This is a genomic window from Streptomyces sp. L500 (assembly GCF_054551825.1).
Window position 1 is genome coordinate 57,672 of the sequence record NZ_JBTOLC010000022.1, and the last position, 45,561, is coordinate 103,232.

Sequence of the window (45,561 nt, forward strand, 5' to 3'; positions counted from 1 at the left end):
TGTCCCCGTCGCAGCGGATCCGTCCCTTCCACCGGGAGGCGGACGGGGTGCTCATCGGCGAGGGGACGGGCGTCGTCGTCCTCAAACGGCTGGCGGACGCCGTACGCGCCGGCGACCGGGTGTACGCGGTGGTGAGCGGGGCCGGGGTGGCCGGTGACGGGCGCACCGCGAGCCTGGTGACGCCGGACCCCGACGGCCAGGTACGGGCGGTGCGGCTCGCCTGGGAGGCGGCGGGCGTGGACCCCCGCGCCCCGGGGTCGATCGGCCTGCTGGAGGCGCACGGCACCGGGACGCCGCAGGGGGACGCCGCCGAGATCGCCACGCTGCGCCGGGTCTTCGGCCCGCCGGACGGCGCGGACGCTCCCGGCTCTCCCGGCGCTCCCGCCGCTCCCGACGCGGTGATCGGCTCGGTCAAGTCGATGATCGGCCACACCATGCCGGCGGCGGGGGCGGCGGGCCTGATCAAGGCCGCGCTGGCCCTCCACCGGCGGACGCTCCTGCCCACCCTCCACTGCGAGGACCCCCACCCGGACCTGCTCGCCACGCGCTTCCGCCCGGCCGCCGAGGCGCGCCCCTGGGAGGCGGAGACCCGGCGGGCCGGGGTCAACGCCTTCGGCTTCGGCGGCATCAACGCCCACGTGGTGCTGGAGGAGTTCCGCCCGCCACCCGGCCCGGCCCGCGGAACAGCCCCCGGCCCGGTCCGCCCGCGCGCCGGTGCGGTGACCACGGCCGTGACCGAGCCCGAACCGGTGCTGCGCCTCGCCGCCGGCACGCCCGAGGAGCTGCGCGCGCTGCTCGACGCCGACGACCCGAGTCTGCGCGTCCCGAGCACGGGTACGGGAGGCGCGCGGCTGGTGGTGGCCGGGCCGAGCGCCGAGCGGCTCGCCCTGGCCCGGAAGCTGGTCGCGCGCGGCCGGGCGTGGGGCGGCCGGCGCGACGTGTGGTTCGCGCCCCGGCCGGTGCTCGGACCGGCCGGCGGTGGGCGCACCGCCTTCCTCTTCCCCGGCCTGGAAGCGCGTTTCACGGACCGGGGTGACGACCTCGCCCGCCACTTCGGGCTGCCCCGCCCCCGCTGGGGGACGGCCCGGGTCGGTGACGTGGCGGAGCACGGCGCCGCCGTCGTCGACAGCGGACGGCTGCTGGCCGCCGTGCTGCGGCGGTGCGGCATCGAGGCCGAGGCCCTGGCCGGCCACAGCGTCGGCGAATGGGCGGCGATGGGCGTCGGCGGCATCTTCGCCGACGGCGAGGTGGAAGGGTTCCTGCGGACGTTCGACCCCGGGGCGCTCCACGTGCCGGACCTGGCCTACGTGACCTTCGGCGCGCCCGCCGCCCGGGTCGCGGCGGCCCTGGCGGGGGTGCCGGAGGTCGTCCTCTCCCACGACAACGCGCCCCACCAGACGGTCGTCTGCGGCCCGGCGCGGCACGTGGCGGCCGTGACCGAACGGCTGCGCGCCGAGGGCGTGACCGGCCGACGGCTGCCCTTCGCCTCGGGCTTCCACACGCCCATGCTGGCGCCGTACCTCGGGCCGATCCGGGAGACGATGGAGCGCTTCACCCTCCACCGGGCCACGACGCCGGTGTGGTCGGGCACGACCTGCGCTCCCTTCCCCGACGACCCCCCGGCGGTGCGGGACTTGTTCGTGCGCCACCTGCTGGAGCCGGTCCGCTTCCGCGGCCTCGTCGACGCCCTTCACGCCGCCGGGTTCCGGGCCTTCGTCCAGGCCGGCGAGGGCCAACTGCCCGCCCTGGTGGGCGACACGCTCGGCGAGCGGGAGCACCTGGCGGTCACGGCGGTGCACGCCCGCCGGGGCGCCCTGCCCCAGTTGAGCCGGGTCGTGGCCGGGCTGTGGGCGTTCGGGGCGGACCCCGACTTCCGCGCCCTGCCCACCGGCGGACGGACCGGCGCACGAGCCGGGGTGCGACTGGCGCTGGACGCCGGCCCCGTGTCCCTGAAGCCCGCGACACGGGACCGGCTGCGCACGGCCCTCAGCGGATCTCTGAGAGGATCCCTCGGCGGGCCGGACCGGCTGGACGCGGTGGCCGGGCGTTTCCCCGAGGCGGGGGAGCTGCGGGACCTGCTGGCCGAGACGGCCGACGCCGCCACGGCCGTCTTCACGGCCCTGGAGACACCCCGCCACGCGGTGGCGCCCGCCCCGCGCGCGGCAGGCGGCGGCCCGGCGCCCGGATCGATGCTCGACCCGGCGTCGGGTCCGGTGCCCGGCCCGGCGTCCAGTGCCGACTCCGGCCCGCTGCCCGGCCCGGCGTCTGGCCCGGCCTCCGGCCCGGTGCGTGGTCCGGCCCCCGGTCCGGCCCCCGGCCCGGCGCGTGGCCCGGTGCGTGGTCCGGCCTCCGGTCCGGCCTCCCGGGCCGCGTCCGGCCCGCCGCCCGCCGGGCCGGGCGCCCGGCCCGAGGCCGGGACGGCCGCCGTCCATCGTGGTCCCGTGCTACGGGTGAGCCTGGACACCATGCCCTACCTGGTGGACCACTGCTTCTTCGCCCAACGACCGGGCTGGCCCGACCTCGGCGACCGCTGGCCCGTCGTGCCCGCCACGACGCTCGTCCGGCACATGACCGACGCGGTGGCGGCCGCCGGGGGCGGCACACCGGTGGCCGTGCGGGACGCCCGGTTCCTCGAATGGCTGGCCGCCGAGCCGCCCGTCGACGTACCCGTGACCGTGGCCCCGGACGGGCGACGGGCGGACCGCCGGCACGTCGAGCTCGGCCGGTACGCGCGCGCCGACGTCGAGACCGCGCCCCGCCACCCGGCACCACCCGCCGCCTGGCCCGTACCGGCGGGCGAATCCGTGCCCACGGTCTCGGCCCGGCGGATGTACGAGGAGCGGTGGATGTTCCACGGCCCGCTCTTCCGCGGCGTCACCGCCGTCACCGCGCTCGGCGACCGGCACGTACGCGGCGTGCTCACCGCCCCGCCCGCCCCCGGCGCGCTGCTCGACAACGCGGGGCAACTGCTGGGCTACTGGCTCATGGCCACCCGCGCCGACCGCACCGTCGTGCTGCCCTCCGGGATCCGCGACATCCGCTTCCACGGCCCGGAACCGGCCCCCGGCACGCGCGTCGACTGCCACATCCGCGTCACCTCGCTCACGGAGACCCTGCTGACGGCCGACCTCCAGCTCGGCCGCGACGGCACGGTCTGGTGCGAGATCCGTGGCTGGGCGGACCGCCGGTTCGACTCGCCGGCCGTCACCGAGGGCATCCGGCGGCGGCCCGGGCACAGCACCGTGGCCCAGGCGCGGGACGGCGGCTGGCATCTGGTCTTCGACCACTGGCCCGATCCCGCCTCCCGCGAGCTGACGGTGCGCAACCTGATGGGCCGCGCCGAGCGCCGGGCCTACGCGGAGCGGCCGCCGCGCGGCAGACGGCAATGGCTGCTCGGCCGGATCGCCGCCAAGGACGCCGTCCGCCACCACCTGTGGCAACGCGGCGCGGGGCCGGTCTTCCCCGCCGAGATCCGCGTCCGCAACGACGCTGACGGACGGCCGCACCCGGAAGGCGTCCACGGCCGGGAGCTCCCGCCGCTCGCCCTGTCGCTCGCCCACTGCGAAGAGGCCGCCGTCGCCCTCGTCCGCCCGGCCGGTGCCGCGCCCGTCGGCATCGACATCGAGGAGATCCGCGAGCGGCCGGCGGCCACCCGCGACGCCGTCCTCGCCGACGACGAACAGACGCTCCTCGACCGGCTCGGCGGCGGGCCGCGGGCCCTCACCCGCGTCTGGGCGGCCAAGGAGGCCGCGGCCAAGGCGGAAGGCACCGGGCTGATGGGGCGGCCGCGCGACTTCCGGGTGCGCCTGGACGAGGACGGCCGGACGACCGTGCGCGCACCCTCCGGCCGCGTCCACTCCGTGTCCTTCGCCGAGACGGCCAACCCCTCCGGCCTGCGTCCCCGGCGGTACGTCGTCGCCTGGACCGAGGACGCCACCCGGACCGGGGACGAGGCCGACGACCACCCCCGGCAGCACCAGGAGGAGAACACCCCGTGACCACCACCCCCACCCCCGACGCGTCCGCCCCGGCCCATGGCCCGGACGAGGCCGAGGTCCTCACCGCGCTCACCGAGGCCATGTCCGCCGTGCTCGACCCGGTCGAGCTGGCGGCCACGCCCCTCACCATGGACACGCGGTTCGTCGAGGACCTGGACCTGGAGTCGATCGACCTGGTGACGCTCACCGGCCTGCTCGGGAGCCGGTACGGCGACCGCGTCGACTTCCCCCGGTTCTTCGCCTCCCTCGAACTGCCGGAGATCATCGGGCTCTCCGTCGGGCAGGTCGTCCGCTACGTCGCCGGTTGCCTGCGGTGACGGCGGTCCGCTCCCCACGGCTGAACGTGACCCGCATGGGGCGGCCCGGCGGGGCCACCGTCGTCCTGGTGCACGGCATCGCGATGGACAACCTCGCCAGCTACTACTTCACCGTCGCCCCCGCCTGTGCCGCCGCCGGGCACCAGGTGGTGATGTACGACCAGCGCGGGCACGGCCGCAGCGAGCGCCCCGCCAGCGGCTACCGCCTGGAGGACTTCACCGGCGACCTCGCCGCCCTCCTCGACGGCCTGCGCCCGTCCGGCGACGTCCACCTCGTCGGGACGTCCTTCGGCGGCACCGTCGCCCTCGACTACGCGCTCCACCACCCGGGCCGGCTCGCCAGCGTCCTCGTCGTCGAGTCGGAACCGCCCACCCCGGCCTGGGCCGGGAAACTCAGCGGCATCCTCGCCGACGCGGCGCGGCGGCTGCGCGACGAACGGGCCCTGCCCTGGCTCGCGGAGCACTACGGCGGGCACGAGGCGAGACTGGGCCGCCGATCCTGCCCGCTGCTGCACGGCACTACAGCCGCCGAGGACATCGCGGCCAGCCGCGTTCCCGCCGAGGACCGCTGGCGCACCCTCGACGTGCCCGTCCTCGCCGTCTACGGCGGCGCCTCCGACCTCGCGGAGACGGCACCCCACCTGGAGTCCCTGCTTCCCGACTGCCGCACCGTGCGCGTCGACGGGTACGGCCACTCCGTCCTCGTCGAAGCACCCCGGACGGTCGCCGGAATCCTCGTGGACTGGCTCGGCTCGGGGCACCGGGCCGGGGCGGCGGCAAGGACATGAACGGTCCTGGAGAGAGGCGCCGGCGCTTCCTCTTCGTCGTGCCACCGCTCGTGGGACACATCAATCCGGCCGCCGGCGTCGCGGCCGAACTCGCCGGACGCGGCCACCGGGTGGGCTGGGCCGGCTGCCCCGAGCTCATCCGGGAGTGGGCCGGGCCCGACGCGCGGACGTACCCCTGCGCGACCCTCCGCGAAGTGCGCAGACCGCCGGCACTGCGTGGCTTCGCCGCGCTGCGCTTCCTGTGGGAGGACTTCCTGGGGCCGCTCGCCACGGCCATGGCGCCCGGCGTGCGGGAGGCCGTCGCCGCCTTCCGCCCGGACGTGCTCGTCGCCGACCAGCAGGCGCTGGCCGGCGCTCTGACCGCCGAACGGCTCGGCGTCCCCTGGGCCACCTCGGCCACGACCCCCGCCGAGTTCTCCGCCGCGCTCACCGCGACGCCCAAGGTCGAGGAGTGGATCGCGGGGCTGCTCGGCGGCCTGCGCACCTCCCTCGGCGACCCGGCGTACACCCACGACCCGCGCTTCTCACCGCACCTCGTCCTGGTCTTCACCACCGGAGCGCTGGCGGGCGAGCCCCCGGTCCACCGGCCGCAGAGCCGCTACGTGGGACCCGCCCCGGCCACCCGCACCCCCGGCGTCCCCTTCCCCTGGGAATGGCTGGACCCGGGCCGGGCCACCGTGCTCGTCTCCCTGGGCACCGCCAACACCGATACCGGCGACCGTTTCCTCACCGAGTGCGCCGTGGCCGTACGCGCGCGGGCCCGCACCACGCAGGCGGTGATCGCCGACCCGGGCGGCGCACTCGGCGGGATGTCCGACGACGACGTGCTGACCGCCACCCGGCTGCCCCAACTCGCCCTGATGGAACGGGCGTCGGCCGTCGTCTGCCACGCCGGGCACAACACCGTCGCGGAGTCCCTGTGGCACGGGGTGCCCCTCGTCGTCGCGCCGATCCGGGACGACCAGCCCGTGGTCGCCACCCAGGTCACGGCGGCGGGCGCCGGCGTCCGGGTGCGCTTCGGCCGCGATGACCGGCACACCATCGGAGCCGCGCTGGACGACGTCCTCACCGATCCCCGGTACCGGGCGGCCGCCCACCGCGTCCGTGACTCCTTCCACGCGGCCGGAGGCAGCCGGGCAGCCGCAGCGCACCTCGAACGACTGGCGGCCCGCGCCGCACGACCCGAAAGACGGTGAAACCCATGGACCGACGCGCCGAGGCCGCCCGCCTCCGCCCCGCCTACCAGCGCGAACTCGCCCTGGGCACGGAGCGCTTCCACCACCCCCGCAGCACCGAGTGCCCCTGGTGCGGATCGGCCCGGCTGCGTACCCGGCTGCGCACCGTCGACCTGCTCCAGCGCAAGCCCGGAACCTTCGTCCTCGACCAGTGCCGCGACTGCGCCCACTCCTTCCAGAACCCCCGGCTCACGGCGGACGGCCTCGACTTCTACTACCGGGACTTCTACGACGGCTTCAGCGGCGAAGCCCTCAAAGGCATCGCCGACGCCGGATTCACCCGCAAGCGCTACCTCGCCGCCGCCCGCTCCGTCCTCCCGTTCCGCCGACCGAAGCGCTGGCTGGACGTCGGCACCAGCAAGGGCCACTTCCCACAGGCCGCCCGGGAGATCCACCCGTCCACCGTCTTCGACGGCCTGGACATCGGCGAGGGCGTGGAGCACGCCGAGCGCCTCGGCCGCGTCACCGAAGGCCACCGGGGCCGGCTCACCGACCTCGCGCCCAAGCTGGCGGGCCGCTACGACGTGGTCAGCATGTTCCACTGCCTCGAACACACCCCGGACCCGCGCCAGGAGCTCGCCGCCGCCCTCGCGGTCCTCGAACCGGGCGGCCACCTGGTGATCGAGGTGCCCGACCCCGAGTGCCTCACGGCCAGGATCCTCGGCCGCTGGTGGGTCCCGTACTTCCAGCCGCAGCACCTCCACCTCATCCCCCTGGCCAATCTGTGCGCCGAACTGGAGTCGCTGGGCTGCACCGTCGTCGCCGTCGACCGGCGGGAACCCCACATCCCCGTCGACCTGGCCGGCGCGGTCCTCCTCGCCCTGAGCCGGTTCCTGCCCCGGGACGACGCCCCCTGGCACCCCGCCCCGCCCGGTCCGCTCCGGCGGGTCCTGCGCCCCGCCCTCTTCCGGGCGGCCGTTCCCCTGCTGATCGCCGCCTTCGTCTTCGAGCAGCTCACGGCCCCGCTCGTCCGCCGCACCCGGTTCTCCAACGCGTACCGGGTGGTGGCACGCGCGGGAGGCGTCGACGGCGGCTGACCCGGGTTGCGGCCGCAGGGCGCGGGGCGTGAGCTGGAGAGGCCGGAGTTCCGGCTTCCGAACGCGCACGAGGCAGCACGAGGGAGCTGACATGAAGGCTCTGACCTGGCACGGGAAGCGTGACGTCCGCGTGGAGACCGTTCCCGACCCCCGGATCGAGGAACCCACGGATGTGATCGTCCGCGTCACCTCGACCGGGATCTGCGGCTCGGACCTCCACCTCTACGAAGTCCTCGGGCCCTTCCTGGAAACGGGGGACATCCTCGGTCACGAGCCGATCGGCATCGTCGAGGAGACCGGCCCCGACGTCACCGCCGTCGCCGCCGGCGACAGGGTCGTCGTGCCCTTCAACATCGCGTGCGGGAACTGCTTCATGTGCGACCAGGGCCTGCAGTCGCAGTGCGAGACCACCCAGGTGCGGTCGCACGACAAGGGTGCCGCGCTGTTCGGCTACAGCAAGCTCTACGGCCAGGTCCCCGGCGCGCAGGCCGAGTTCCTGCGCGTCCCGTTCGGAGACACCATGCCCGTCAGCGTGCCGCACGGGCCGCCGGACGAGCGGTACGTCTACCTCTCCGACGTCCTGCCCACGGCCTGGCAGGCCGTGGAGTACGCGGCCGTCCCGCCCGGCGGCAGCCTGACGGTCCTGGGCCTGGGGCCGATCGGCGACATGGCCGCCCGGATCGCCCTCCACCGCGGCGCCGGCCTGGTCATCGGCGTGGACCTGGTGCCCGAACGGCTCGCCCGGGCCGCCGCGCGCGGCGTCACGACGCTCGACCTGCGCGACCACAGCGCCGACGGCGGCGACGTGGTCGCCGCCGTCCAGGAGCTGACCGAGGGCCGGGGGACCGACGCGGTCATCGACGCCGTCGGCATGGAGGCACACGGCTCACCCGGCTGGAAGGCCGCCCAGCAGTTCACCGGGCTGCTGCCCGGCCCATGGGCGCGGAAGCTGATGGAACACGCCGGCGTCGACGCCATGGCGGCGCTCCACACCGCGATCGCGATCGTACGGCGAGGCGGCACCGTCTCCGTCTCCGGCGTGTACGGCGGCATGACCGACCCGATGCCGATGATGACGCTCTTCGACAAGCAGGTGCAGCTGCGCATGGGCCAGGCCAATGTCCGGCGCTGGGCGGGGGAGATCCTCCCGCTGCTGGACGACGCGGACACGCTCGGCGTCGAGGGCTTCGCGACGCACGTCCTCCCGCTGGAGGACGCTCCCGAGGCGTACCGGACGTTCCAGGCCAAGGGGGACGGGATGGTCAAGACGCTGCTGACGCCGGCGTCGGCGGCCGCGTGACCTGGGGCACCCCGGCAGGCCGTGAGCAGGGCGTTTCCATGGTGTGAGCCACCGCATATCGGACGCGCTTCCCCGGGTGGGGAAGCGCTTGTGACCATGTCGGGGATGCCGGAGCCGCCCTGAGAGGGCCGGGCCCGGCGTTTTCCCGGCCCGTGCCCTGTGGGGTGCTCGCTGCCCCGGACGGGGGTGCGTTGGTGGCCGGCCCGCTGCCCCGACCTCCGGACCGGACCTTTGCGCTTCCCCTTCCGTAGTTTCCGTGGTTTCCGTCGTCATGCCGGTTTTGGTGTTTCTGGTGATCGGTCGGCGTGGCGTTGTCTGCGCAGCCGGAGTATGCGGTGGTGGTCGGCGGCGAATCTGGTGTCGAACCTGGGCACGTGGATGCAGCTGACCGTGCAGAACCTGCTGGTCCTGCAGCTGACGGGCTCGGCCGCGGCGACGGGGCTGTCGCTGTCGGTGCAGGCCGCGCCGGGTCTGCTGTTCGGTCTCCTCGGTGGCGCGGTGGTGGACCGCTGGCCGCGGAAGCTGACCGCGGCGGTGAGCCAGGCGATGCTGGCGCTGGTGGCCTTCACCACGGCCGCGCTGGTGGCCTTCGGCGAGCTGTCCCTGCCGGTGCTGATGGGCCTGTCGGCGGTCACCGGTCTGATCGCCACCGTCGACGGCCCGGCGACCTCGCTGCTGGGCAACGATCTCGTCCCCGAGCGGGACGTTCCCTCCGCGATCGCGCTCGGCTCGGTGGTGCACAGTGTCGGCCGGCTGGCGGGCACCGCCCTGGCCGCCGTGGGCATCGCCGTGATCGGCACGGCGGGCGCGTATGTGGTCAACGGTCTGTCGTTCCTCTTCGTGACCGCCGTCATCCCCTTCCTGCGCCTGCACCCGCAGCCCGCCGCGGTGGTGCCCGCCGAGCGGGAGGCGGACACCCGTGGGGGTCTGGCGTTCTTCTTCAGCCGCCGCACCCTGGTGGCGCTGGCCGTGATCGGCGCGGTGAGCGCGGTCCTGGGCCGTAACTACCAGCTCACCCTGGCCACCCTGGTCACCGGCCCGCTGCACGGCGGCGCGGGTGCCTACGGCCTGGTCTCCGCCCTGCTCGCCGTCGGCGGCATCGTCGGCGCCGTCGTGGCCGGGCGGCTGCGCAGGCCCACGGTCCGGCTGGTGGCGCTGCTGGCGGCGGCCGGTGCCGTGCTGCAGATCGTGGCCGGGCTCAGCCCCGTCCTCGGCATGCTGCTGCTGATGGTCGTGCCCATGGCCATCGCCGAGTCGGTCGTCGACACCGCGACCACCACCGTGCTGCAGACCGATCCTCCGGCGCACATGCGCGGCCGGGTGCTGGGCGTGTGGCGGAGCGTGAGCACCGGGTGGAGCCTTGCCGGGCCGCCGATGCTGGGACTGCTGGTGCAGGGCGCCGGTGAGCGCGGCGCGCTGGTGATCGGTGGTGTGGTGATCGTCGCCGTCATCGGCGCCGGCACCCTCGCCCGCCGCCGCACCACGGCGGTCCCTGCCGTCGTCGCCCCTGTACGGGCCGCCGAGCCCGCCTTCCAGACAGCCGCCTGACCGGAACCGCTCCGGGCCGCGATCACACGATCGCGGCCCGTATTGGTTTGACTCCCGGAGCCGGCGGCGTTCGCGCATGCCCTGCGGGCGCGCAGGCCCGGCGAGACCAGGGGCTTCGAGCGCGAGGCCCCCTACCGGCGGCTGTCCGACGCCGCACCCTGGGCCGCGTTCATGAGCCGATGCGCCTGCTGGTGAGCGACGGCACCGACGGCGCGGCCCGCGGCGGGAAGAAGCGGCCCCTCATGCGGCGCCCGGAGCCGGAACGGGACGAGCGGGCGGGACCCCCGGCCGGAGGCGTTCCGTGACCGCCCGGCACGCCTCCGTCGGCGTCGTCGTAGCCACCCGCGACCGCGCCGACCGGCTCGCCACCGCCCTCGGCCGGCTCACCGCCCTCCCCGAGAACCCCGAGATCGTCGTGGTCGACGACGCCTCCACTGACGGCACCGCCGCCATGGTCCGCGCCCCGCTCGGGCCCACGGCGTGCTGAGCCTGACCACGCCCTTCGCGGCCTTCAGCGACGACGACTCCTGGTGGGCGCCCGGCGCCCTGTCCCGCGCCGTCCGCCTCATGCGCGACCACCCTCGCCGTCGCCGCGACGGCCCACCGGGACCCGGGACCCGCGCGGCCCTGTCCGAGACCCTGGCCCGTCTCCCGGCCGCCCTCGCGCGCCGCCGCCCGCTGCCACCCGGCCTGGAGGCCGACATCCGGCTGCTGGAACGGCCCGCCCGCCCGGGTGCCGGGGACCCGCCCCCGCCTTCGGCCAGGTCCTGGCCGCCGCGCCGCCCGGGCGAACGCCGCCTAGGCTGGGGACGAGAGGGAGCCCCCGGCCCCCTGGACACGGAACGGTCCTGGCGGAACGGTCCTGGACAAGGAACGGTGTGGTCATGGAGCGCAGCAGCAAGCACGGCCCCAAGAAGGACGACGAACTGAAGAAGGCGACGCAGCACCAGGCCCGCACGGGCCGCATGACGCGATCGGAGGAGTGGCGGGACCCCGAGGCGCTGGAGCACGACGAGGACTCCCCGCGCAAGCAGCACCCCCGCGATAAGTGACCCGGCGCGAGAACTGACCCGGCACGGGAAGTGAGTCGCGGCCTCAGCGGCGGGCCTCGGCGGTCGCCCGCGCGTTGGCCTTGATCCAGGTCCGCTGCGCCTTGGCGCCGGAACGCCTTTCGACCTCCGCCTCCTCAGGCGGCGTGCTGGTTGTAACGGTCGGCGGCGCGGTCGTTGAGGACCGTCAGCCGGCCCAGCGCCGCCGAGCCCGTCTCGTGGGCGGCCTCGTGCCCGGGCACCAGGTGCCGCGGGTCCGGTCCGGGGCCGGGCAGCAGCCGGGCGGCCAGCGACAGCGCTCGGGTCGTCGTCGCCGGCGCCACGCCGTGCAGCCGCACGCCCGCCTTGGCCAGGGCGGTCAGCACCAGCTCCGGCCGGCCGCGCTCGGCGGCGCGGACGATCGCCCGCGCGGCCCGCTCGGCGTCCATCGACAGCAGCGGCAGTCCCGCCGCGGCCGCGAACCACGCGTACTCGCGCCCCGCCTGACCGCTGAAGCGCGCGCCCCGGTGCGAGCCGGTGCGCATCAGCCCCGGCAGCACGGTCGTCACGCTGATGCCCTCCTGCGCCAGTTCCGCCCGCAACCCCTGGGAGAACCCGGCGGCGGCGAACTTCGCGGCGTCGTAGGGCAGCAGATGGGGCGCGGGGACGCGGCCGCCGATCGAGGAGATGTTCACGATCCGGCCGCGGCCGCGCTCGCGCATGCCCTCCAGCGCGGCGAGGGTCAGCCGCAGCGGGGCGAAGTACATGGTCTCCATGGCGGAGCGGAAGTCGTCCTCGGTCATGGCGCCCAGCGGCCCCACCTGGATCACACCGGCGTTGTTGACCAGCACGTCGAGGCTGCCGAACGCCTCCGTGGTGGCGTCCACCAGTTCCAGGGCGACACCGGGCCCGGTCACGTCGGCCGTGACCGAGCGCACCCGCGCGCCGTTCCCGCGGCTCTCGCGGACGAACGCCTCGGCCCGTTTCAGTTCCGCCGCGTCACGGGCGCACAGCATCACGGAACAGCCCCGACGGGCCAGTTCACGCGCGATGAGCAGACCCAGGCCGCGCGAGGATCCGGTGACCAGCGCTGCCTGCCCGTCCAGCCGTCCTTTGCGGTGCACAGTCCACCTCCCGGGTGAGCCTCTACCAGTGTCCTCCGGGTGGGCCGGTCGTGCTTGCCGGGGCGGTCGGGCGGCCGTCCGGGCGGCCGCCCGGGTGGTCGGGCGGCGCGCGCCTCATGTCCCGGACCGGCGCGGGGTACCCCGGCGGCCATGGCCAAGACGAACCCCATCGAGCTCCAGAAGTGCCTCAAGGGCATGGACTACCCGGCGTCCAAGGACGCGCTGGTCGACCACGCCAAGAAGCACGGAGCCAAGAAGGACACCATCGACGCGCTCAGCGCCATGCCCGGGAAGGAGTACGACTCGCCTGCCGCCGTCACCAAGGCCGCGGTGAAGGAGAACAAGACTTGAGGACCCGACGGGCCCCGGTCCGTCACCGGATCACGCACCGGTTCACGCGGTGGCGGTCCGGGAGTCCGCGTCGGTGGCGGCCGGGACCAGCCGGGCGAGCCCGCCGTCCCAGTAGGCGGCGAGGACGTCCGTGCCCGCGCGGGGGGACACTGGTGAGGGGCCCGACCGTCACGGGTCCGCCGAGGTGAACTGCCGTGAGTGACAAGCAGTGAGCGACACGTCGTGAGCGACACGTCGTGAGTGACAAGGAGACGGCGCGGGCGTTGCTGCGCGCCCACGGGCGGACGTTCGCCGAGGAGGCGGGCATCCGGCTCAAGGACACCCCGCAGCCGTTGTACCGGCTCCTGGTGCTGGCCATGCTGCTCAGTGCCCGGATCCGCGCGTCCGTCGCCGTCGAGTCGGCGCGCGCCCTGGCCGGTGCGGGCATGAAGGACGCCCGTGCGATGGCCGACGCGACCTGGCAGCAGCGGGTGGACGCCCTCGGGGAGGGCGGATACCGGCGTTACGACGAGCGCACCTCGACCCAACTGGGGGACGCCGCCGAGCTGCTGCTGGAGCGCTACGGCGGTGACCTGCGGCGCATGCGCGAGGAGGCGGACGGCGACGTCGACCGCCTGCGCGATCTGCTCACGGAGGTCCCGGGGATCGGCCCGACGGGTGCCGACATCTTCCTGCGCGAGGTCCAGGGGATCTGGCCGGAGGTCCACCCCTACCTGGACGCCAAGACGCTCCAGGGCGCCGAGCGGCTCGGTCTTCCGAAGGATTCCCGTGCGCTGGCGCGGCTGGTGGAACGGGACGAGACACCCGCCCTGGCCGCCGGCCTGATCAGGGCGGCGCTGGACAAGGCCGTGGCCGAGGACGTCCGCGAGGCGGCCGGCGCATGACCGGCCGCACGCGTCAGGCACGGCCGGACGCGGCCATCAACAGCAGGGCCGTGCCGGCCGACGCGAGCACCACCGCGGACAGGCACCAGGCGACGGCCAGCCGTGCCGCGCGCCCTCCGAGGCCGTGCCCCCGCACCACGACGGGAGCCGGGCCGGCCAGCTCGGACCAGTCGCGGGCGGCGGTCCTCAGCTCGCGCCGCCGCAGCGCGCCGCCCACCGCGTACAGACAGCCGGCGGCCGTCACGCCCGCCGCCACGGCACTGCCCGTCGCGGGCCCCGGCACCCCGGCCACGAGCAGGGGGACGGCGCCCGCGCAGGCGCCCCATCCGGTGAGGCACCCGGCCGCCGAGACGCGCCGGGACAACGGCCGGTCGGCGCCGGTTCGCAGCTCCGCCACGGCCGGCAGGTACCAGACGGTTCCGGCGACGGTGAGGGCCACCGCGGCCAGGGCCAGGACCAGGTTCGACATCTCTCTCCCCTCGGGGCGCGACGGCGGTCAGACGTGCGAGACGACGTCCGAGGCGACGTGCGAGGCGACGTCCGGGTGGTGGAGGTCGAATGCCGGGGACTCGGAGCGGATACGCGGCAGCGAGGTGAAGTTGTGCCGCGGCGGCGGGCAGGAGGTCGCCCACTCCAGCGAGCGGCCGTAGCCCCACGGGTCGTCGACCTCGACCTTCTTCCCGTACTTGGCGGTCTTCCAGATGTTGTAGAAGAACGGCAGGATCGACAGGCCCAGCAGGAACGAGCCGATGGACGAGACGGTGTTCAGCGTCGTGAAACCGTCGGAGGCGAGGTAGTCCGCGTAGCGGCGCGGCATGCCCTCGGCGCCCAGCCAGTGCTGCACCAGGAACGTGGTGTGGAAGCCCACGGTGAGCGTCCAGAAAGTGATCTTCCCAAGCCGCTCGTCGAGCATCTTGCCGGTGAATTTGGGCCACCAGAAGTGGAACCCCGCGAACATGGCGTACACGACGGTGCCGAAGAGCGTGTAGTGGAAGTGGGCCACGACGAAATACGTGTCCGAGACGTGGAAGTCGAGCGGCGGTGCCGCGAGGATCACGCCCGTCAGCCCGCCGAAGACGAACGTGAGGAGAAAACCGGTGACCCACAGCATCGGGGTCTCGAAGGACAGCGAGCCCTTCCACATCGTGCCGATCCAGTTGAAGAACTTCACCCCCGTCGGAACCGCGATCAGGAAGGTCATGAACGAGAAGAACGGCAGGAGCACGCCACCGGTGACATACATGTGGTGCGCCCACACGGTCACGGAGAGACCGGCGATGGAAATCGTCGCCGCGATCAGCCCCCAGTAACCGAACATCGGCTTCCGGGAGAACACCGGCACGACCTCGGAGACGATGCCGAAGAACGGCAGGGCCAGTACGTACACCTCCGGGTGGCCGAAGAACCAGAACAGGTGCTGCCAGAGCAGCGCCCCGCCGTTGGCGGAGTCGAAGACGTGCGAGCCGAACTTCCGGTCCATCTCCAGGGCGAGCAGCGCCGCCGCCAGCACGGGGAACACGAGCAGGATGAGCACGGCGGTCAGCAGCACGTTCCAGGTGAAGATCGGCATGCGGAACATCGTCATGCCCGGCGCGCGCATTCCGATGATGGTGGTGATGAAATTGACCGCACCCAGAATGCTGCCGAATCCCGACAGCGCCACCCCCATGATCCACATATCGGCGCCGACACCGGGGGAATGGGTCGCGTCCGACAGCGGCGCGTAGGCGAACCAGCCGAAGTCCGCCGCCCCCTGCGGCGTGAGGAACCCGGCCGCCGCGATCAGCGAGCCGAAGAGGAAGAGCCAGAAGGCGAGCATGTTCAGCCGCGGGAACGCCACGTCCGGCGCGCCTATCTGGAGCGGCATCAGCCAGTTGGCGAACCCCGTGAACAGCGGCATCGCGAACAACAGCAGCATGACCGACCCGTGCATCGTGAAGGCCTGGTTGAACTGCTCGTTCGTCAGGAGCTGCGTCCCCGGCCGGGCCAGCTCGGCGCGCATCAGCAGGGCCATCAGGCCACCGATGACGAAGAAGGCGAACGCCGACACCAGATAGAGCGTCCCGATCCTCTTGTGGTCCGTGGTGGTGAGCCAGTCCACCACCGAACCCAGGGGCCTCCGGGCGGGATCCGCGCCGGCCACCGGCGCGCGCCGCTCCCCGGTCCTTTCGTCCGCTCCCATGCCGATACCGTCCACGGACCACCAACTCCACATGATTTCCGGTCAATGACGGGATCATGATCGGCCGCCCGGGCGGGCGGCCGACAGGGCCGTGGGCCCCGACGTACGTGGCCGAGGGGCCCAGGTCCGGGACCGTTCAGCCCTAGGAGCCCGCTCGGCGGCTGGGTCTACTTGAGGGCATGGCCCGTATCACCGAATCGCTCTCCCGGTACGAGGCGCTCAGACTGCTGAAGGGCGCGAAGATCGGCCGGCTGGTCTTCAGCCATCAGGCACTGCCCGCCGTCCGTCCCGTCAACCACGTCCTCCTCGACGACCGCGTCATCATCCGTGCCCACACCGGCGCCGCGCTGCTCGGTCCGGCACGCGACGGGGCGGTGGTGGCGTACGAGGCCGACGAGTTCGACACCGAGCGGCGCACCGGGTGGAGCGTGGTGGTGACGGGCGAGGCCCGCCTCGTCCGGGACCCGGACCTTCAGCAGCGCTACCACGACGCCCTCGAACCGTGGATCGGCGGCGACATGACCCATACGGTCAGCATCAGCCTCGATCTGGTCACGGGCTGTCGCATCACCTCACGGACGACGACAGACGGGCGGCCGGAGCGCTGATCGTGGGGTGGTCGAGGACCTCCTTCCACGCGTCGACGCCGGGCCGGGTCAGCGCGGCTCCTGCGCGAGCGGCAGGTGGCGCGGGCCGCGCAGGACGGGGCTGCTGCGGTACTCCGGCGGGTCCTCCAGCAGCCGGGGGTTCCCGAGGCGGTCGATGAGCGTGGTGAGGGCGATCTGCGTCTCCAGGCGGGCCAGGGGCGCGCCGAAGCAGTTGTGGACGCCGCTGCCGAAGCCGAAGTGCACATTGTCCTCGCGGTCGGGGACGAAACGGTCGGCGTCGCGGAAGCGCAGCGGGTCACGGTTGCCGGAGGCGAGGACGAGGACCAGCGGGACCCCCTTGGGGATGGTGACGCCCGCGACCTCGATGTCCGCCAGCGGGGTGCGCTGCGGCAGGAACTGCACGGGCGGCTCGAAGCGCAGCAGTTCCTCCACGGCGCGGGGCATCAGCTCGGGCTCGGCACGCAGCCGCTTGAGGGCCTCGGGGTTGCGGAGGAGGGTGAGCATGCCGTTGGTGATGAGGTTGACGGTGGTCTCGTGGCCGGCGATGAGGAGCAGGACGGTGGTGACCATCAGCTCCTCCTGGGTGAGCAGCCCGTCGGGCCCGCTGTCGTTGACCAGGGCGGAGAGCATGTCGCCGGTCGGACGGCCACGCCGCTGGTCGGCGAGCCCGCCGAGGTACAGACCCATCGCCGTCCGCGCCTCCTGCGCGGCGCGCCGGCGCGGCTCCGGGTCCTCCCCGGGCGTGAAGTCCAGCCCGGAGACGACCGTGTCGGCCCAGGAGTGCACCTGCGGGATGTCCTCCGGCGGCACGCCGAGCAGGTCGCAGATGACGGTGACGGGCAGCGGGAAGGCGAAGTCGTCGACGAGGTCGAGGCGCTCCTTGTCCCGGAGCCCGTCCGCCAGCTCCCCGGCGACGCGGGCGATGTCGCCGCGCAGGGCGTCCACCCGGCCGGGGGAGTGGGGCGGGCCGAAGGGCCGCATGGCCAGGCGGCGCAGGCGGTCGTGCTCGGGGTCGTCGCGCCCGATGAAGGCGGGCGGCAGCCCCTGCGGCGGCAGCAGGGCCGGGTCGGGCTCGGTGCGGTTGCGCACGTCGGAGCTGATCCGCGGGTCGTGGAGCAGCGCGGCGATCTCGTGGTACGTGCCCACCAGGTACTTGCCGTCCTCCTGCCGTGCCACGCCGTGCTCGCGGAGCTCGGCGTACAGGGGGTAGGGGTCGTGGCGGTTGGCGTAGTCGGTGATCCGGCGGAAGAGGGTCTCGGAGGACATGGGGCGGGCTCCTGGTGTCAGCCGGCGGGCCGGATCAGGGTCAGGCGGCGGTCCGGCAGGTGCCCGGTGAGGGCGACGGTCGGACCGTGGGTGAGCATCCGGGGGTCGGGCACGTCGGAGGGGACGGGCTCGCGGTCCGCGGGGTGGTCGGCGGCGCCGGGGCCGGGCGGGAACGGGGCGCCGGTCTCGATCAGCCGCTCGTAGTGCTCCAGCCACTTGGCCCGGTTGACGGTCACGGCGGCGGTGACGCGCCCGCGATAGCCGTAGACCGCCACCAGACGGCGTTCGTCCGTCGAGCCCTGGGCGATGACCACCTGGTCGGAGAACGTCGGCACGCCCACCGACTTGATGCTCAGGCCGAACTGGCTCGACCAGAAGGACGGCACGGCCAGATGGGGCCGGCGCAGCGGACCGGGGTTGATCATGTTGTGGGCGGCCACCTCGGCCTGGGCCACGGCGTTGCCCCAGTGCTCCAGGGCGACCATCTGGTACTCGAACAACGGGTGGGGGAAGCGGGCCACGTCACCGGCGACGAAGATGTCGTCCGTGACGATGCCGTACATGGTGAACACGCGGCAGCCCGCGTCGCAGGCCACGCCGCGGGGGCCGGCCGCGAGGCCGGTGTCGGCCAGCCACTCGGTGTTGCGGACCGCGCCCAGGCAGACCACGGCGACGTCGGCCTCGATCCGGCCGCCGTCGGAGAACTCGGCGCCGGTGAGCCGCCCGCCCGCGCCCGTGAGGGCGGTGACCGTGACGCCGCAGCGCAGGTCCACGCCGTGGGCGCGCTGGAGCTTCGTGGCCCAGTCGCCGACCGTGCCGCCCAGCGCGCCGATCAGGGGCGCCCGGCCACGCTCGGCGACGGTCACCTCAAGACCCCGCTCCCGGCAGGCGGAGGCGACCTCCGAGCCGCTGAACCCGGCGCCGATGACCAGCACCCGGCGGGGCCCGGCGTCCAGGGCCGCGGCGAGGCGCGCGGAGTCGTCGACGGTACGGACCGTGAACACACCCTCCAGCGCGGCCTCGTCGGGGTTGGGCCAGGGCCGGGCGCGGGTACCGGTGGTGATCAGCAGCCGGTCGAAGGGCAGCCGCTCCCCGTCGGCGAGCAGCACGTCCTTGCTCGTGGCGTCGAGCCCGGTGGCGGCCACGCCGAGCTTCCACCGCGCGTCCACCTCACGGCGCCCCGGCAGCCCGCACTCCTCGGCACCCGCCTTGCCGAGGAGCACCTGCTTGGACAGCGGCGGCCGGTCGTAGGGCGGTCGCGGCTCGTCCCCGACCAGCGTCAGCTCGCCCTCGAAACCCCCGTCGCGCAGCGCTTCCGCCGCGCGCAACCCGGCCAGCGAAGCCCCGACGATGACGATCCGCCCGTTCCGCGTCTCACCGGACACCGGCGTCGCCACCCGCCTGCTCCCCGACCACGATGGCCTGCACCGGGCAGGCCGCCGCGGCCCGTCGTACATGCTCGCCCTGACCCTCCGGCACCGTCGGCACGTACAACAGGGCCTCCTCGCCGTGCAGCTCGAACACCCGCGGGGCGAGGAACACGCACTGGGCGTACCCCTGGCACCGATTGAGATCGACCACGATCTGCATCCGGTCAGCTCCTCCCGGCACGCTGTCGACCGCCTACCCCTTCCTATGCCCGCCCGGGGCCCGGCGCCAGAGGACGCTGCTCCGTCCGGGGGACGACGGGGGAACGACGGGGTACGACGGGGGTACGAGGCGGGTACGACGGGGCCGAACCCCCCGGCTAGCGTGGGCACATGCCTGCCACCGCCCGGATTCCGTCACTGCTCTACTACGCGGGCTCGTACGAGCTCCTGAAGGAGGTCGCCGCACGGCTGCGACTGCTCACCACGCCCGCCGGCCGACTGCCCGGCGACCGGCTGCCCGAGGGACTGTGGGCGAAGAGCCGCGCCATACGCCGCGACGCGGAGAGGGCGGCCGAGGACTGCGAGCGGGCGGAACGGGGACGGGAGTCGTTCGAGGGCCTGCTGTGGGACCCCCGGCAGGCGTGGGCCCGCCCGACCACGCTCGTCAGCCCCGGCTCGTCCGCGCTCTTCGCCCGCCCCGACCTGCCCCCGTTCCTGACGGCCTGGCGGGACGGCGAAGCCGCCTGGCCCTTCGCCGACGCCCCCTTTCCCCGCGACTTCCTGCTGACCGGACATCCACTGCTGCGCCTGCGCGCCCTGCTGCCCGACTGGCCCGCCCCCGGCTACGAGCGCGACCGCGTCCACCTGGACGCCGGCGAACAACTGGCCGCCGGCCTGCTGCTGGCGCGCGCCGGCCGCTACGACCTGCTCGCCCACGTGGTGGCGGCAGGCGACCGGGCACTCCTGGACGAGGTCCGCCCCGCCTTCGGGACCGCCACGCGCGAAGGCACCGCGCGGGCCCTGCGCGACGCCCTCGCGGACGACCGGCGCCGTCGCGACCACCTCTTCGACCAGTACGCCGTGGAGCCCGACCCCGAGCCCGACGAGCGGTGGATCGACCTCGACTGGGACGCCGTCCGGCGGGCGCTGGACGCCGACAGCCCGGACCTGCGCCGACAGGCGGCCGAGCTCGTGACCCACCCCCGGTGCCCGGCGGAGCTGCGGGCCATGGTCGCCGGCCGGTGGACCGACTCGTTCGTCTGGTCCCGGCTCCTCTCCGACCGGCCCACCGGACTGCACCTGCTGCGCACCCTGCCGATGCGGCCGGACCGCTCCCTCGCGGCAGCCCTCTCGTACACGGCCTGGGACGGCGTCGGCGTCGACGACATCCTCGACCTGGCCCACCCCGCCGACCTCGTGCTGCGCGACGCCGCCGGGCTGCCCGGCATCGCGCGACGGCACCCGCGGCAGTGCGTGATCACCGCTCAGGACCAGCAGGGGGCGATGCGGCTGGCCCGGGCCCTCACGGAGGCGGCCGATCACCACTTGGGGGACGACCCCGGCGCCTGGACCATCGGCTGCCGCCTCGTCGAGGGCCCCCGCTTCACCGGATCGGTGAACGAACTGCTCAAGAGGGCGGCGGCGGGAAGGCCCCGTCCCGGCGCAGCTCCTCGTACAGATGACCCGTCAGCTCCCGCGCGCTCGGACGATCGAAGATGACGGTCGCGGACAGGGCCAGACCCGTGCACGCGCTCAGACGGTTGCGCAGCAGGACCCCGGTGAGGGAGTCGAAACCCAGCTCCAGGAAGAGCCGGTCGGGTGCCACGGCCGCCCCGTCGGGATGGGCGAGCACCTCGGCGATCTCCGCACGGACCAGTTCCAGCAGCGCCGACTCCCGCTCGGTGTCGTCCGGCAACGCGCGGAGCCGATGCCGCCACGCCATGGCAGGGTTCGCGTCGGAGCTGTGGTCGTCTCCGTGTTCGTTGCCGTGTTCGTGGCCTTGGCCGTGGTTGTGGCCGTCGGCTGGGGAGTGCGCGGCCGGGCGGGCCGGGCGCCGCGGCTCCCGCAGGAGCGGCGGGACCCGGCCGGGGGCCTCTCCGGCGCGCGGTGGGGCGATCAGGAGCGGCGCGAGCACAGCGCCGTCCGTGGCCAGGGCGGCGTCGAACAGGTACAACGCCTGAGCGGGAGGCATCGGCCGCAGCACCCCGTCCGCCCTGTTCGCGTCATCCGCCTTGTTCGTCCCGTCCGGCGTCGCCCTGCCGATGCGGCCGGCTCGCGCGGCCGCCATCCCGTCGTTCCCGCCCCACGGGCCCCAGGCGAGGGACAGCGCCGGTAGGCCGAGGGCGGCGCGGTGGTGGGCGAGGGCGTCGAGAAAGGCGTTGGCGGCGGAGTAGTTGGCCTGCCCCGGGTTGCCCAGCAGTCCGGCGGCGGAGGAGAACAGGACGAAGCGGGACAACGGCAGGTCCCTGGTGGCCTCGTGGAGCGTCCAGGCCGCGTCCGCCTTCGGCCGGAGCACGACCTCCAGCCGTTCGGGCGTGAGGGCTTCCAGGATGCCGTCGTCCAGCACACCGGCCGCGTGGACGACGGCCGTGAGCGTGGCGGAGTACCGGGCGACGACGTCCGTCAGCCGGGCACGGTCGGTGACGTCGCACGCGAGGACGTCCACGCGCGCCCCGCTCCGCTCCAGCGCGGCCCGTAGCGCGGCCACGCCCGCCGCTCGTGGACCACGGCGGCCGAGGAGGACGAGATGCCGCACCCGGTGACGGTCGGCCAGGTGCCGGGCGAGGAGCGCGCCGAGCCCCCCGGTGCCGCCGGTGATCAGCACGGTGCCGTCGCCCAGGGGGCTGTCGTGGGGCGGCCTCGCCCCGGTGGGGGAAGGCGTGGCGAGGGCGGCCAGGCGGGGGGCGCGGAGGACGCCTTCGTGGAGGGCCAGTTGCGGTTCGCCGGTGGCGATGGCGGCGGGCAGCAGGGCGGCGGACGCGGGGTGCTCGTCCATGTCGACGACCGCCAGCCGGCCCGGATACTCCGACTGCGCGGAACGCGCCAGACCCCACACCGCGGCCGCCGGCAGGTCCGAGGGATCCGGGCCCGGGCGAAAGGCTCCGCGCGTGACCACGACCAGTCGCTCACCCGGCACCGCCGGACGGGACAGGTGCTCGCGCAGCACACGCAGGGCCCGGGCGGTCAGGGCATGCGTGGCCGCGACCGGATCACCTCGGGTGACGGCCAGCGAGACGACCGCCGTCACGGGGCCCGCGTCGGCCCGGGCCCCGGTGGCACCGGCGTCGGGGAAGAGGGCGCCCAGCCCGAGGTCGTCGGGTGCCGCCACGACCGGAGCCGGCCCGCCGTCGCCTACCGGAACGACGGCCCAGCGGGGGCGGTAGAGCCGTCCGTCCTCATCCGGGAGGGGCGACGGCAGCGGGCGCGTGGTCAAGGACTCCACCCGGGCCACCGGCGCGCCCGACGGGTCGGTGAGGCAGGCCGTCAGCGTGGCCCCGCCGGTGTCCGCGCCCGTGGCCCCGCTGGTGTCCGCGCCCGTGTCCGTGTCCGCGTCCGTGGTGCGGATACGGACGCGCAGGGCCGTGGCTCCGACGGCGTGGACGGCCGCGCCGCGCCAGGCGAAGGGGACGCGAGTGGGCCCGGCCTTCGGGGCGGTGACGAGCAAGGGGGCGTGCAGGGCCGCGTCCAGGAGGGCGGGATGGATGCCGTAGCGGCCCGCTTCGGCGTGCAGCGCCCGGGGCAGCCGCACCTCGGCGAACAGCTCCTCCGCCCCGGTGCCGTCCACGGGCTTTCGCCACAGGGCCGTGACACACCGGAAGGCCGTGCCGTAGGCGTGTCCCCCGGCGGCCAGCCGCTCGTAGGCGCCGGTGAGGTCCACGGGCGCGGCCCCCATGGGCGGCCACGCCTCGCCGTGGCCTTCTTCCGGACCGTCGGGCCGTGCTGCCGCCGTGACGGGCCCGAGCCGTCCCGTCGCGTGGTGGGTCCAGGTGCCGAGCGCGCCCGACGCGTCGGGGCGGGAGTGGACGTCCACCGTACGACGGCCGTCGGCGTCGGGTTCGCCGAGCGCGACCTGGAGCTGGATCCGGCCGTCCGCGTCGGGCAGGTCCAGCGGGGCCAGCAGGACGAAGTCCTCCAGTACGTCGAGCCCGCAGGCGTCACCGGCGTGCAGGGCCATTTCGGCGAAGACCGTCGCGGGTACGAGCACGCGCCCGGCGACGGCGTGGTCGCGCAGCCACGGCTGGGACGCGCCGGAGAGCAGGCCGGTGCACAACAGGCGTTGCGTTCCGGCCAGCGTGACGGTCCGGGTGAGCAACGGATGCGACGGATCCAACGGATGCCCGGCATCGGGCTCTTGGGGCGCGGGCGGGGCGGTGCTGCCGGGCAACCAGTAGCGCTGTCGCCGGAACGGGTAGGTGGGCAGGTCGACGCGCCGGGCGCCGGTGCCTTCGTACACCCGGTGCCAGTCGACGGTGACGCCCTCCACGTGCAGCTGTGCCACGGTGGACAGCAGGGCGGCCGGCTCCGGGACCCCGGGGCGCGCGGTGGCGGTGAACACCGGCTCCCTCGTGGGCGTGCGGTCGCCCTCCTCCGCCCACGCGGCCGTCGCCGCCGCGGTGAGGGGCGCGCCGGGGCCGAGCTCCGCGAGGACGGTGACGCGTTCCTCGTGCGTCATCCGGCGCACCGTGTCGGCGAAGCGCACGGTCTCGCGGGCGTGACGCACCCAGTAGGCGGCCGAGCGCAGGTCGTCCCCGGCGGCCGGGCGCCCGGTCAGGGACGAGAGCACCGGGAGGCGGGGCTCGTGGTAGGTGAGACCCGAGGCGAGCCGTCCGAAGTCGGCGAGCGCCGGTTCCATCAGCGGGGAGTGGAAGGCGTGGGCGACCCGCAGCCGCGTGGCACGCCGTCCACGGGCGGTGAACCGGTCGGCGACGCCGAGCACCGTCGTCTCCGTACCGGAGACGACGACCGAGCGCGGGGCGTTGACCGCGGCGACGGCCACCCGGCCACTGCCCGCCGCCTCGGCTGCCTCGGCCATACCGGCTATCCCGGTCTTCCCGGCCATCTCGGCCAGTTCGGCGAGGACTTCGTCCTCGGAGGCGTCCAGGGCCACCATGGCCCCGCCCGCGGGGAGCCGTTGCATGAGCCGTCCGCGCGCGGCCACGAGGGCCACGGCGTCGGACTCCGTGAGGATGCCCGCCACATGGGCCGCGACCAGCTCCCCCAAGGAGTGCCCGGCAAGGACGTGGGCGCGTAGGCCCCAGGACTCCAGCAGCCGGAACAGGGCCGTTTCGAAGGCGAACAGGCCCGCCTGGGCGATGTCCGTCCGGTCGAGGACCGCTCGCGCCTCCGGGCTGCCCTCCTCCATCCACAGCACGTCCCGGAGCGGCGGCGGCCGCCGGTCGTCCACGTCGAGCGCCGCGTCGAAACGCTCGCAGAGGGAGTCGAAGACGGTGGCGAAGGCGGGGAACGCGGCGTGCAAGGCGCGGCCCATGCCCGGGTGTTGCGTCCCCTGGCCGGGGAAGAGCACGGCGAGCCGGGCGGAGGGCGCGGCGGTCGCCCGGACGGCGCCCGTGCGCACGACACCGGCCGACAGGCCGTCCAGCGCGTCCAGCAGCGCTCCGCGGTCGCCGGCCGGCACGGCGGCGCGGTGGGGGAGCGCGGCGCGGGTGGTGGCCAGGGAGTAGCCGACGTCCAGCGGGGACAGCCCGGGCTCCCGCCGCAGCAGGCCGGCGATCCGCCGGCTCTGCGCACGGACCGCGTCGGCGTCCGCGCCCGACAGCAGCAGCGCGGGGAGGTGTGCGGGGACGGGCGCGGGCACGGGCTTCCGGGCCGCGGGCGGGGGACCTGCCCGCAGACCGGCCCCCGCAGTCGTCGCCGGGGCGGCCTCCTCCAGGACGACGTGGGCGTTGGTTCCGCCGATCCCGAACGCGGACACCCCGGCACGCCGGGGACGGCCCGGCACCGGCGGCCAGGGCCGGTCCTCCGACAGCGGCAGCACCCGCCCCGAGGACCAGTCCACATGAGGGGAGCGCTGTGCGAGGTGCAGGATGCGCGGCAGCGTCCCGTGGCGCATGGCCATGACGGTCTTGATGACCCCGCCGACGCCCGCCGCGGCCTGCGTGTGCCCGATGACGGACTTGAGCGCGCCCAGCCACAGCGGCCGCTCCCGGGGGCGGCCGCGCCCGTGGACGGCCAGCAGTGCCCGGGCCTCCACGGGGTCGCCCAGGGCGGTGCCCGTCCCGTGCGTCTCGACGGTGTCGATGTCGGCCGGCGACAGACCCGCGTCGGCCAGCGCCCGGAGGACGACCTGCTGCTGGGCGGCGCCGCTGGGGGCGGTGAGCCCGTTGGAGGCGCCGTCGGACGCGACGGCCGAACCACGGAGGACCGCCAGCACAGGGTGGCCGTTGCGCCGGGCGTCGGACAGCCGCTCCAGCAGGACCAGGCCCACCCCCTCGGACCAGCCGGTGCCGTCGGCGGCCGCCGAGAAGGGCTTGCACCGGCCGTCCGGCGCCAGGCCGCGCAGCCTGCTGAAGGCCACGAACGGCACGGGCGTGGCCATCACGGTCGCCCCTCCGGCGACGGCCAGCGAGCACTCGCCCGACCGCAGCGCCCGGGCCGCCCAGTGGAGCGCCACCAACGACGACGAACAGGCGGTGTCCACGGTCACGGCGGGCCCGCGCAGCCCCAGCTGATAGGCGATGCGCCCGGACGCCACGCTGCCGGCCGAACCCAGCGCGAGATGCGCCTCCAGCTCGTGCGGCCCCCGGTGCAGGAGACGGCCCGCGTAGTCGTCGTGCATCACGCCGACGAACACGCCGGTGTCACTGCCGCGCACGGCGGCCGGGCCGATGCCCGCCCGCTCCAGCAGCTCCCACGAGACCTCCAGCAACAGCCGCTGCTGCGGATCGGTGGCCAGCGCCTCCCGGGGCGACATGCCGAAGAGCGTCGCGTCGAAGTCCGCCGCCCCGCGCAGGAATCCCCCTCGGCGGGTGACGGACGTGCCGAGCCGGTCCGGGTCGCGGTCGAAGATCCCGGCCAGGTCCCAGCCGCGGTCGGACGGGAAGCCGGACGTCGCGTCGGTCCCGTCCGCCACCAGCCGCCACAGCTCCTCCGGGGACGTGACGTCGCGCGCGGCACCCGGGTAGCGGCAGGCCATCGCGACGATGGCCACCGGCTCCGTGCCACCGGTGTCGTCGCCGATCGCCGATCCGGCTTCGGGGCTGGGGGTGGGGCCGGGACCTGGGCCCGGTTCCGGGCCGGGCTCGCCGAGGAGGGCGGCATACAGGCTCCGGGCGACGGCGGCGGGCGTCGGATGCTCGAAGACCAGCGTCGCGGGCAGCGTCAGACCGGTCGCCGCGCTGAGCCGGTCGCGCAGCCGTACGCCCCCGAGGGAGTCGAGCGCGAGGGCGGTGAAGGGCAGATCCGGTGCGACGTCACCGGGTGTGCCGCCGGCCCCGGCCAGGGCGTCCAGGACCAGTCGCAGGAGCGCCTCGTGGCGCGCGGGCAGCGGCCGCAGACGGGCCAGGAGCGACGCGGTGGCGGCCGCGCGTGCCTCCGGCGCCCGCTCGGCCAAGCGCCGGGCCAGCAGGCGACGTTCGACCTTGCCGGAGGCGGTGCGGAGCAGCGCGGTGCTCTCGTGGATCTCGGCGGGAACCTTGAAGGACGACAACTGTTCGCGGCACGCCCGACGGACGGCCTCGTGGTCCACCCCCGCCGGGCCGGGGACCACGAACGCCACGGGCACCTGGCCCAGTACGTCGTGGGGTCCGCCGACGACCGCCGCGTCGGCGACGCCGGGACAGCGCAGCAGCACGCCCTCGACCTCGGAGGGGTTGATGTTCTCGCCGCCGCTGATGATGAGTTCCTTCCCCCGGCCAGTGACGAGCAGACCGCCGTCCCGGGTGCGGCGGCCGAGGTCCCCGGTGCGGTACCAGCCGTCGGCGAGGGCTCGCGCGGTCTCGTCCGGGCGGCCGTGGTAACCGGACATCAGAAGCGGCCCCCGGACGCGGATCTCCCCTTCGCCCCCGTCGGCGACGCCCTCGCCGGTCGCCGGATCGGTCAGCCGCACCTCGACGCCGGGCAGGGGCACCGGCGCCGCCGGCGCGTCGAGCGGCACCGGTCGTGCGGAGGCCGCGAGCGGGGTGATCGCGAGCGGGGTGATCGCGATCTTTCCGCACGTCTCGGTACTGCCGTAGCCGTCGAGCAGCGGGGCGCCCAGGCGCTCCTCGACCTCCGCGCGCAGCCCCTCGGGGCAGGGCGCGCCCCCGGTCACGCACAGGCGCAGGCCGGGCAGCGGCGACCGGGACGTCCCGCGCGTCTCGTCCAACAACAGCCGGTACGTGGCGGGAACACCGGCGAGGAGGGTGAACGGCCGTCCGGCCGGGGCGTGTGCCGGGCTCGCGCCGCGGTCGAGGAGGTACGCGCTCGCCCCCACCGAGACCACACCCATCAGGCACAGCGAGTGCGCGTAGGCATGGGTCATGGGCAACGGCCACAGCAGCCGGTCGCGCGGGCCCAGCCCCCACAGCGGAACGTATCCCGCCACCACCGACCACAACGCGGCACGCTGGCTGGACACCACGCCCCTGGCCCGATCGGTCGTGCCCGAGGTGTAGTGGATCCAGGCGGGCTCGTCGAGGCCGAGGTCGTCGCGGGGCGGGATCCCGGGGTCGCCCGTCGCGAGGTCCTCGAAGGCGAGCTCGGCCGACGCGTCGCCCACGACCACCGTACGGAGCGCCCGGCCGACCGGCCCGGCGACCAGTGGCGACGCGGCCTCCGCGACGGCCAGCACGGGCCCGCAGTCCCGTAGCCGGTCGGCCAGTTCGGCCTCCGGCGCGGCGGGGTCGAGCAGCACGCCCACCGCCCCCGCGCGTACGACGGCGAGGCAACTCTCCACCAGCTCCACGCGGTTGCCCAGGCAGAGCGCCACGCGGTCGCCGCGCCGCACGCCCAGCCGCCGGAGACGGCCCGCCAGCCCGGCGGTGCGCCGCTCCAGCTCCCGGTAGGTCACGCTCCGCCGCGCGTCCTCGTAGGCGGTGTTCCCGCCACGGCGCGCGGCGTGCTGCTTCAGCGCGACGGGCAGCGCGCGCAGTAACTCGCTGTGGATCCTTGCCATGGCTCCCCCTCGGACCGCGGCCCCGGCGCCCTCACTCTACGGCGGAAGCGACGGCAAACGCGTCCCGTAGGGGTTGGGATCAGGGTCACCCCAGGGGCTTCCCGGGGTCGGCCGGGCAGGCACCGTCCCTAGGCTCATAGCCATGACGACAGGGTTCCCGGAAGCCGCCCCCTGGGGCGAACAGCGCGCGTCCCACGCCGACCGCGAGACGGTCGTGCGGCGCCTTCAACAGGCCGCGGTCGAGCCCCGCATCGACTTCCACGAGCTGGACGAGCGGCTCGAGCGGGCGCTCGACGCGAAGACCCACGGCGAGCTGGCCGTACTGACGGCCGACCTCCAGGGCGCGGGCCGTGGAGGTGCGGCGGGCGCGGTGCGGGAGCCGGCGGAGGACCGCCCGGTGGTCCTCAAGGGCGGTCTGCACGGTGTCGTCCGCAAGGGGCCGTGGACGGTCCCGTCGCGGGTGACCGCCCACGGCGGTCTGGGCGGCGTCGTCCTCGACCTCACCCGGGCCGAGTGCCCGTCGCGTGCCGTCGACCTGGAGATCCATGGCCAGATGGCGGGCGTCACGGTCGTCATACCCGACGACTGGGCCGCCGAGACCAGCGGCATCGAGCCCGGCCTCGGCGGAGTCACGGACAGGACCACCCCCGACCACGCCCCGGACGCCCCGCTCCTCCGCGTCACCGGCACCGGTGGCATGGCCGGCGTCGTCATCCGCCACCCGAAGGGGAGGGAGCGGCGCCGGCTGGAACGCGAGTCGAAGGCACTCACCTCCCGGTAGCCGCGCTTCCCGGTGGCCGCGGCGGCGGTGCGGCCGCGACGGCTCCGCTTACGGGGGCATGGACTCGGGGCAAACAGGACGTGTACGGATCGGCCGGGCAGGGGACGATGGCTCCGGGGCCGGGTCCGCCGCCGCCCGGCGGACGGACGGCGGCGTCCGTAGGAGGTCCTGAAGGATGGACGAGAAGCCGCTCGCGCCGCCCGAGGTGGACGGCGCGAGGAACGGCGCGATCACGGCACTCGACGGCGCGGCGCCGCTCGTCGTACGCGTCGGCCCGTACGCGGGCATGTCGGCCGGGGACGAGGTGTGCCTGCGCTGGGACACGGGGGTCCTGCGCACCTCGCTGGTCGACACCCGGCTCGTCGCCGCCTCCGCGGTGGGGGCGAGCACCCTCTTCCACCTCCCGTGGCCCGCGCCGGGCACGGTCCGGGTGAGCTACGTCGTCGGCCGCGCCGACGGCCGGTGGAGCGTCTCCGAGCGCATGACCGTCACGGTCACGGAGGGGGCCGCGCACGGGGCGCCGGGTTCCGGTGGGTCCTGACTGCTCTGACCGGCGCCCCCCCCGCACCACTCCCCGTTACGGCAACGGCATCAGCCGGTAGAAGACGGTGGCGACCAGCTCCCGGGCGTAGGCCGCGTCGAGGGGGCCCGGGCGGAAGAGGACGCGGTACACCGGGGGTCAGGCCGTGAGCGGGGCGGGCCGCGCGAGGCTCGCGCAGGCATCCTCGACGGCCCGGCCGACGCCTAGGAGCGTCGCCTCGCCGAACGGCCGCCCGATGAGCTGCGTCCCGATGGGCGGCTCGGCGCCGTCGAGGCCGACCGGCAGCGACAGCGCGGGCGCGCCGGTGATGTTCGCCGGGGCGGACAGCCGCACGTAGGCGTCGGACACGGACTCGATGGTGCCGTCCGGCCATGCCACGGCCGACTGGTCGGCGCGGGCCGCGACTGCCGGTTCGCCGGTGGCGGGACCTTCCCGGCCGTCGGGCTCTGAGGTGATCATGGTGCGTCCGACCTCTCACTCAAAAGCAGATTCTTTGCGTTAGTGGAGCGTGCCAGCTACGATCAGCTAACGCAAAGAATGAGCTTTTGGATCGACGGAGGGGCTTTCCGATGGACCGGACCGAGCAGACCTGGACGGTGGGCGACGTTGTCGTGCACCGCGTCGACGAGATCGCCCTCCCGGCGGAGACCGGCGCCTGGCTGCTGCCCGCCGCCACCCCCGAGGTCGTGACCGGACAGCCCTGGCTCCGGCCCGGCTTCGCCACCCCCGAAGGCGTCATCCGCCTCGCCAGCCACAGCTTCGCCTTCGAGACGGGCGGCCTGAAGGTCGTCGTCGACACCGGCATCGGCAACGGCAAGAACCGCGCCAACCCCGCCTGGGACCGGCTGGACACCGACTACCTCGACCGGCTCACCGCCGCCGGCTTCCCGCCCGAGACCGTCGACCTCATCGTGCTCACCCACCTCCACACCGACCACGTCGGCTGGAACACCCGGGCCGCCGACGACGGAACGTGGATCCCCACCTTCCCCAACGCCCGCTACGTCACCTCCCGCACCGAATGGGACCACTGGGCGGCCCAGGCCGACAGCATGGACGAGCACCGCCGCCAGATGTTCCGCGACTCCGTCGACCCCATCCGGGACGCCGGGCTCGTCGACCTCGCCGACGTCCACGACGGCCCCACCGACATCGCCCCCGGTCTCCGGCTGCTCCCCACCCCCGGGCACACACCGGGTCAGGTCGCCGTGGAACTCCACAGTGCCGGACGGACAGCGGTGATCACCGGTGACTGCGTCCACCACCCCGTGCAGCTGGCCCACCCCGCGATCACCAGCTGTGTCGACGCCGACGCTGAACAGGCCGTCCGCACGCGCCGCGACCTCCTCGCCGCGCTCGCCGGCACGGACACCCTCCTGCTGGGCACCCACTTCCCGCCCCCGACCGCCGGGCACGTCACCGCCGACGGCGACGGCTACCGGCTCGTCCCCGCGCCCTGAGCCCGAGGTCCGGACGGCCCGAGGTCCGGACGGCCGGACGTCCGGGGGGCCGGACATCGGTTGGATGACCGATGTGCGCGCACACGGACCGGACGCACAGTGCTGGCAGCTCCCGGCCGATCGAGCGGGAGCCCCGTCAGCGATCCCGTCAGATAGGACATCACTGTGCCCGCCGCCCCGGCAGATCTCGTCTTCGTCAACGGCTCGGTCCTCACCGTCGACTCCCGCTTCACCATCGCCTCCGCCCTGGCCGTCACCGGCGGCCATATCAGCGCCGTCGGCGACCGGGACGAGGTCATGGCGCACGCCGGCCCCGCCACCCGGATCGTCGACCTCGGCGGCGGAACGCTCCTGCCCGGCATCAACGACGCCCACCTCCACGGCTGCGCCCTCGGGCTGACCATGCCCCCGCTGTCCGTCGACGTCTCCCACCCCGCCGTGCGGTCGCTGACCGATGTGGCCGAGGCCGTGCGGAAGACCGCCGAGACGACCCCCGCCGGGGAGTGGATCACCGGGCACGGGTGGGACGCGGGCTACCTCGCCGAGTGCGTCGCCGACTCCTCCCGGCTGCCCACGCGGCACGACCTGGATGCCGTCAGCCCCCACCACCCCGTGCTGCTGTACTCCGCCACCGGGCACGCCACCTGGGTCAACTCCGCGGCCCTCGCGCGCGCCGGAGTGGACCGCGACACCCCCGTCCCGCCCGGCGGGGTCGTCGTCACCGACGCGGCGGGCGAGCCCACCGGCCTCCTCCAGGAGGGCGCCCAGGACCTCGTCCACGGGGCGCTGCCCGTTCTCTCCCCGGAAGTGCGCGCCGACGCGATCCGGGCCACCTTGCGCACCCTGGCCCGGCTCGGCATCACCAGCTACACCGAGCCCGGCCTCGGCCCGGGCGGCGACGCCCTGATGCGCGGCGCCCTCGCCCACAGCACCCTCGACGTCTACCGGCGGCTGCTCGCCGACGGCGAACTGACGGCCCGCGTCGGCGTCCTGCTGCTGCCGACCGGGATGACCAGCACGGCCGAGGACTTCATCCGGAACCTGTCCGCCATGGACGAGCTGCCGTCGGCCGACCCCCGCCGCCTCGCCGTCCTCGGCGTCAAGCTGTTCGCCGACGGCATCCCGGTCAACAAGACGGCCTGGATGCACGATCCGTACATCGGTGGCGGCTGCGGCTCGCTGTGCGTCGGCGGGGAGACCGACGACGAACGCGTCGCGCAGATCACGGAGATGATCCGGTACACCCACGCCGCCGGGTACCAGGCCGGCGTCCACGTCACCGGCGACCGGGCCATCGACACCGTCGTCGACGCCTTCGCCGCGGCCGCCGCCGAGCGGCCCCGCCCCGACGCCCGCCACTACGTCATCCACGGTGACTTCCTCACCGCCCGCAGCATGCGGGCGCTGGCGCGGCACGGATTCGGCGTCAACATGAACCCCACCATCAAATGGACCGTCGCCGATCTGGAGGAGGAGTTCGTCGGCCCGCAGCGGGCCGGCTACGAGTGGCCCTACCGGGACGCGATCGACGCCGGCGTGATCGTCACCAGCGGCTCCGACGCGCCCGTCACCCTTCCCGACTGGCGGCAGGGCGTCTCCACGATGATGCTCCGCGAGTCCCGGGCCAGCGGCCGCGTCAGCGGGCCCGACCAGCGCATCCGGCTCGCCGAGGCCCTGCGCACCTACACCTCCGACGCGGCCTGGCAGGACTTCGCCGAGGACTGGAAGGGCACCCTGGAGGTGGGCAAGGTCGCCGACCTGTGCGTGCTCTCGGACGACCTGCTGACCGCCGACCCGCACGATATCCCCGCCATACCCGTGGTCTTCACCGCCGTCGGCGGCGAGATCGTCCACGACGAGCTCACCGACTGAGAGCCGGACCGACAGGCGGATTGACGTGCGGACACCCGTTGATCATTCTGACCGGATGACAGCACAGCCGAGCACGACGGACCTCCTCGGAGCCGCCCTGGGCGTACGCGAGGCCGCGCGCCACGCCGTGCGGGGGAAGGGCGACGCGGACGCCGTCCTGACGGCGCTGTCCGCGCTGATCGACCACGACCACGCGGCGCTGTCCCGCTGGGACCCGCTGCTCCGCCGCCATGTGACGCTGGCCGGCAGCTATCCGGCGGGCACCACCCGCTACATCGAGACCCGGCTGCACGACGATCCGGCCTTCGCGCTCATCCGGCACGCGCCGGGCACGACGAGCTGGTGGCACGACGTGCCCGCACCGGTGCGCGGGGCCTCCACCGGGTTCCAGGAGGTCCTCGAACCCCTGGGCGTCCAGGACGGCGTGGCCCAGTGCCTGTTCTCCGCCGACGGCCGGTACGTGGGCATCCTCAACCTCAGCACCACCCGGGCCCGGTGCGACCAGCCGGCCGTCCGGGCCGTGCTGACCCTGCTGGGCGAGTGCCTCGCGGCCGTCGCCGACCCGCTCGCCGGGCACCGCTCCCAGGGGCCCGGCGGCTCCGGCCACACCTGCGCCGTGCTCCTGCCGGACGCCGACGGCGCGGGGGAAGCCACGCCGGTGCCGTTGAGCGGGGAGCCGCTGCCCGGCCTCACCGAGGCCGGCTCCCCGCTCGTGGCCCTGCTGCGGCGGACGGCCGCGCGGCGCACCCTGCCGGCCACGGTGCTGGTGCCGTACCGGCAGCGGATGCTCGAACTGCACCTGACCCGTCAAGGGGACCGCACGGTCGTCGTGTGCCGCACGGTCGCCCGCCCGGCGGCACTCTCCCCGCGCGAGCTGGAAGTGCTGGCCGAACTCACCCAAGGGCGCACCAACCGCGAGATCGCCGACCGTCTGTACGTCAGTCCGCGCACCGTCGCCACCCACATCGAGCACATCCTCGCCAAGCTCGACGTCCCCAACCGCGTGGCGGCCGCGGGCCGGGCCGTGGCCTGGGGCCTCGAACCGGCCCCCTGACCGGAACGGCACAAGGCCGCGGCCTCCGCTTCCCGTGGGAACACAGGGAGCGGAGGCCACGGCCTTGTGGACCGCGTCGGCGGTCCGCCGGATCAGGCCAGCGGGGCCGGGTAGGTGGGGTACTCCACCCCGGAGACGTGCTGGACGACGCGGATGACCTGGCAGGAGTAGCCGAACTCGTTGTCGTACCAGAGGTAGAGGATCGCGTTGTCGCCGTCGACCTTCGTGGCGCCGGCGTCGACGATCGACGCGTGGCGCGAGCCGATGAAGTCGCTGGAGACCGCGTCCGGAGCCGTGGTGAAGTCGATCTGGCGCTTGAGCGGCGAGGTCAGCGAGACGTTGCGGAGGTAGTCGAGGACCTCCTCGCGGGTGGTCTCACGGCCCAGTCGCAGGCTGAGGATCGCTATCGAGACGTCCGGGACCGGGACGCGGATCGAGCTGCCGGTGATCGGCGCCTTGAGGTCCGGCAGGGCCTTGGCGACGGCGGAGGCGGCGCCGGTCTCCGTGATGACCATGTTCAGCGGCGCCGAGCGGCCGCGGCGGTCGGCCTTGTGGTAGTTGTCCAGCAGGTTCTGGTCGTTGGTGAACGAGTGGACGGTCTCCACGTGGCCGCGCAGCACACCGTACTCGTCGTCCATCGCCTTCAGCGGCGGGACGATCGCGTTGGTGGTGCAGGACGCGCAGGACAGGATCTGCTCGTCCGGCTTGATCGTGTCGTGGTTGACGCCGTGGACGATGTTGGGGACGTCGCCCTTGCCCGGCGCGGTCAGGACGACCTTGTCGATGCCGGGGCGCAGGTGCTTCGACAGGCCCTCGCGGTCGCGCCACTTGCCGGTGTTGTCGATGAGGATGGCGTCCTTGATGCCGTACGCCGTGTAGTCGACCTCGGACGGGTCGTTGGCGTAGATCACCTTGATCGCGTTGCCGTTGGCGACGATCGTGCTGTTCGCCTCGTCGACGGTGATCGTGCCCTGGAACTGGCCGTGGATGGAGTCGCGCCGCAGCAGCGAGGCGCGCTTCACGATGTCCTGCTCGCCGCCCTGGCGGACGACGATGGCGCGCAGCCGCAGGCCGTTGCCCGAGCCGGCCTTCTCGATCAGGAGCCGGGCGACGAGGCGGCCGATGCGGCCGAAGCCGTAGAGGACGACGTCGCGTCCCTGGCGGCACTCGATCTTGTTGTCGCCCGTGGCCCCGGCGACGGCCTCGGCGGTGAACGCCTCCACCGACAGGCCGCGGTCGTCGGTCCGGTACGTCGCGGCCAGCATGCCGATGTCGATCTGGGAGGGACCGAGATCGAGGGTGGTGAGAGCCTGCAGGAAGGGCAGCGTCTCGGTGACCGAGAGCTCCTCCCCGGCGATCTGCCGGGCGAATCGGTGGGTCTTGAGGATGCTGACCACCGACTTGTTCACCAGGGAGCGGCTGTGCACCAGAACGGTGACGTCCCGCTCGCGGTGCAGCTTCCCGATGATGGGGATCATCGACTCCGCGATCTCCTCGCGGTTCTTCCAGTTTGTGAACGAGTCGTCGTTGACAGTCACAGGCTTCTCTTTCGAGCTAGGAGGCGCTCACATGCTATCCCGATGCTCTTTCGATCCTTCAAGGGGTCTCCGGTGGGAGATGTGCCACTCTTCGCGGCCGGTTTCCCTTCGATTCGCTGGCGTCATCGCCCCCAGATCCTCCGGTAGGCCTCCCGGTACCCCCGTGGATCCCAGGATGTGGCGCTGTCGCTGTTCGTCGCCGTGGCGATGTGGACGGGCGCGACATAGCCGCTGGCGGGGGCGCCGGAGAAGGCGCGGTTGAACTCGTCGACGGCCTGCCAGCCCTGCTGGGAGAGCGGCTCGGGCACGGTGGCCGCCTGGAACTGCCGGCTCTCGATCCGCTCGAAGGCGGAGGGGTCGCCGTCGCCCGCGCCGATGTTGTACGGGGCGCCGCCGCCCCTCCTGCGGGCCGCGCGGAGGGCCGGGGCGGCGTCGGCGAAGTAGACGTCGTTGATGGCGACGGAGTGGGTCCAGTCGTCCCCGAAGCGGGCGAGGAGCGAGGAGACCTCCTGGGGGGTGCGGCTGCTCGTGTCCGGCAGGGGGATGTTCTCCTCCGCCAGCAGCCGGACCCCGGGGCAGGTGGCGAGCCGCTCCTTGACGAGGTCGGACTTGTGCCGGGCGAAGGGGATGGAGGCGTCCGTGAACACGACGACCCCCGCGGCGCCACCGGAGTGGTCGATCACCCAGTCCGCGCTGATCCTGGCGACGTCCTCGACCCTGGTGGTGACGTTGGTGAAGAGCCGTGGACGTTCGCTCGGGCCGGGCGTGGCGACCGCGTGCCAGCCGACGAGCGGGATCCGCGCGGCCTCGGCCCGCGCCACCTGGCGAGAGGTCAGCCGGGGGTCGAAGCCGCCGACGACGATCCCCGAGGGGCGCAGGGTGACGGCCTGGCTGAACGCCGCCTGGATGCCGGACGGGGTGCCCTGGCCGTCGATCACCCGCACGGTCCAGCCGATGACGCGCGCGGCGTCCCGTACGCCCGCGACGGTGCCGGCGACGCCGGGGTTGGTCATGGACTGCGCCACGTACACGAGGGACTTGCCGGGAACCGCCCGGGGCCCCGTGGTGGGGCCGCTCCGGGCAGGATCGGCCGTCCGGGCCCGGCGGACGGCAGCCCCGGCCCGGGCCAGGGCGCCCGGACAGCCGGCCGTCGCCGTCCTCGGGGGCGGCGGGGGCGCGGGACGGGCGGAGGAACCCCGCTCGCAGCCGGCCAGCGCGGCGAGCAGCAGGACGAGCGCCACGGCCGTTCCGGTCGTCCCGCCGCGCGCGCCCCTCACGGAGCGACCCCGGACGGTTCGGCGCGGCGGCGGCGCAGCTGGCGGCGCGCGGCGTAGCCCGCCACGCCGACGGCGACGAGCAGGGTGCCGCCGTTGAACAGCGGCGTGACCCAGAAGCGGGCGCCGAGCTGGCCGATGCCGGCGAGACCGACGGCGAGGACGGTGACGGCGACGAGCGTGCCCAGGGCGTTGGCCCGGCCGGGCCGGATGGCGGTGGAGCCGAGCAGCGCGCCGACGAAGGCGGGCAGCAGGTAGTCCATGCCGACGCTGGGGTTGCCGATCTGCTGCTGCGCGGCCAGCAGGACCCCGGCGCCGCCGACGACCACGCCCGAGACGGTGAAGGCGTGGATGACGAAGCGCCGCGAGGGGATGCCCACGAGCTCGGCCGCGCGGGGGTTGGAGCCGATGACGTACAGGTACCGGCCCAGGGGGAGCCGCTCCAGGAGCAGCCACAGGACGGCGGTGAGCGCGAGGACGTAGAAGGCGGGGACGGGCAGGCCCAGGAACCGGGAGTCGTAGAGGTCGGTGAAGGCGGCCGGTAGGCCGTGCGGGCCGGGCACGACCCGGGCGCCGTCGGTGATCCAGCCGGTGACGGCGTACATGACGCTGCCGGTGCCGAGGGTGGCGATGAACGAGTCGATCCTCGCGTATTCGACGACGACGCCGTTGACGGCGCCGACGGCCGCGCCGCCGAGGACCACCACGAGGCAGGCCAGTGGCCAGGGCCACCCGTGGGTGACGATCAGCCGCATCGTCATGACGTGCGCGAGGCCGAGGCCGTAGCCGATGGACAGGTCGAACCGGCCGGCGGCGATGGGGATCGTCGCGCCGAGCGCGAGGGCGGCGGGGATGGACTGGTTGGACAGGATGGCGGAGATGTTGTCGAGGGTGGGGAAGGTGTCCGGCAGGGCGAGGGAGAAGACGATGAACAGCAGGACGGTGAGGGTCAGGAGGCCGTAGGCGCCGAGGAGGTGCCCGAGGTGCCCGAGGTCCCCGAGACGGCCGGCCAGGATCCGCCGGCCCGGGCCCGGCGGGGTCACTCCGGCGCCCCGGTGGCGCGGTTCCCGCCCGTGCCCCCGCCGTTGTCTCCGCCGGGGTCGCCGGTGAGCGGTGGCATGGCCGAGGCGGCGCGGGTGAGCGCGGCGGCGGTCAGGGCCGCTCCGGCCGGCTCCGCCGTCACGGCCCCGCGCACGAGGACGAGGGCCCGGTGGCACACGTCGGCGACCTCCTCGAAGTCGCTGGAGACGAGCAGCACGGCCAGCCCGCCGGCCAGCGCCTCCCGGAGCAGCCGGTGGACCGCCGCCTTGGCGCCGACGTCCACCCCGGCCGTCGGCTCCTCCAGGACCAGCAGGGTCCGGGGCAGCCGCAGCCACCGGCCGAGCATGACCTTCTGCTGGTTCCCGCCCGACAGGGTGGCGATCGGTCGTTCGCTGTCCCGGGGCCGCACCGAGAAGCGTTCGATCAGCGCGACGGCCTCGGCGCGCTCGGGGCCGGGGCTGATCCAGTGGGTGCCCGGCGTCCCGCCCGCCCGGGGGTTGGCCAGGAAGTTCTCCCGTACGGACAGGTCGGGGGCGCAGCCCTCGCCCTGCCGGTCGCTGCTGACGAAGCCGACGCCGGCGGCGACGGCGTGGGCGACGGTGTCCGGGTGGTAGGGCCGGCCGGCCAGCAGCATCCGGCCGCCGAGGACCGGCCGCGCCCCGGCGAGGGCACGGCCCAGGGTGGTGTGCCCGGCGCCGGTGAGCCCCACGAGGCCGAGGGCCTCGCCGGCGCGCAGCCGCAGGGTCACGGGCGCGGTGTCCTCCGTCCGGACGCCGTCGACATCGAGGACGACCGGCCCGGTGGCGGGCGCGGGGGCGTGGTGGCGGCCGGGGTCGTGGCCCACGACGTCGTGCACCAGCCGGTGGGTGGGGTAGCCGGCGACCGGGCCGTGGCTGACGACGCGGCCGTCGCGCAGGACGGCGAAGGTGTCGGCGACCTCCCGCACCTCGTCCAGCCGGTGGGTGACGAGGACGACGCCGTGGCCGCGGTCGCGCAAGGCGCGCAGGACGGTGAAGAGCCGCGCGCGGTCCGCCGCCGGGAGGCTGGCGGTCGGCTCGTCCAGGACGATCAGCGCGGCCCGGACGGACAGGGCGCGGGCGATGGCCACCAGGGAGCGTTCCGCCCGGGTGAGGTCGGCGACGGCGGCGTCCGGGTCGAGGTGCGCGGCGACGACGGCGAGGGCCTCGGCGCACCGCCGGCGGACGCGCCGCCAGGAGATCAGTCCGGCGCGGCGCGGATAGCCGGTGCCCAGGGCGATGTTCTCGGCGACCGTCATCCATTCGACCAGGCCCAGGTCCTGGTGGATGAAGGACATGGCGCGGCGGGCCGCCTCGGTGCCCAGCGGGTGCCCGGCGACGGTCACTTCGCCGGCGTCCGGGTGGTGGACGCCCGCGAGCACCTTGATGAGCGTGGACTTCCCGGCGCCGTTGGGGCCGAGCAGGGCCAGGACGCCGCCGGCCGGGATGTCGAGGTCGACCGCGTCCAGCGCCAGGGTGCCGCCGAACCGCTTGCTGAGGCCGCGGATGCGGACGAGATACCGCATGTCCGACATGCTACGTCGCCCTTCGGCCCCGGCGCCGGATGGGCCGTCAGATCGCGGGGATGTCGTCGAAGGAGCCGAGGGACCCGAAGGGGTCCAGGGCGGCCCCGGCGGCTTCGCCGGCCTTCCCCGAGGGCATCTCCAGCGCGCACTCCGCCCAGATGACCTTGCCCTCGGCGGTGTAGCGGGTGCCCCAGGCCTGGGAGAGCCGCGCCACGAGGAACAGGCCCCGGCCGCCCTCGTCGGTGGTCGCGGCGTGGCGCAGGTGCGGGGCGGTGCTGCTGGTGTCGGACACCTCGCAGGTCAGGGTGCGGTCGTAGAGCAGCCGCACCTGGATGGGGCCGCTGCCGTACCGGACGGCGTTGGTGACCAGCTCGCTGAGCAGCAGCTCGATGTCGAAGCAGATCTCGTCCAGCCCCCACGCGGCCAGTCGCCGGGCGACCGCGGCGCGCACAGTGGAGACGAGCGCCGGGTCGGCGGGCAGGTCCCAGGTGGCGACGCGGTGCGGGTCGAGGGTGTGGGTGCGGGCGACGAGCAGGGCGATGTCGTCGGAGGGGTGCTCGGGGACGACGGCCTCCACGACGGCCCGGCAGGTCTCCTCGGGCGGCCGGTTGGGGTGGGCCAGGGCCCGGCGCAACTGCTCCAGGGCGGTGTCGAAGTCGCGGTCGCGGTCCTCGATGAGCCCGTCGGTGTAGAGGACCAGCTGGCTGCCCTCGGGCAGGTGGAACTCGGCTGTCTCGAAGGGCAGGCCGCCCAGCCCCAGGGGTGGTCCGGCGGGCAGGTCGGGGAAGGTGACGGTGCCGTCGGGGAGGACCAGCGCGGGCGGGCAGTGCCCGGCCCGGGCCATGCAGCACCGCTGCGAGGTGGGGTCGTAGATGACGTACAGACAGGTCGCGCCGATGATGCCGGTCATGCCGGAGAAGGGGTCGTCCCCGCACTCCTCCCGGTCGAGGCGCCCGACGAGGTTGTCGAGGTGGATGAGGACCTCGTCCGGGGGCAGGTCCAGCTCGGCGAAGTTGCGCGCGGCGGTGCGCAGTCGCCCCATGGTCGCGGCGGCGTGCAGCCCGTGGCCGACGACGTCCCCGACGACGAGGGCGACGCGGGCGCTGGAGAGGGGGATGACGTCGAACCAGTCGCCGCCGACGCCCGATTCGGCGGGCATGTAGCGGTGCGCGACCTCGACGGCGTTCTGCTCGGGGAAGCCCTGCGGCAGCAGGCTGTGCTGGAGGGCGAGGACCATGGCGTGCTCACGGGTGTAGCGGCGCGCGTTGTCGATGCAGATGGCGGCGCGGGTGGCCAGCTCCTGCGCGAGCGAACGATCGTCGTCCCCGAAGGGGGCGGGGTCGCGCGCGCGGTAGAAGCTCGCGATGCCCAGCGCGATGCCGCGGGCCAGGAGCGGCACGGTGATGAGGGAGTGGACGTTGTGGGCGAGGATGCGCTGGGCGTTCACGCGGCTCTGGGCGATCCACCCCGTGGCGGACCGCAGGTCGGGCTCCAGCACCGTCCGCCCGCTGGTCAGGCAGCGCAGTTGGGGCGTGGTCGGCTGGAGGTGGACCCGCTCGCCTTCGGGGTAGAAGGGGCAGTCGTCCCGGATGCCGTGCACCACGGTCCGGTGGAGGTCCCGGGTGGGGTCGGTGGGCTCGTCGCCGCGCAGCACGGCCTCGGGAAGGTCGATGGTGACGAAGTCGGCCAGGCGCGGCACGGCCATCTCGGCGAGCTCCCGGGCGGTGCGGCTCACGTCCAGGGTGGTGCCGATGCGGGTGCTGGCCTCGGACAGCAGCTCCAGGCGGCGCCGGGCCGCCACGGCGTACTTGCCCACCCCCGCCTCGCCCACGAGCACGAGCCCGCCGGATCCCGCGCCGTCGGGAGCGCCGTCAGGCGTGCCGGACGTCTGCGCCGCGGTGCCGGGCAGGTACGCCGTGGCGACGGCGCGGGCGGGCGACCGGGCATCGGCGAGCGGTACGGGCGCGGTGGGGGACGGGATGGCGCTGGCGATCTCGGTGGGGGTGGTGAGGCGCATGTCCGAGCTGGGCACGACCGCCTCGACGACGACGCCCTCCACGCCGGAGGAGCTCGTCACCGGGCGGCTCACCAGGGTGACCCGCCGGCCGCTGGGCAGGGCCACCTCGACGGCGGCCCGCTGGGCGGCGGAGATCAGCTCGGTGGCCCGTTCCTCCAGGACCATCCGGTCGCGCCGGTCCAGCCCGCTCGTGACGGGCCCGACCGGCCGGCCGTCGGCGGCCGGCAGCCGGCGCCGGATGTCGAGGTAGGCCTGGAGCAGGGAACGTTCGCGCGCCGAGCTCTGGTCCAGCAGCCGCTGCTCGATGGCGCCGGCCGCCTTGCCGATGACGATGTCCAGGGCCACGTCCACGTCCGTGTGCGGATAGCCCAGGCACAGCACCCCCTCGATGCGCCCGCTGAGCGGGTCCCGGACGGGTATCGCCGAGCACGCGTTGGCCTGGGAGCGTTCGGCGAAGTGCTCGGCGCCGTAGACGTGGATCAGCCGTCGCTCGGCCAGGGCCAGCCCGATGCCGTTGGTCCCCGCGAACCTCTCGTCGAACACGAAGCCGGGCACGGTCTGGATCGCGGGCAGCCGGCCGGCCATCGAGGCCTCGCCGAAGCGGCGCTGCAGCACGGCCCCGCGCCCGTCGGCGAGGCTCACGTTCACGCTCCGCCCCGCGAACCGCTCCCGCAGCCGGTCCATGACGGGCCCCGCCGCGCGGGCGAGACGGCCTTCGATGTCGAGGTCCTGGACGAAGGGGAGCTCACAGCCGTCCGGAGAGAGCCCCAGGGACACGGAACGCTGCCAGGAGTTCAGGATCGGGTCGCGGACGGCCGCCTCGACGGACTCGCCCCGGAGGAACTGGTCCCGGGCGAGCACAGGGCCGATGTCGTCCGCCATGAGCCCCATCCGGATCACCGCCCTCACTGGTGCGCCGATGTTCCATTTTAGAACTTTGTCCAGATGGCGGGAGTCAGAGCACCGCGACCGGGCTGACGGGCGAGCCCGTACCGCCCGGGACGTTCAGCGGGGCCACGACCAGCAGGAACGTATGGCGCCCCGCCGCCGCGCAGGCCGCCGAGAGCTCCTCCAGATCGAGGTTGTCCAGCAGCGGCACCCCCATCGCGGCAATGGCGAGGGCGTGCACCGGGGAGTGCACGCCCTCGACGGGCGACGGCCGGACGTCGCTGTCGCCGTCGCCGCCGAGCAGCGCGATGCCGCGCTCGGCCAGCAGGGGCACGGCGTCCACGTGCAGCCCCGCGCAGGCCGCGTCGGCGTCCCAGGGGCCGAGCTCCGCGCGCCTGCGGAACCGGCCGACGCGCACCAGCACCGCGTCGCCCTCGCCGATCCGCGCGCCGAGCGCCGCCTCGGCGGCGGCGAGGTCCGCCGCGCCCACGGCCTCCCCGGGCTCCAGCCAGGGCAGGCCCCGGACGGCCGGCAGATCCAGCAGGACGCCCCTCGTCACCAGCGGGCCGAGCGCCGAGACACCGCCGAAACGGGCGCCCGCCGCGCCGACGAGCTCCCGGGCGGCACCGCCGTCGTAGAGCCGCCCCCGATAGGCGATGTGGGACAGCGCGTCCAGGTGGCTGACGGCCTTGCCGTGGTAGTCGGCGCCCAGGAAGTCCTTGTGGGTGGCGGGCTCGGGGGCCTCGACGTCACCGAGGTCGGACATGTAGCGCAGCGCGGGCCTGGCGTTGTCCGGCCCCGACACGGTGTCCCACGGCCGTCCCATCGGCACCACGGTCCCGGACCGCACCAGGGACACCGCCCGCCGCACATGCTCGTTCGTCACCCGGTTCCAGGCCCCCCGGTCGGGCGCCTCCTCCCAGCGCCCCCACGCGCGGACCGCGTCGAAAAGCGCGTCGAACTCCTGGCGGGAGACCGTTCCGCTCATCCGCCACCCCTCCCTTCGGCCGCCGTGCGCTGGACGGCGACCAGGGCGGCGTCGTCGCCGAGGAAGCCCCCGGAATGGGCCAGCAGGTCCTCGCACAGATACCGCAGGAGCGCCTCGGGCCTGCCGCCCGGCCAGGACGCCAGGCGCTCGGCCAGCGGATAGAAGCGCCCGGCCGCGTCGCGCGCCTCCACGACCCCGTCCGTGTACAGCAGGACGAGATCGCCGGGTGCGAAGGCGAAGGACTCCACGGCGAAGCCGGTGGCGGAGAACTCGGCGAGCCCCAGCGGCAGCCCGGGCTGCTCCACCTCCAGCGCGCTGACCCGCCCGTCCCGCAGCAGCAGGGGAGGAGGATGCCCGCAGTTGACCATGCGCAGGTCCGGCCCGGTGTCGGGCACGTCCAGCACGGCCGCGGTGACGAACGCCTCCTCCCGGTGCGGCCGCTCCTCCCGTGCCCCGTCCGGGTCGCCGAGCCCGGAGGAGAGCGCGCCTTCCAGGTCGGCGACCAGCACCGGCAGCTCGGCCTGCCGGTGCGCGGCGGCCCGGAAGGCACCGAGCACCAGCGCGGCGTCACCGATGGCCTCCAGCCCTTTCCCGCGCACGTCCCCGATGACGAACCGGGTGCTCCGCGCCGTGCGCGCCACCGCGTACAGATCGCCGCCGATCCGCGCCTCCGCCTCGGCCGCGAGGTACACGGACCCGATGCGCAGCGGGCCCGCCCGCCGGGGCAACGGCCGCATCACCACGCCCTGGGTCGCCTCGGCGACCGATCTGAGCTGCGTCATCTCCCTCTCGTGCCGCTCACGCCGGTGGGCGAAGAGGGTGACGATCACCGAGATCAGGATCAGGGCGCTGATCTGGAGGGTGTGGTTGAGGTCGGTGAGGCTGGTGCGGACGACGGCGACGATCGACTGGGCCATGACGGCGATCACGCCGACGGCCGCCGTCAGTCGGGGGCCCGCGAAGGACGCCGTGATGGCGGGGGCGGCGACGAGGAAGGGGCCCAGGTGCACGGCGGGCGGGGCGAGGACGTCGACGACGGTGACGGCCACGATGATGATCAGCGGAACGGCGATCAGCGCCCGGCTCGGCCGCCCCGGCGATCGGGGCGTCCCGGGGACTCGCCGAAGGTGCATGGCTCCTGCTTACACCACCCGCCGCGGCCGCGCCCCCCGCCTGCTCAGGCGCGGTCGATGCGCGGGAAGACCGCGTCGTCGAGCACGATGCCGATGCCCACGGCGACGGGGATGGCGATGAGCGCCCCGACGATGCCCAGCAGCGCCCCGCCGACCACCACGGCCACGACCGTGACGATGGGGTGCACATTGACGGCGAAACTCATCGCCTTGGGCATGATCAGGTAGTCCTCGGCCAGCCGGAAGGCGATGTAGAAGCCCGCGGTGCCGAGCGCGACGGGGAAGGACACCGCCAGGGCGACGAGGCTGACGACGATGCCGCCGATGGTCGACCCCACGATCGGGATCATGTCCATCAGGGCGACGAAGACACCGAGCGCGGCCGGGTAGGGTACGTCCATCCCGGCGCACCAGGCGAACGTGGCGAGGCCCGCGATGGCGGACGTGACGACGTTGCCGAGCATGTACCGGCCGACCCGCAGCAGGATCTCCTCGGTCAGCTGGATCACGCCCGCCCTGCGGCTGAGCGGGACGAACCGGTAGGCGAACCGCTTCAGCTGCTCCATCCCGACCATGAAGTAGACGGTCATCACGATGACCAGCCCCGCGCCCGTCACCGCGCTGACGACGATGTGCCCGGCGCCCAGCAGCCCGCCCACCACCGTGGTGCCGAGGTGCGGCCCGAATTCCCGGCGGGCCCGGTCCAGCAGGTGGTAGCGCGCTTCCAGACGCCCGAGGAGCGAGCGGTGGTCGTGCAACTGCTCCACCCACTTCGGCGCCGCGTCGACGAGTGCGGACGCCTCCTCGGACACGGGCGGGATCACCATCGCGAGAAACCCCGCCAGCAGCACCAGCAGCCCGGCGACCGCGAGGGTGACCGCCCAGCCCCGGCGGATCCGTCGCCTGGTCATCCAGGCGATCACGGGTTCCAGGCTGATCGCCGCGAAGAGGGAGAGAAGGAGGAGGGTGAGGATGCCGCTGATGCGCAGGACGGTATCGAGGACCGTATAGGCCAGCGTCAGCCCCAGCCCCACGCCGAAGCCGGCCGTGAACCACGAAGACGTCGGCCGCACCCGCAGGCCTTGCCGCGGACCGTCGCTCGGCACATCCCGTCCTCTCTCCAGGGGTCGCGGCTCTACGTACCCCTTCGCGTGAGCGTGCGATCACATCGGGTGGGCGAATCGGGTGCCGGATGTGAGCCCGCCCATGAGAGCCGGCTCACATACGAAGCGGGGTAGTGGCGCGACACCGGCCCGATGCGGGAAATCCTGGCATTCGGTCTC

Annotated in this window: 33 protein-coding genes and 1 pseudogene (1 of these 34 cut by a window edge); 18 read left to right on the forward strand and 16 right to left on the reverse strand. The window is 74.5% G+C overall.

Annotated elements, in window-relative coordinates; genetic code table 11:
* From ACX9I7_RS20645 to ACX9I7_RS20685, 9 genes and pseudogenes are all read left to right on the forward strand, one after another.
* Nucleotides 1–3,998 carry the 3' portion of a beta-ketoacyl synthase N-terminal-like domain-containing protein gene (locus ACX9I7_RS20645; protein WP_459388140.1) on the forward strand. It extends 748 nt beyond the left edge of the window, so the window shows 3,998 of its 4,746 coding nt (coding positions 749–4,746); the start codon falls outside the window, past its left edge; its stop codon occupies nucleotides 3,996–3,998.
* On the forward strand, nucleotides 3,995–4,315 hold the full coding sequence (locus tag ACX9I7_RS20650; protein WP_387570720.1) for an acyl carrier protein: 321 nt from the start codon (nucleotides 3,995–3,997) through the stop codon (nucleotides 4,313–4,315). Before ACX9I7_RS20645 ends, ACX9I7_RS20650 begins: the two co-directional genes overlap by 4 nt.
* 35 nt (nucleotides 4,316–4,350) lie before the next feature.
* Nucleotides 4,351–5,103, forward strand: a complete 753-nt coding sequence (locus ACX9I7_RS20655) for an alpha/beta fold hydrolase (RefSeq protein ID WP_386729559.1) — start codon at nucleotides 4,351–4,353, stop codon at nucleotides 5,101–5,103.
* Nucleotides 5,100–6,299: a glycosyltransferase gene (locus ACX9I7_RS20660; protein WP_387570724.1), complete on the forward strand. Its 1,200-nt coding sequence runs from the start codon at nucleotides 5,100–5,102 to the stop codon at nucleotides 6,297–6,299. Before ACX9I7_RS20655 ends, ACX9I7_RS20660 begins: the two co-directional genes overlap by 4 nt.
* 5 nt (nucleotides 6,300–6,304) lie before the next feature.
* The gene (locus ACX9I7_RS20665) at nucleotides 6,305–7,375 is read left to right on the forward strand and encodes a class I SAM-dependent methyltransferase (RefSeq protein ID WP_387570726.1); all 1,071 of its coding nucleotides are present in this window, start codon (nucleotides 6,305–6,307) and stop codon (nucleotides 7,373–7,375) included.
* Nucleotides 7,376–7,466: 91 nt separating this feature from the next.
* Nucleotides 7,467–8,675: an alcohol dehydrogenase catalytic domain-containing protein gene (locus tag ACX9I7_RS20670; RefSeq protein ID WP_387570727.1), complete on the forward strand. Its 1,209-nt coding sequence runs from the start codon at nucleotides 7,467–7,469 to the stop codon at nucleotides 8,673–8,675.
* A gap of 231 nt (nucleotides 8,676–8,906) precedes the next feature.
* Complete coding sequence (locus tag ACX9I7_RS20675) at nucleotides 8,907–10,223, forward strand: MFS transporter (protein ID WP_459388141.1); 1,317 nt, start codon at nucleotides 8,907–8,909, stop codon at nucleotides 10,221–10,223.
* 301 nt (nucleotides 10,224–10,524) lie between these two features.
* A pseudogene (locus ACX9I7_RS20680) lies at nucleotides 10,525–11,153 on the forward strand (glycosyltransferase family 2 protein).
* A complete protein-coding gene (locus ACX9I7_RS20685; protein WP_387570735.1) occupies nucleotides 11,108–11,275 on the forward strand; it encodes a hypothetical protein in 168 nt (55 codons plus the stop codon). Before ACX9I7_RS20680 ends, ACX9I7_RS20685 begins: the two are co-directional and overlap by 46 nt.
* Before the next feature lie 134 nt (nucleotides 11,276–11,409).
* Here ACX9I7_RS20685 and ACX9I7_RS20690 read toward each other — a convergent pair whose 3' ends face one another.
* The gene (locus ACX9I7_RS20690) at nucleotides 11,410–12,375 is read right to left on the reverse strand and encodes an SDR family NAD(P)-dependent oxidoreductase (protein WP_387570738.1); all 966 of its coding nucleotides are present in this window, start codon (nucleotides 12,373–12,375) and stop codon (nucleotides 11,410–11,412) included.
* A gap of 150 nt (nucleotides 12,376–12,525) precedes the next feature.
* Between ACX9I7_RS20690 and ACX9I7_RS20695 the strand changes: the two genes are divergently transcribed.
* Together ACX9I7_RS20695 and ACX9I7_RS20700 are read left to right on the forward strand one after the other, a co-directional pair.
* Nucleotides 12,526–12,726: a DUF2795 domain-containing protein gene (locus tag ACX9I7_RS20695; protein WP_387570741.1), complete on the forward strand. Its 201-nt coding sequence runs from the start codon at nucleotides 12,526–12,528 to the stop codon at nucleotides 12,724–12,726.
* A gap of 236 nt (nucleotides 12,727–12,962) precedes the next feature.
* Nucleotides 12,963–13,610 (forward strand): HhH-GDP family DNA glycosylase, encoded by a 648-nt coding sequence (locus ACX9I7_RS20700; RefSeq protein WP_459388142.1) that lies wholly within the window; start codon nucleotides 12,963–12,965, stop codon nucleotides 13,608–13,610.
* A gap of 13 nt (nucleotides 13,611–13,623) precedes the next feature.
* Here ACX9I7_RS20700 and ACX9I7_RS20705 read toward each other — a convergent pair whose 3' ends face one another.
* Nucleotides 13,624–14,079, reverse strand: a complete 456-nt coding sequence (locus ACX9I7_RS20705) for a hypothetical protein (RefSeq protein ID WP_459388143.1) — start codon at nucleotides 14,077–14,079, stop codon at nucleotides 13,624–13,626.
* Nucleotides 14,080–14,106: 27 nt separating this feature from the next.
* Nucleotides 14,107–15,792 carry an aa3-type cytochrome oxidase subunit I gene (ctaD, locus tag ACX9I7_RS20710; RefSeq protein WP_386729521.1) on the reverse strand — a complete coding sequence of 562 codons (1,686 nt, stop codon included), beginning with the start codon at nucleotides 15,790–15,792 and terminating at the stop codon, nucleotides 14,107–14,109.
* A 179-nt stretch (nucleotides 15,793–15,971) separates the two neighbouring features.
* On the opposite strand from ctaD, the gene ACX9I7_RS20715 reads away from it, so the two are divergent.
* A complete protein-coding gene (locus tag ACX9I7_RS20715; RefSeq protein ID WP_387570749.1) occupies nucleotides 15,972–16,400 on the forward strand; it encodes a pyridoxamine 5'-phosphate oxidase family protein in 429 nt (142 codons plus the stop codon).
* 48 nt (nucleotides 16,401–16,448) lie between these two features.
* On the opposite strand, the gene ACX9I7_RS20720 is transcribed toward ACX9I7_RS20715, so the two are convergent.
* From ACX9I7_RS20720 to ACX9I7_RS20730, 3 genes are read right to left on the reverse strand one after another with little or no spacing between them, the layout of a single operon-like run.
* On the reverse strand, nucleotides 16,449–17,666 hold the full coding sequence (locus tag ACX9I7_RS20720) for a cytochrome P450 (RefSeq protein WP_459388144.1): 1,218 nt from the start codon (nucleotides 17,664–17,666) through the stop codon (nucleotides 16,449–16,451).
* Between the two features lie 17 nt (nucleotides 17,667–17,683).
* The gene (locus ACX9I7_RS20725; RefSeq protein ID WP_459388145.1) at nucleotides 17,684–19,063 is read right to left on the reverse strand and encodes an NAD(P)/FAD-dependent oxidoreductase; all 1,380 of its coding nucleotides are present in this window, start codon (nucleotides 19,061–19,063) and stop codon (nucleotides 17,684–17,686) included.
* A complete protein-coding gene (locus ACX9I7_RS20730; RefSeq protein WP_387570756.1) occupies nucleotides 19,041–19,256 on the reverse strand; it encodes a ferredoxin in 216 nt (71 codons plus the stop codon). Before ACX9I7_RS20730 ends, ACX9I7_RS20725 begins: the two co-directional genes overlap by 23 nt.
* Before the next feature lie 170 nt (nucleotides 19,257–19,426).
* On the opposite strand from ACX9I7_RS20730, the gene ACX9I7_RS20735 reads away from it, so the two are divergent.
* Nucleotides 19,427–20,755, forward strand: coding sequence for a hypothetical protein (locus ACX9I7_RS20735; RefSeq protein WP_459388146.1), 1,329 nt, complete (start codon nucleotides 19,427–19,429; stop codon nucleotides 20,753–20,755).
* Here ACX9I7_RS20735 and ACX9I7_RS20740 read toward each other — a convergent pair.
* A complete protein-coding gene (locus ACX9I7_RS20740) occupies nucleotides 20,664–28,148 on the reverse strand; it encodes a type I polyketide synthase (protein WP_459388147.1) in 7,485 nt (2,494 codons plus the stop codon). The genes ACX9I7_RS20735 and ACX9I7_RS20740 overlap by 92 nt on opposite strands.
* Before the next feature lie 142 nt (nucleotides 28,149–28,290).
* Here ACX9I7_RS20740 and ACX9I7_RS20745 point away from each other — a divergent pair, with 142 nt between their 5' ends.
* On the forward strand, nucleotides 28,291–28,929 hold the full coding sequence (locus tag ACX9I7_RS20745) for a DUF1707 SHOCT-like domain-containing protein (RefSeq protein WP_459388148.1): 639 nt from the start codon (nucleotides 28,291–28,293) through the stop codon (nucleotides 28,927–28,929).
* 175 nt (nucleotides 28,930–29,104) lie between these two features.
* Nucleotides 29,105–29,470 (forward strand): hypothetical protein, encoded by a 366-nt coding sequence (locus ACX9I7_RS20750; protein ID WP_387570765.1) that lies wholly within the window; start codon nucleotides 29,105–29,107, stop codon nucleotides 29,468–29,470.
* 138 nt (nucleotides 29,471–29,608) lie between these two features.
* Here the strand turns inward: ACX9I7_RS20750 and ACX9I7_RS20755 are convergent, their stop codons facing one another.
* Nucleotides 29,609–29,929, reverse strand: coding sequence for an amidase family protein (locus ACX9I7_RS20755; protein ID WP_459388149.1), 321 nt, complete (start codon nucleotides 29,927–29,929; stop codon nucleotides 29,609–29,611).
* 110 nt (nucleotides 29,930–30,039) lie between these two features.
* On the opposite strand from ACX9I7_RS20755, the gene ACX9I7_RS20760 reads away from it, so the two are divergent.
* The 3 genes from ACX9I7_RS20760 to ACX9I7_RS20770 all read left to right on the forward strand — a co-directional run bounded on the left by ACX9I7_RS20760 (nucleotide 30,040) and on the right by ACX9I7_RS20770 (nucleotide 33,856).
* The gene (locus tag ACX9I7_RS20760) at nucleotides 30,040–30,930 is read left to right on the forward strand and encodes an MBL fold metallo-hydrolase (RefSeq protein WP_459388150.1); all 891 of its coding nucleotides are present in this window, start codon (nucleotides 30,040–30,042) and stop codon (nucleotides 30,928–30,930) included.
* A gap of 165 nt (nucleotides 30,931–31,095) precedes the next feature.
* Entirely contained in the window at nucleotides 31,096–32,802 is a 1,707-nt protein-coding gene (locus tag ACX9I7_RS20765) for an amidohydrolase (RefSeq protein ID WP_459388151.1), read from the forward strand.
* A 55-nt stretch (nucleotides 32,803–32,857) separates the two neighbouring features.
* Nucleotides 32,858–33,856: a helix-turn-helix transcriptional regulator gene (locus ACX9I7_RS20770; protein ID WP_459388152.1), complete on the forward strand. Its 999-nt coding sequence runs from the start codon at nucleotides 32,858–32,860 to the stop codon at nucleotides 33,854–33,856.
* Between the two features lie 92 nt (nucleotides 33,857–33,948).
* On the opposite strand, the gene ACX9I7_RS20775 is transcribed toward ACX9I7_RS20770, so the two are convergent.
* The 8 genes from ACX9I7_RS20775 to ACX9I7_RS20810 all read right to left on the reverse strand — a co-directional run bounded on the left by ACX9I7_RS20775 (nucleotide 33,949) and on the right by ACX9I7_RS20810 (nucleotide 45,351).
* Entirely contained in the window at nucleotides 33,949–35,394 is a 1,446-nt protein-coding gene (locus ACX9I7_RS20775; RefSeq protein WP_387570779.1) for a glyceraldehyde-3-phosphate dehydrogenase, read from the reverse strand.
* Nucleotides 35,395–35,516: 122 nt separating this feature from the next.
* On the reverse strand, nucleotides 35,517–36,671 hold the full coding sequence (locus tag ACX9I7_RS20780; protein ID WP_459388153.1) for a substrate-binding domain-containing protein: 1,155 nt from the start codon (nucleotides 36,669–36,671) through the stop codon (nucleotides 35,517–35,519).
* Nucleotides 36,668–37,711 (reverse strand): ABC transporter permease, encoded by a 1,044-nt coding sequence (locus ACX9I7_RS20785; protein WP_459388154.1) that lies wholly within the window; start codon nucleotides 37,709–37,711, stop codon nucleotides 36,668–36,670. The genes ACX9I7_RS20780 and ACX9I7_RS20785 overlap by 4 nt, the downstream gene beginning before the upstream one ends.
* Nucleotides 37,708–39,252 (reverse strand): sugar ABC transporter ATP-binding protein, encoded by a 1,545-nt coding sequence (locus ACX9I7_RS20790; protein ID WP_459388155.1) that lies wholly within the window; start codon nucleotides 39,250–39,252, stop codon nucleotides 37,708–37,710. The genes ACX9I7_RS20785 and ACX9I7_RS20790 overlap by 4 nt, the downstream gene beginning before the upstream one ends.
* A 46-nt stretch (nucleotides 39,253–39,298) precedes the next feature.
* A complete protein-coding gene (locus ACX9I7_RS20795) occupies nucleotides 39,299–42,160 on the reverse strand; it encodes a SpoIIE family protein phosphatase (protein WP_459388156.1) in 2,862 nt (953 codons plus the stop codon).
* A 64-nt stretch (nucleotides 42,161–42,224) separates the two neighbouring features.
* Nucleotides 42,225–43,145 (reverse strand): cyclase family protein, encoded by a 921-nt coding sequence (locus ACX9I7_RS20800; RefSeq protein WP_459388157.1) that lies wholly within the window; start codon nucleotides 43,143–43,145, stop codon nucleotides 42,225–42,227.
* Nucleotides 43,142–44,278, reverse strand: coding sequence for a PP2C family protein-serine/threonine phosphatase (locus ACX9I7_RS20805; protein ID WP_459388158.1), 1,137 nt, complete (start codon nucleotides 44,276–44,278; stop codon nucleotides 43,142–43,144). The genes ACX9I7_RS20800 and ACX9I7_RS20805 overlap by 4 nt, the downstream gene beginning before the upstream one ends.
* A 44-nt stretch (nucleotides 44,279–44,322) precedes the next feature.
* Nucleotides 44,323–45,351: an AI-2E family transporter gene (locus tag ACX9I7_RS20810; RefSeq protein ID WP_459388159.1), complete on the reverse strand. Its 1,029-nt coding sequence runs from the start codon at nucleotides 45,349–45,351 to the stop codon at nucleotides 44,323–44,325.
* Nucleotides 45,352–45,561 lie beyond the last annotated feature (210 nt).

Coding starts and splice junctions, on each gene's coding strand:
- ACX9I7_RS20655 (WP_386729559.1), top strand. CDS start 4,351: ATGGGGCGGCCCGGCGGGGCCACCGTCGTCCTGGTGCACGGCATCGCG.
- ACX9I7_RS20660 (WP_387570724.1), top strand. CDS start 5,100: ATGAACGGTCCTGGAGAGAGGCGCCGGCGCTTCCTCTTCGTCGTGCCA.
- ACX9I7_RS20665 (WP_387570726.1), top strand. CDS start 6,305: ATGGACCGACGCGCCGAGGCCGCCCGCCTCCGCCCCGCCTACCAGCGC.
- ACX9I7_RS20670 (WP_387570727.1), top strand. CDS start 7,467: ATGAAGGCTCTGACCTGGCACGGGAAGCGTGACGTCCGCGTGGAGACC.
- ACX9I7_RS20685 (WP_387570735.1), top strand. CDS start 11,108: ATGGAGCGCAGCAGCAAGCACGGCCCCAAGAAGGACGACGAACTGAAG.
- ACX9I7_RS20695 (WP_387570741.1), top strand. CDS start 12,526: ATGGCCAAGACGAACCCCATCGAGCTCCAGAAGTGCCTCAAGGGCATG.
- ACX9I7_RS20705 (WP_459388143.1), bottom strand. CDS start 14,079: ATGTCGAACCTGGTCCTGGCCCTGGCCGCGGTGGCCCTCACCGTCGCC.
- ctaD (WP_386729521.1), bottom strand. CDS start 15,792: ATGGGAGCGGACGAAAGGACCGGGGAGCGGCGCGCGCCGGTGGCCGGC.
- ACX9I7_RS20715 (WP_387570749.1), top strand. CDS start 15,972: ATGGCCCGTATCACCGAATCGCTCTCCCGGTACGAGGCGCTCAGACTG.
- ACX9I7_RS20720 (WP_459388144.1), bottom strand. CDS start 17,666: ATGTCCTCCGAGACCCTCTTCCGCCGGATCACCGACTACGCCAACCGC.
- ACX9I7_RS20730 (WP_387570756.1), bottom strand. CDS start 19,256: ATGCAGATCGTGGTCGATCTCAATCGGTGCCAGGGGTACGCCCAGTGC.
- ACX9I7_RS20735 (WP_459388146.1), top strand. CDS start 19,427: ATGCCTGCCACCGCCCGGATTCCGTCACTGCTCTACTACGCGGGCTCG.
- ACX9I7_RS20740 (WP_459388147.1), bottom strand. CDS start 28,148: ATGGCAAGGATCCACAGCGAGTTACTGCGCGCGCTGCCCGTCGCGCTG.
- ACX9I7_RS20745 (WP_459388148.1), top strand. CDS start 28,291: ATGACGACAGGGTTCCCGGAAGCCGCCCCCTGGGGCGAACAGCGCGCG.
- ACX9I7_RS20750 (WP_387570765.1), top strand. CDS start 29,105: ATGGACGAGAAGCCGCTCGCGCCGCCCGAGGTGGACGGCGCGAGGAAC.
- ACX9I7_RS20755 (WP_459388149.1), bottom strand. CDS start 29,929: ATGATCACCTCAGAGCCCGACGGCCGGGAAGGTCCCGCCACCGGCGAA.
- ACX9I7_RS20760 (WP_459388150.1), top strand. CDS start 30,040: ATGGACCGGACCGAGCAGACCTGGACGGTGGGCGACGTTGTCGTGCAC.
- ACX9I7_RS20770 (WP_459388152.1), top strand. CDS start 32,858: ATGACAGCACAGCCGAGCACGACGGACCTCCTCGGAGCCGCCCTGGGC.
- ACX9I7_RS20790 (WP_459388155.1), bottom strand. CDS start 39,252: ATGCGGTATCTCGTCCGCATCCGCGGCCTCAGCAAGCGGTTCGGCGGC.
- ACX9I7_RS20795 (WP_459388156.1), bottom strand. CDS start 42,160: ATGGGGCTCATGGCGGACGACATCGGCCCTGTGCTCGCCCGGGACCAG.
- ACX9I7_RS20800 (WP_459388157.1), bottom strand. CDS start 43,145: ATGAGCGGAACGGTCTCCCGCCAGGAGTTCGACGCGCTTTTCGACGCG.
- ACX9I7_RS20805 (WP_459388158.1), bottom strand. CDS start 44,278: ATGCACCTTCGGCGAGTCCCCGGGACGCCCCGATCGCCGGGGCGGCCG.